This window comes from Polaromonas glacialis (assembly GCF_000709345.1).
Taxonomy (GTDB): domain Bacteria; phylum Pseudomonadota; class Gammaproteobacteria; order Burkholderiales; family Burkholderiaceae_C; genus Polaromonas; species Polaromonas glacialis.
In genome coordinates this window covers 439,570-496,364 of the sequence record NZ_KL448323.1, presented here as the reverse complement: position 1 = coordinate 496,364, position 56,795 = coordinate 439,570, and the positions used below count along the sequence as shown (strand labels likewise).

At 57.9% G+C, this 56,795-nt stretch carries 57 protein-coding genes, 1 tRNA gene and 1 pseudogene (1 of these 59 running past the window's edge); 14 read left to right on the top strand and 45 right to left on the bottom strand.

All coding sequences use genetic code 11. The features are described 5' to 3' along the window. Nucleotides 1–12 precede the first annotated feature (12 nt). From EC86_RS0102665 to EC86_RS0102650, 5 genes are all read right to left on the bottom strand, one after another. Nucleotides 13–732 (bottom strand): ABC transporter ATP-binding protein, encoded by a 720-nt coding sequence (locus EC86_RS0102665; protein WP_029524156.1) that lies wholly within the window; start codon nt 730–732, stop codon nt 13–15. Nucleotides 733–745: 13 nt separating this feature from the next. Continuing rightward, a complete protein-coding gene (locus EC86_RS0102660) occupies nt 746–1,939 on the bottom strand; it encodes an ABC transporter permease (protein ID WP_029524155.1) in 1,194 nt (397 codons plus the stop codon). A gap of 118 nt (nt 1,940–2,057) precedes the next feature. Beyond that, entirely contained in the window at nt 2,058–2,672 is a 615-nt protein-coding gene (locus EC86_RS29795) for an efflux RND transporter periplasmic adaptor subunit (RefSeq protein WP_232229763.1), read from the bottom strand. Nucleotides 2,673–2,720: 48 nt separating this feature from the next. Beyond that, a complete protein-coding gene (locus tag EC86_RS29790) occupies nt 2,721–3,149 on the bottom strand; it encodes an efflux RND transporter periplasmic adaptor subunit (protein ID WP_232229762.1) in 429 nt (142 codons plus the stop codon). Next, complete coding sequence (locus EC86_RS0102650; protein WP_029524154.1) at nt 3,146–3,784, bottom strand: TetR/AcrR family transcriptional regulator; 639 nt, start codon at nt 3,782–3,784, stop codon at nt 3,146–3,148. The genes EC86_RS29790 and EC86_RS0102650 overlap by 4 nt, the downstream gene beginning before the upstream one ends. Nucleotides 3,785–4,486: 702 nt before the next feature. On the opposite strand from EC86_RS0102650, the gene EC86_RS0102640 reads away from it, so the two are divergent. From EC86_RS0102640 to EC86_RS0102590, 10 genes are all read left to right on the top strand, one after another. Next, a complete protein-coding gene (locus tag EC86_RS0102640; protein ID WP_029524153.1) occupies nt 4,487–5,506 on the top strand; it encodes a hypothetical protein in 1,020 nt (339 codons plus the stop codon). A 781-nt stretch (nt 5,507–6,287) separates the two neighbouring features. Next, entirely contained in the window at nt 6,288–6,707 is a 420-nt protein-coding gene (locus EC86_RS28485; RefSeq protein ID WP_156955196.1) for a hypothetical protein, read from the top strand. A 16-nt stretch (nt 6,708–6,723) separates the two neighbouring features. Continuing rightward, on the top strand, nt 6,724–7,029 hold the full coding sequence (locus EC86_RS0102625; RefSeq protein WP_156955194.1) for a hypothetical protein: 306 nt from the start codon (nt 6,724–6,726) through the stop codon (nt 7,027–7,029). Nucleotides 7,030–7,036: 7 nt separating this feature from the next. After that, nucleotides 7,037–7,264, top strand: coding sequence for a hypothetical protein (locus EC86_RS0102620; protein ID WP_029524150.1), 228 nt, complete (start codon nt 7,037–7,039; stop codon nt 7,262–7,264). Nucleotides 7,265–7,308: 44 nt separating this feature from the next. Further along, nucleotides 7,309–7,557: a hypothetical protein gene (locus tag EC86_RS0102615; protein WP_029524149.1), complete on the top strand. Its 249-nt coding sequence runs from the start codon at nt 7,309–7,311 to the stop codon at nt 7,555–7,557. A 79-nt stretch (nt 7,558–7,636) separates the two neighbouring features. Next, complete coding sequence (locus tag EC86_RS0102610) at nt 7,637–8,485, top strand: DNA/RNA non-specific endonuclease (protein ID WP_232229761.1); 849 nt, start codon at nt 7,637–7,639, stop codon at nt 8,483–8,485. Nucleotides 8,486–8,660: 175 nt separating this feature from the next. Continuing rightward, nucleotides 8,661–9,104 (top strand): hypothetical protein, encoded by a 444-nt coding sequence (locus EC86_RS29425; protein ID WP_198026747.1) that lies wholly within the window; start codon nt 8,661–8,663, stop codon nt 9,102–9,104. Beyond that, entirely contained in the window at nt 9,043–9,498 is a 456-nt protein-coding gene (locus EC86_RS27450; protein ID WP_198026746.1) for a helix-turn-helix domain-containing protein, read from the top strand. The genes EC86_RS29425 and EC86_RS27450 overlap by 62 nt, the downstream gene beginning before the upstream one ends. Further along, the gene (locus EC86_RS28480; protein ID WP_156955192.1) at nt 9,495–9,980 is read left to right on the top strand and encodes a hypothetical protein; all 486 of its coding nucleotides are present in this window, start codon (nt 9,495–9,497) and stop codon (nt 9,978–9,980) included. The genes EC86_RS27450 and EC86_RS28480 overlap by 4 nt, the downstream gene beginning before the upstream one ends. A 236-nt stretch (nt 9,981–10,216) precedes the next feature. Then, entirely contained in the window at nt 10,217–10,558 is a 342-nt protein-coding gene (locus EC86_RS0102590; RefSeq protein WP_029524147.1) for a hypothetical protein, read from the top strand. Nucleotides 10,559–10,744: 186 nt separating this feature from the next. Here EC86_RS0102590 and EC86_RS0102585 read toward each other — a convergent pair whose 3' ends face one another. From EC86_RS0102585 to EC86_RS0102405, 38 genes and pseudogenes are all read right to left on the bottom strand, one after another. Beyond that, the gene (locus tag EC86_RS0102585; RefSeq protein ID WP_029524146.1) at nt 10,745–13,276 is read right to left on the bottom strand and encodes a DEAD/DEAH box helicase; all 2,532 of its coding nucleotides are present in this window, start codon (nt 13,274–13,276) and stop codon (nt 10,745–10,747) included. Between the two features lie 352 nt (nt 13,277–13,628). Beyond that, the gene (locus EC86_RS0102580; protein WP_051675694.1) at nt 13,629–16,385 is read right to left on the bottom strand and encodes a DEAD/DEAH box helicase; all 2,757 of its coding nucleotides are present in this window, start codon (nt 16,383–16,385) and stop codon (nt 13,629–13,631) included. Beyond that, nucleotides 16,382–18,295: a site-specific DNA-methyltransferase gene (locus EC86_RS0102575; RefSeq protein WP_051675693.1), complete on the bottom strand. Its 1,914-nt coding sequence runs from the start codon at nt 18,293–18,295 to the stop codon at nt 16,382–16,384. Before EC86_RS0102575 ends, EC86_RS0102580 begins: the two co-directional genes overlap by 4 nt. Nucleotides 18,296–18,426: 131 nt before the next feature. Then, nucleotides 18,427–18,654 (bottom strand): helix-turn-helix domain-containing protein, encoded by a 228-nt coding sequence (locus tag EC86_RS0102570; protein WP_029524143.1) that lies wholly within the window; start codon nt 18,652–18,654, stop codon nt 18,427–18,429. A gap of 219 nt (nt 18,655–18,873) precedes the next feature. Then, nucleotides 18,874–19,668, bottom strand: a complete 795-nt coding sequence (locus EC86_RS0102565) for a hypothetical protein (protein ID WP_156955190.1) — start codon at nt 19,666–19,668, stop codon at nt 18,874–18,876. Nucleotides 19,669–19,793: 125 nt separating this feature from the next. Continuing rightward, nucleotides 19,794–19,985 carry a hypothetical protein gene (locus EC86_RS28475; RefSeq protein WP_156955188.1) on the bottom strand — a complete coding sequence of 64 codons (192 nt, stop codon included), beginning with the start codon at nt 19,983–19,985 and terminating at the stop codon, nt 19,794–19,796. A gap of 392 nt (nt 19,986–20,377) precedes the next feature. Further along, nucleotides 20,378–20,647, bottom strand: a complete 270-nt coding sequence (locus EC86_RS0102555; protein ID WP_156955186.1) for a hypothetical protein — start codon at nt 20,645–20,647, stop codon at nt 20,378–20,380. 313 nt (nt 20,648–20,960) lie between these two features. Further along, nucleotides 20,961–21,410 (bottom strand): hypothetical protein, encoded by a 450-nt coding sequence (locus tag EC86_RS0102550; RefSeq protein WP_029524140.1) that lies wholly within the window; start codon nt 21,408–21,410, stop codon nt 20,961–20,963. Between the two features lie 138 nt (nt 21,411–21,548). Beyond that, entirely contained in the window at nt 21,549–23,612 is a 2,064-nt protein-coding gene (locus EC86_RS26875; RefSeq protein WP_051675691.1) for a hypothetical protein, read from the bottom strand. A gap of 48 nt (nt 23,613–23,660) precedes the next feature. After that, a complete protein-coding gene (locus EC86_RS0102540; protein WP_029524138.1) occupies nt 23,661–24,263 on the bottom strand; it encodes a hypothetical protein in 603 nt (200 codons plus the stop codon). Between the two features lie 272 nt (nt 24,264–24,535). Continuing rightward, a complete protein-coding gene (locus EC86_RS0102535) occupies nt 24,536–25,294 on the bottom strand; it encodes a helix-turn-helix domain-containing protein (RefSeq protein WP_029524137.1) in 759 nt (252 codons plus the stop codon). 307 nt (nt 25,295–25,601) lie between these two features. Next, a complete protein-coding gene (locus EC86_RS0102530; RefSeq protein WP_029524136.1) occupies nt 25,602–25,859 on the bottom strand; it encodes a hypothetical protein in 258 nt (85 codons plus the stop codon). A 58-nt stretch (nt 25,860–25,917) separates the two neighbouring features. Further along, nucleotides 25,918–27,285, bottom strand: a complete 1,368-nt coding sequence (locus EC86_RS0102525; protein ID WP_051675690.1) for a replicative DNA helicase — start codon at nt 27,283–27,285, stop codon at nt 25,918–25,920. Beyond that, complete coding sequence (locus EC86_RS26870) at nt 27,272–28,111, bottom strand: hypothetical protein (RefSeq protein ID WP_156955184.1); 840 nt, start codon at nt 28,109–28,111, stop codon at nt 27,272–27,274. Before EC86_RS26870 ends, EC86_RS0102525 begins: the two co-directional genes overlap by 14 nt. Beyond that, nucleotides 28,098–28,499, bottom strand: a complete 402-nt coding sequence (locus EC86_RS0102515; protein WP_029524133.1) for a hypothetical protein — start codon at nt 28,497–28,499, stop codon at nt 28,098–28,100. The genes EC86_RS26870 and EC86_RS0102515 overlap by 14 nt, the downstream gene beginning before the upstream one ends. 2 nt (nt 28,500–28,501) lie before the next feature. Then, complete coding sequence (locus tag EC86_RS0102510) at nt 28,502–28,717, bottom strand: hypothetical protein (protein ID WP_029524132.1); 216 nt, start codon at nt 28,715–28,717, stop codon at nt 28,502–28,504. A gap of 500 nt (nt 28,718–29,217) precedes the next feature. Beyond that, nucleotides 29,218–30,036 carry a phage antirepressor KilAC domain-containing protein gene (locus EC86_RS26865; protein WP_156955182.1) on the bottom strand — a complete coding sequence of 273 codons (819 nt, stop codon included), beginning with the start codon at nt 30,034–30,036 and terminating at the stop codon, nt 29,218–29,220. 11 nt (nt 30,037–30,047) lie between these two features. Beyond that, nucleotides 30,048–30,293 (bottom strand): helix-turn-helix transcriptional regulator, encoded by a 246-nt coding sequence (locus EC86_RS0102500; RefSeq protein WP_029524130.1) that lies wholly within the window; start codon nt 30,291–30,293, stop codon nt 30,048–30,050. Between the two features lie 215 nt (nt 30,294–30,508). Next, complete coding sequence (locus tag EC86_RS0102495) at nt 30,509–31,174, bottom strand: hypothetical protein (protein WP_029524129.1); 666 nt, start codon at nt 31,172–31,174, stop codon at nt 30,509–30,511. Nucleotides 31,175–31,283: 109 nt separating this feature from the next. Continuing rightward, nucleotides 31,284–32,261, bottom strand: a complete 978-nt coding sequence (locus EC86_RS0102490; RefSeq protein ID WP_332258699.1) for a tyrosine-type recombinase/integrase — start codon at nt 32,259–32,261, stop codon at nt 31,284–31,286. Between the two features lie 12 nt (nt 32,262–32,273). Beyond that, nucleotides 32,274–32,522: pseudogene (locus EC86_RS30465) on the bottom strand (Arm DNA-binding domain-containing protein); the annotation flags it as partial. 213 nt (nt 32,523–32,735) lie between these two features. Continuing rightward, a tRNA-Pro gene (locus EC86_RS0102485) sits at nt 32,736–32,812 on the bottom strand. Nucleotides 32,813–32,853: 41 nt separating this feature from the next. Further along, complete coding sequence (locus EC86_RS0102480; RefSeq protein ID WP_029524127.1) at nt 32,854–33,318, bottom strand: MerR family transcriptional regulator; 465 nt, start codon at nt 33,316–33,318, stop codon at nt 32,854–32,856. A gap of 72 nt (nt 33,319–33,390) precedes the next feature. After that, entirely contained in the window at nt 33,391–33,756 is a 366-nt protein-coding gene (locus EC86_RS0102475; RefSeq protein ID WP_051675687.1) for an integration host factor subunit alpha, read from the bottom strand. Between the two features lie 48 nt (nt 33,757–33,804). Further along, nucleotides 33,805–36,231 carry a phenylalanine--tRNA ligase subunit beta gene (gene pheT, locus EC86_RS0102470; RefSeq protein WP_029524125.1) on the bottom strand — a complete coding sequence of 809 codons (2,427 nt, stop codon included), beginning with the start codon at nt 36,229–36,231 and terminating at the stop codon, nt 33,805–33,807. Nucleotides 36,232–36,267: 36 nt separating this feature from the next. Next, nucleotides 36,268–37,332: a phenylalanine--tRNA ligase subunit alpha gene (pheS, locus tag EC86_RS0102465; RefSeq protein ID WP_029524124.1), complete on the bottom strand. Its 1,065-nt coding sequence runs from the start codon at nt 37,330–37,332 to the stop codon at nt 36,268–36,270. Between the two features lie 172 nt (nt 37,333–37,504). Beyond that, nucleotides 37,505–37,864: a 50S ribosomal protein L20 gene (gene rplT, locus EC86_RS0102460; RefSeq protein ID WP_029524123.1), complete on the bottom strand. Its 360-nt coding sequence runs from the start codon at nt 37,862–37,864 to the stop codon at nt 37,505–37,507. A gap of 25 nt (nt 37,865–37,889) precedes the next feature. Beyond that, the gene (gene rpmI, locus EC86_RS27445; RefSeq protein ID WP_011802230.1) at nt 37,890–38,093 is read right to left on the bottom strand and encodes a 50S ribosomal protein L35; all 204 of its coding nucleotides are present in this window, start codon (nt 38,091–38,093) and stop codon (nt 37,890–37,892) included. Nucleotides 38,094–38,344: 251 nt separating this feature from the next. Next, nucleotides 38,345–38,932: a translation initiation factor IF-3 gene (infC, locus tag EC86_RS0102455; protein WP_084181114.1), complete on the bottom strand. Its 588-nt coding sequence runs from the start codon at nt 38,930–38,932 to the stop codon at nt 38,345–38,347. An 85-nt stretch (nt 38,933–39,017) separates the two neighbouring features. Then, nucleotides 39,018–40,925, bottom strand: coding sequence for a threonine--tRNA ligase (gene thrS / locus EC86_RS0102450; RefSeq protein WP_029524121.1), 1,908 nt, complete (start codon nt 40,923–40,925; stop codon nt 39,018–39,020). A 102-nt stretch (nt 40,926–41,027) separates the two neighbouring features. Then, nucleotides 41,028–42,347: an isocitrate lyase gene (gene aceA, locus EC86_RS0102445; protein ID WP_029524120.1), complete on the bottom strand. Its 1,320-nt coding sequence runs from the start codon at nt 42,345–42,347 to the stop codon at nt 41,028–41,030. Between the two features lie 438 nt (nt 42,348–42,785). After that, nucleotides 42,786–43,643, bottom strand: coding sequence for an ABC transporter permease (locus tag EC86_RS0102435; RefSeq protein WP_029524119.1), 858 nt, complete (start codon nt 43,641–43,643; stop codon nt 42,786–42,788). 7 nt (nt 43,644–43,650) lie between these two features. Then, the gene (locus EC86_RS0102430; protein ID WP_029524118.1) at nt 43,651–44,568 is read right to left on the bottom strand and encodes an ABC transporter permease; all 918 of its coding nucleotides are present in this window, start codon (nt 44,566–44,568) and stop codon (nt 43,651–43,653) included. Between the two features lie 15 nt (nt 44,569–44,583). Then, nucleotides 44,584–45,684 carry an ABC transporter ATP-binding protein gene (locus EC86_RS0102425; RefSeq protein ID WP_029524117.1) on the bottom strand — a complete coding sequence of 367 codons (1,101 nt, stop codon included), beginning with the start codon at nt 45,682–45,684 and terminating at the stop codon, nt 44,584–44,586. 88 nt (nt 45,685–45,772) lie between these two features. Then, nucleotides 45,773–46,933 carry an extracellular solute-binding protein gene (locus EC86_RS0102420; RefSeq protein ID WP_029524116.1) on the bottom strand — a complete coding sequence of 387 codons (1,161 nt, stop codon included), beginning with the start codon at nt 46,931–46,933 and terminating at the stop codon, nt 45,773–45,775. A 129-nt stretch (nt 46,934–47,062) separates the two neighbouring features. Continuing rightward, nucleotides 47,063–48,460 carry an aspartate aminotransferase family protein gene (locus EC86_RS0102415; protein ID WP_029524115.1) on the bottom strand — a complete coding sequence of 466 codons (1,398 nt, stop codon included), beginning with the start codon at nt 48,458–48,460 and terminating at the stop codon, nt 47,063–47,065. 41 nt (nt 48,461–48,501) lie between these two features. Beyond that, a complete protein-coding gene (locus EC86_RS0102410; protein ID WP_156955180.1) occupies nt 48,502–49,881 on the bottom strand; it encodes a glutamine synthetase family protein in 1,380 nt (459 codons plus the stop codon). Between the two features lie 50 nt (nt 49,882–49,931). Beyond that, nucleotides 49,932–50,726, bottom strand: coding sequence for a gamma-glutamyl-gamma-aminobutyrate hydrolase family protein (locus EC86_RS0102405; RefSeq protein ID WP_232229760.1), 795 nt, complete (start codon nt 50,724–50,726; stop codon nt 49,932–49,934). A gap of 531 nt (nt 50,727–51,257) precedes the next feature. Between EC86_RS0102405 and EC86_RS0102400 the strand changes: the two genes are divergently transcribed. From EC86_RS0102400 to EC86_RS0102390, 3 genes are all read left to right on the top strand, one after another. After that, a complete protein-coding gene (locus tag EC86_RS0102400; protein ID WP_029524112.1) occupies nt 51,258–51,527 on the top strand; it encodes a MoaD/ThiS family protein in 270 nt (89 codons plus the stop codon). A gap of 23 nt (nt 51,528–51,550) precedes the next feature. Next, entirely contained in the window at nt 51,551–52,681 is a 1,131-nt protein-coding gene (gene moeB, locus EC86_RS0102395; RefSeq protein ID WP_036772588.1) for a molybdopterin-synthase adenylyltransferase MoeB, read from the top strand. Between the two features lie 62 nt (nt 52,682–52,743). Beyond that, the gene (locus tag EC86_RS0102390) at nt 52,744–54,285 is read left to right on the top strand and encodes a polysaccharide biosynthesis protein (RefSeq protein ID WP_051675685.1); all 1,542 of its coding nucleotides are present in this window, start codon (nt 52,744–52,746) and stop codon (nt 54,283–54,285) included. A 174-nt stretch (nt 54,286–54,459) separates the two neighbouring features. Here EC86_RS0102390 and EC86_RS0102385 read toward each other — a convergent pair whose 3' ends face one another. After that, nucleotides 54,460–54,696 carry a hypothetical protein gene (locus tag EC86_RS0102385; protein ID WP_029524109.1) on the bottom strand — a complete coding sequence of 79 codons (237 nt, stop codon included), beginning with the start codon at nt 54,694–54,696 and terminating at the stop codon, nt 54,460–54,462. Between the two features lie 180 nt (nt 54,697–54,876). Between EC86_RS0102385 and EC86_RS0102380 the strand changes: the two genes are divergently transcribed. Further along, a complete protein-coding gene (locus EC86_RS0102380; RefSeq protein WP_232229949.1) occupies nt 54,877–55,785 on the top strand; it encodes a DMT family transporter in 909 nt (302 codons plus the stop codon). 18 nt (nt 55,786–55,803) lie between these two features. Here the strand turns inward: EC86_RS0102380 and EC86_RS0102375 are convergent, their stop codons facing one another. Then, a protein-coding gene (locus EC86_RS0102375) for a malonate--CoA ligase (RefSeq protein ID WP_029524107.1) crosses the window boundary here: on the bottom strand, nt 55,804–56,795 show its 3' portion. Its footprint extends 529 nt past the window's final position; the window shows 992 of its 1,521 coding nt (coding positions 530–1,521); the start codon falls outside the window, past its right edge; it ends in the stop codon at nt 55,804–55,806.

Sequence of the window (56,795 nt, the reverse complement as noted above, 5' to 3'; positions counted from 1 at the left end):
TGAGAGTCGTTTTCAGAGGCTGCGCCCCTCGCCGGCTTCCTCGAACGTCTGGCCGTCGCGGATGTGATAAATCCGCTTGAAGGTGGGAATGATCTTTTCGTCGTGCGTCACCACGATGATGGCGGTTTGCGCCTGCCGGGCCATCTGGTTCAGGATGCGCATCACGGCCAGCGCACGCTCACTGTCCAGCGGCGCGGTGGGTTCATCGGCCAGAATCACCGGCGGGCGATTCGCCAACGCGCGCGCAATCGACACGCGCTGCTGCTCGCCGCCCGACAGCTGAGACGGCTCAGCCCTGGCGCGGTGGGCCACGTCCAGCGCGCTCAAGAGTTCCAGCGCGCGGCGCCTGGCCTCGGCGTTGGGCACGCCGGCCAGCATGGGCAGCAGGGCGACGTTGTCGGTCACGTCCAGAAACGGAATCAGGTACGGCGCCTGGAACACGAAGCCGATGCGGTCGCGCCGCAGCGCGCGCAGGTCGGAAGTGGTCCAGCCGTTGTCGTAGATCAGCTCGTTTCCCAGCGTCATGCGGCCCGCCGTGGGCTCGATGATGGCGCCCAGGCACTTGAGCAGCGTGCTTTTGCCCGAGCCCGACGGGCCGACCAGCCCCACCACTTCGCCGGGGCCGACTGTCATGTTGACGTTTTTGAGCGCCTCGACGGCGGTGTCGCCGTGGCCGTAGACCTTGCGCAAGCCTTCAATCAGGATGCCGCCGGGGCTTGGGGCTGGTGTCATGGGTTCATTCGAGTCATCCGATGGCGGTGGCCGGATCAACGTTGAGCGCGGCGCGAATCGCCAGCGTGCTGGCCAGCGCGCAGATCAGCAGCGTGGCGGCCAGCCCGGTCAGGGCATCCTGCGTCAGCAGCAGCACGAATTTTGGAAAGATGGGCGCCCAGACCGTGGCGGCCACCTTGCCGACCACAAAACCTATCAGCCCCAGGCCCAATGCCTGCTGCAAGATCATGCCGGCAATGGTGCGGTTGCGCGTGCCAATCAGCTTGAGCACGGCGATCTCGCGGATCTTGCCCAGCGTCATGGTGTAGATGATGAAGGCCACGATGGCGGCGCTGACCACCGCCAGGATCGCCAGGAACATGCCGATCTGTTTGGCCGACGTGGCGATCAGCTTGGCTACCAAAATTTCTTCCATGCCCGCGCGCGTGAACACCGCCAGGTGCTTCCAGCGGCGAATCGGTTCGGCCACCTGTTCAGCTTCAAAACCGGGCTGCAGCTGCACCAGCACCGCGTTCACATTGCGGCTGCTGGTTTGCAGCGCCTGCACCGCGTCCAGCAGGGCGGGCACGCCGGGGCGGTTGAAGGCCGGGTTATTGGCGGTTCGGCTACGGTCGTTGACGATGGCGTCGTTGTCTTTCAAAAACTGCGCTTCCTGCGCGTCCTTGAGCGCAATGAAGACCATCGGGTCGCCGCCGGACGACACCATGCGCTGCGTCAGCCCGACCACGCGGTAGTCGTGGCGGCGGATGCGGATGCGCTGGCCCAGCGTAAAACCGGCCTTGACATCGGCCACCGCCTCGTAGTGGCTGCGCGTGAGCTGGCGGCCCGCCACCAGGTAGCTCGGTGCGCCGGGTCCATCGGGCTCGATGCCGACCACCATGGCACGCGTTTCGCCGCCATCGTCGTTGCCCACCTGCATGGTGAAGTAGGTCACGTTGGCGGCCTGCGCCACGCCCGCCATGCCGCGCACGCTGCGCACCACGTCGTCCTTCAGGCTGGATGATTCAGCGTAGGGCCCCTGCGTGTCCTTTTGCACCACCCACAGGTCGGCCCGGCTGTTGGTGAGCAGCGCCTGCGCGTCATCGACCATGCCGCGGTAGACGCCAGCCATCGTCAGCGTCACGCCGATCAGCAAGCCCAGGCCCAGGCCGGTCAGCACGAACTTGCCCCAGCTGTGGGCAATGTCGCGCCCGGCCAGGCTGATCACGGGGTGGCTCCGGCCGGCGCTTTGACCAGCGCATCGACCACCTGCACGCGGGCGCCGGCGCTTACGCTTAGGGCTTTCTGGCTGTAGACAACGACCTCGTCACCGGCTTTCACGCCGTTCAGCACCTGCACCTGGCCATCCAGGCTGTGCGCGCCCAGCTGCACCGGCGAAAAGACCGGCTTGCCGCCGTCCAGCCGCCAGACGCCGGTCTGACCCTGCTGGCGCTGGATGCTGGCGTTGGGCAGCAGCAGCGAGGTGGGGGTTTCGTGCAGTTGCAGCGTGACTTCGGCCAGTTCACCGACCGAAGCCCCGGAAGTTCCACCAGCGGCGTCAACGCCACCTGCGCAATGCGTTCCTCGGTCACGCTGTCGGCCAGCAGTTCGACCCGCGCGACCTGGCCGGCCAGCGGCGTACGCGGCTGGGAGCGCAGCACGATGTGCGCGGACAGGCCGGGCGCCAGTCCGGCCGAGCGGCCCTGGTCCAAGCGCAGCCTGACCCACAGGCTGGCCGGGTCGATCAGGCGCAGCACCGGCTGGCCAGCCACCACGGTGCTGCCAGCTTCGGCGTCGCGGCCGGTCACCACGCCGTCGGCCGGCGCCTGCAGGCGCACGTTGCCGCGTTGCTGCGCCAGCGCAGCACGCTCTGCCCGCTGTCGGGCGACATCCTGGCCCGCGCCCGCCAGATTGGCTTGCGCCGCCTGCAGCCCGGCATCGGCCGAGGCCTTTTCCTGCATTCGGGCTTCCAGTGCGCTGGCGCTGATGAAGTTTTGCGCGGCCAGGTCCTAGTTGCGTCTGGCGTTCATCGTGGCCAGTTCGCGCCGTGCCGTGGCATCGCGGACCTGCGCTTGCGCGGCGGCCTGCGTGCTGCCCGCGCGGGCAAGCGAAGCGTCGAGGGCGCTCAGGCGCTGGTCCAGATCCACGGGATCCATTTCGGCAAGCAGCTGCCCGGCCTTGACCGCATCGCCCACGTCCACCTTCACGCTCAGCACCCGGCCCGCCACCGTGGGGCCGACCATCCAGCCGCGCCGGGCTTCCACCGTACCGATGCCAAAGAGGGCCGGGCTCAGCCGCCCTTCCTGCAGTCGCGTGACGGTGACCCGTGTTGGCGCCAGCGGGCTGGTTCGCAGGGCCACAAAAGCCAATGCCCCCACCAGCAACAGCGCCAGTCCGCCCAGGGCCAGGCGTCGGATTAGCAGCGGGTTGCGCTTCATGGGGTTTCTCTCAAGGTGAGTCCGCGCACATAAATCTTGAATGCGCCAGGCGCCTGTTGGGCCATGGCGCGCACCTCGCCGCTGATCAGCGACTGCATCACTAGGCCCTGCACCGCACCGACAAACAGCACCGCAGCGGCCTCTTGGTCAGTGCCTGGCGCCAGCAGGCGCTGCTCATTCGCATGCTCCAGCACACCCATGAGCAATCTCCGGTACCGCTGCATCAGGCCGCGAACGCGGGCCTTGAGCGCCGTGTCCTGCGCGTGCTGCAGTTCCTGAAAAATCACCCGTGGAACGCCGGGATGGGCGACCACAAAATCCACATGCGCCATGAATACCGCCTGCAGCGCAGCCAGCGAAGCGAGCTTGTCCGGTTTGGCCAACTCAGCGTCAGCGGCCGCCTGAAGCCGACGCATCAGCGTGTCTGCGGTCCAATCCAGCACCGCCAGCCAAACGGCCTCCTTGCTGGAAAAATGGCGGAACACTGCGCCTTGCGTGATACCCACAGCCTGCGCCAAGTCACCGGTAGTGATGTCTGGCGGGCTGCGCTGCGCCGCCAGCCTTAAGGCCGCCTCCACCAGAGCAGCCTGACGGATTTCCGTGGGCTGCTTGACGCTCTTTAAGGGGTTTTCCATGAGAAACTCAAGTAATTAATTACTTGAGTTGTAGGGCTGACTCCGATTTTGTGCGAGCGACGCAGTGGTCCTCACGACCTGTCAATGTCGCGCTTTGTACGTCGTTGCAACGTAAGATACTGATTTACCAATGAAAAAGGCCGCTAACTGTATGTCGTTAGCGGCCTCTGTCAGAACTAATGGTCGTGTGAAACCTCTCTAAAGATGGCTGGAAACCCGCATGGATTATAGGTTCTACTTTTCAAAAAGCCATTTCGTTCCCCGGTTTGTTCCCCGGTTTGGTGTTTGCTACCCCCTTTTTCTATCTTTACAGATGCTCTACAGCACAAGCTCAGCCACTGTCACGGTCACTTAAAAAAAATCAGGCTGTTGTGCATCAGCATCAGCATGGCGCAGGGGTCAGATTCCAAATCCGTGCCCTTGCACTGGACAGGCAATTTTAGGAATTGCCCCGGCTTGCCCCCTGAGTCTTGCCGCGCATAGGCAGCAAAGACACCACAACGTCTTGTCAAAACTAGATAGATGGTCAACGGGCCGAAGTTTTGGCCGGTTGCTTATGCGAAAAGTTTGTTTTGTGGCTCATGTAGCCAGCAATACAGCTTTTCTGCACCGGTACAAGCAAAGTTTATTGTTGAGCTGGCTTTATAGTCTGGATCACGTCCTGACAAGCAACTCCTGCTTGATGACGCTCTGGAGACCTCAGTGAAAAATAAGCTCATCGCGCTGATTGCAATACTTTTCCTGTGTGTTGCGTGCGCCCCAAAGCCATCCACTGCCGATGTGGATGCCGCGCTGACAGAAAATATATCTGAAAACATAAAAGCGGTTGTCGTTGTTGATCAAACACAGTCTGACATTTCAAGCGATGGTGATGATGTGCTCGTTAAGTTCAAATCACATCTGAAGCTTACTCAGCCGCTATTTGTGAATGCTGACTTTGCAACAGTTTCCAGTGCTGCAGGTGCCGATATCTCGTTATTTGACAAAATTCCAAAAGAGGCTCAAAACTTGAGCGCTGCTGCTCGTGAAAAAATGGATGAGGCCATAAAGTCGAGCACGGGCAAGCCAATATTTTTAGCTCAGGCTAGTCCTGCAGGTACGGCCGTGGAATGGTATGGGTCATTCAAAGCTAAAAAGCTTGTGGACAAGTGGGTGACCACTGACTTCAAGACTGACATTGAGCCGAAATTTAAGGGACAGATTAGGTCAGAGTTTTCTGACGCGGCTGTTGAGAGCGAAAACGCCGGCAAATGGTTCTCTGATATCAAGGCACAACAAATTGCCTTGCTTCAAAAGATCGATACCGTACGCCAGCTTGAAATCAAGGATGCCGAAGCCGAACAAGCGCAAGTTGACAATGCCCAGATGCTCAAGCAAAAAGAGGCCGAACTTGCTGAAGCACGTTTTATTGCCCAGAGGGAGCATACGGAAAAACAGGGCCTGATTGCACAACAGCAGCAGCAAGCACGGCATTTGCCCGTAAAGGTTAGCTTTCGCCATGCTGCATTTGGAAGTACTGCAGTTATCCAAGTTCAGGCTGCTCTGCCGATTACCGTTAGGTTGGAAGTATCCAGGGCCGCTCAAGTTTTTGCCCGTGATTTGCAAATTGCCCCGGGTCGTATTGTCGAAGTAGGGCATGTCGAAGGATGGGGTTTCAAGTCAGGTGACAAGGTAACACTTTCAAATCAATCCTTTGATCCAGTATTTATTTACGCTCCTTGAAATCTCAATTGTTTTTGTGGCAGTGCAGCTCACGTCGTAGTTTGCTTAAACAAGCTTCTTTCTTTCTATTTGTTTGTCATCACAGGTCCGGTGTTCGATGCAAACGGCACCATGTTTGGCGCTAACCGATTGCGCGTCCTCAGCCATCCCTACAAGCTGGTCTATGACGCACAGACGGGAGGCGCCTGGGCGCACTGGCAGGTCAATTCGGACAGCACGGATCCAGGCCACTGTTCAGCTACCGTGAACTGGTTCAGCGGACGGGACTGGAGTTCTTGCCGGTAGCGCCGCAAGATTGAACTTGGCGCAGCAGTCAAACGTCACAGCCAACCCTCAGCATCGTGTAAGTTACGCAAAGTAACATTTAGCCGTAAAGTTTCTGGCCTGCCTGTCCTGGTGCGGTTGAATCGTTTAAGAGAGCCTACTATGAAGGGATGGATCATCAACCTCAGCCTTGCGCTAACACGCATCGCTGTGCATACGCAAGTCCCTCCCATCTTGCTTGAGGCATGCAACCAGATGGAGCGGTTCAATAAGCGAATGGAATGCCTGAGAGCGGCAAACCGGTCTGGCAGCGCTTCCTTATCTGGTGCATTAGCTCAACCAGCCTACGCTGCACCAACAAGCACTAGGTCCTACACAGGACAGCGCGCACCGCCCGCTACGTAGGGCAGCGCGGCGGCACGTACATCCTCACAGCCAGTGGGCGGAAGAACTACAGCGGGTGTTGACGCCCAAAACCGCGCCCACGCGGCCCGTGGAAAACCAAAAATAAGAACACATGAAAAAACTCATCTTCACGGCTGCAGCAATGTTGCTGGTATCCGGCTGCGCCTTCAATGTCACCTTGATGCCCCGCGACTCAGGCAAGTTTTACACAGGTGAAATGGCAGGGCCTGGCAATGGCACTGGCACCATGACCATCAAGATGGAAGGTGATGATGTATGTACCGGCCCTGTCGCCAGGGTAGCATCCAACGAATCATTTGGGTTTGCCAATACCTATTTGGCCAATAGCAAGGGAAAAGTGTCTAGCGCACTTACAACCGTTGCGACATCTGGTGATGTCACGATCAAAGCCATACTGTCATGCACCAGCGGGAAGGGACTGCGCTGCGAGATGACCGGCCAGGGCGGTGGCGGCGGAATCTGCGTTGATGACAGCGGCCGAATTTTCGATGCGTTGGCAATCAGGAAATAACCACGCATCCCTGCCCATGGAAATCCAAAAAGAAAACATGAAAAACCTGATCATCTTGATGACTGCGGCACCAATGCTTTTGGCCAGCTGCGCGAGCCACACCGGCATCATTCCAATGGGTCAGGGCAATTACATGATTGCCAAGCAGCAGGCCACCGGCTTTCCTGGCTTGGGCAACCTGAAGGCTGAAATCATCACCGAAGGCTTGGCGCAATGTACGAGCCAAGGCAAAAAGTTTGAACTCGTCTCAAGCCAGGAGACGCAGCCGCCGTACATCCTCGGGAACTATCCCCGCTCAGAGATCTTGTTCAAGTGCATTTAGGCTTCGCATGAACTGGAACCAAGGACTTCGCCGCTTGAGTGCGGCCATATGGGGATTTTTCGCTTTTGGCTGCGGAATTTTCGGATTTGTGTTTTTGTTTCTGAACGCATCCAGAGAATGGGGCTTTGGCCTTGCCTTAATCGCTTTTCTTATTCCCTTGTACATCGGCCACAAGGTCACATGCTGGATCGTTGACGGGTTTTTCCAGGGCGTGAAGCGCGCCCCACTTGCTTAAAACCGCACCCACGCGGCCCGTGGGAAAAATGGAGGAAAAAAATAATGAAGACGATTATTCTTTTGATAGCAGCCTGCACCCTGTCCATTGGCGCCTTTGCCAAAGGCGGCGGGCATTCAAGCGGCAGCGGCCACGTTAACTCAAGCAGCCATTCCGTGAGTGGCTACACCACTAAAAGCGGCACCTACGTGGCGCCGAGCCACGCCACGAACCCCAACAGTACCAAGACCGACAACTACACCCAAAAGGGCAATACAAACCCCTACACCGGAAAAGACGGTATGAAGGACTGATCTGGTCGATTGATCCACTTTCTACGGCGTAGCGCCCCGGTGGCGCACGCCCTACTCGTCCTAACGACACCTCTCCCGAATGACAAGAACCACATCGCGCAAGCTCACGCGCGCTAAAACCTTCCCTGTGCTGGTCCGTCGCATGGGCCTCGCCCTGGTTGCAGCCGTAGTGGTCGGTCTCCAGGCTACAAGCTGCAGCTTCCAGCCGTTCACCGCCAGCCCAGGCTCGCCTACCCTGCCCGCAGGTCCGCAAGCGCAGCAGGAGACACGGTTCAAGGCATGCCCTCAGTTCTTCGCCCAAGGCATTGCACCTGCAGTCCCGGCAGCGCCCAAGCAGCGCGACTTGTGCTACGAAGCCTTTGCCATTCTGCACAGCGGCGAAACGCGCACCCCTGTGTTCGTGGCTCAAAGGCTCAACCGGCAAAGCATCCTGGATGCCGACGAAAAGCGAACGGACAGGTTTTTCGCAGATGCGCGCTTGCCCACGGCCGAGCGTGCCGAGTTGGCTGACTACAAGGGTTCAAACTACACCAAGGGCCACATGGCGCCAGCCGGTGACATGCCTACGCCAGCGGCCATGGCGCAGAGCTTCAGCTTGGCAAATATGGTCCCGCAAGTGGGCAAACACAATTCAGGCGCATGGGCCAAGATCGAGAAGGACACCCGGCTGTATGCGCTCAGGGCCAAGGGTGATGTGTTCGTCATCACCGGGCCGGTGTTCGGCGCCAGCAGCGGCACTATCGGCGCAAACCATGTGCGCGTGCCCAGCCACCTCTTCAAACTGGTCTATGACGCGCAGACGGGGCGCGCCTGGGCGCACTGGCAGGCCAATGCGGACAGCACGAAGGCTGGGCCACCCATCAGCTACCGCGAGCTGGCGCAACGGACGGGAGTGGAGTACTTGCCGGTGATGCCTCGAGATGATTGAGGTGGAAAGGACTTGACAAATAAAAAACCCAAAAACCAGTCTTTGCCTTATACCGTCATTGATAAATAAAGCATTGATAAGTCACGAATTTTTCATAAAAAGCAATAAGACAAGGCCGATTTGCAAGAAATTGACGACAATTGTTGTGTAGAAAATTTACAACCATTCAGCCAAAGTGGCAATAAAAGCAATACCAAAATTGATATACACTTCTCCACTAAGCCTACACAATGATGTAAAAGAGGACTTATCTGCTATCAAAATAGCGGATCCAATTGCTTACGCCAAGATTGCAGCGTTAATTCGACAGCTTCGAGCTGATTGCAAATTGGCTGAAAAACTGCTTGATCATGGATTTGGCGAAAAAAGAACTGAAGAGCTTTCTGTGAGCAAATGGTTCGATGTATGGAAACAAGGCAAAGATCTATGGCGCTTAAAGTCGTGGGAGTTAGAAGATCAAGGCCTTAAGTACCGAATTATTTACTTGTACCTGCGTAATGAAGCGCGGTTCGTAGTGATGGCAATAGTAAAACGGGAGAATTTTGATTATGACGACCATGAAGACAACATTAGGAGGCGCATATGTGCAAGCCTACAACGCACATACGACATCCACTGAAGTTGTCCCCACTAGCCCTGAAGCGCCACACACTTATAACCTTCGCCAGGACGATTTGCGCCAAACTGGAGTACAAGATGAATTTGATATTGATGAATATATTGAACAACAAGATAAGCTAACTCGCGATGCAATAGCCGCGCAAGGCGAATGGGTAGTAGAGAATTTTTACCCAGGTGTTGTTTCCTTGGCGACCCTGCGCATGCAGGCTGGCCTATCCCAAAACCAATTTGCAGTGATGCTCAAAATTGGACAACCGCACGTTTCTCGCTATGAATCTGGTCGCCACGAACCGGGCGTTTTCCTTGCAGATGCAATGGCTAAGGCCTTAGGTGTTTCACTCGACCAAGTTGTAGCGGCACTGCGCGAAGCAGCAAATTCTGGCAAAAAATGAGACTTATCAAACAACGTTGGGTTAACGCGATCTGGTGCGATGACATACGACATGAAGTAGGTAACAAACCTTCCTTTATGGGTGTCTACGGAATGGAACTTGTTATGCCACAACTACCTGCCATTCTCTCGCGCTTGGCAGTTTACGTGACCGTTGGCACTCCAATCTTGCAACCTTTTCAACAATTAAAGGTGCGTATTCAAAGGGATGATGTAGCTGAGGCCTTAGCATCTATTGAAATTCCAAAAAATGAACTTGAAGTTGCGGCCAAAGAAATAAGCGAACATCTGACGTCGTGTGTTGATCCTCAAGAATTAGATTCACCCACATATATAATGAGTTTTATATTACTAGTTGGACCTATTCAACTTAACGAAACTACAAAATCATTTAAAGTTTGGGTAGATACGGAGTTAGGAACCCTTGAATCTTTCAAGCTAAAAATCAGCTCGCCCGCAATTACGCAACCAGTCGAGTGCTAAAGCAAAGAGATTTTTTGATAAAAGCTTTCGTTCTCGTCTAGCATGATGCTTTTGCAAGGAGGCTCTATGCGGAAATTGAAGTCAAGCGACCCGACGAATCCCAACTGGCCCAGTAAAGAACCTGGGCATCCTTCTGGACCACGCAGGGGGAACGCTCCCCCCGGTAAAAAGTAAGTCAAGCATCAGCCCGCCCCAAGCGGGCTTTTTCACGCCCGTCCCAAGCCATCCATGCAACCATGGCGCCAACCTCTCTACCCCCGCCCCATCCAGTCACGCCTGACCGCCGCTACTTCGTGGTGCGCGGCCGGCTCTGGCGCATGGCCAATCCCGAACTGCCCGGGGAAGAGCGTGCCCAACTCGTCGCGGACCTGATGCGGGCACGCCGGGAAGTGGGGAAAGCACTGCGCAGCAAAGACGCTGACGCCGAAAGGCTGGCCCGCCAAGCTGTCGAGGTGGCCAAGCACAGCCTGGGCGAGCGCGGGCCACCCTGGTGGCGTGATGGCGCGCCCGACTACAACCGGCGCATGGTGCGCAATACGCCCTACGCACAGTGGTTTGCAATGCTGGACATTGAGTAATGCCACCGATTTAACGATCCCGATAGCGCGGGCCACCTTATCTCTACAATTAGGACGCCCAGCATTTACCAAGTACAGCATCAGCCAAAATAAGATTCATGCCCTGCGTATCCAATAGAAGGACTTCTTAAAAATTAGGCGGCCAAGTTGACCCGTTCTGGCACAGCATTGTCAGGTAACCCTTGACTAAGCCTTGAGATCTCGGGGTTTTTTAACAAACGCATCCACACTCATCAAGTTGTCCGTGTCGAGGCTGTGCTGAAAGAGCAAGTTCTGAATGTGCGTAAGGGAAAGGTCATTAAAGTCGATTGCCTGGAAAGACTTAAAGAATCCTCGAATCACGCGGACAAATCTCGTTAGTTCTTTTTCTCGCATGATGCCGACAGGAAAACGAAAGGCAGAGGCACTGCTTACGACGCTGGCAGGATGGACTACGATGTACTTTGGCGTGGTACCTGGGTAGTGTTTTTCAAACCACGCTGCTGAACTATTCATCTGGTCTGTCTCGTACTTGCTTATCTCGGCGCGATCAAGATCGACTTCATTCTTAGATTCCCAAACGATGAAGTTGGTAGCGTCCAATGCCCAAATGTTGTCGGGGCCCTCCTTCCACTCCTTGTCGGGCCGCTCACCAACATATCCCAATGCGCGGCTGAGTTCGTCCAACGCACGCTCGAACTTATCGGCCTTTACCCCAAACACAAGTCGGCCGAGAACGTCCGAAAGCGCAACGTCAAGCTGCGCATAGTCCCCATGTTGAGCAATCCACTCCGCAATGCGTTCGACGCGCCCCTGACTGATTCCATTCAGCCTTGCAACAATCATTCCCTGCGGTGGACGCATTAGCATGCGATTCTTGTTGTGGGCTGCGAGTTGAAGTCGCTGTGACTCGGCGCGGTTACCGGGATAGTTGAAGCGCGCCATCATCTGCAAATACCATCCCACATCGTCGGTGGTCATCGTCTTGGCTTGATCCAATAGTGTCTGCAGCCTTGCAGCAGCCTTGGCGTAGTCGCCGCAATTGTAGAGTTCCTCGGCCTCAAGTTCAGCCGAATAAAGGTCCAGGATTTCCCTGTTCGAGCCCTTCGGCTTTACATTCTCCATCTGCTCGCTGTAGAAGGCCTTCCAACCGTCGTCACGGTTCAAGCACTGCCCAATCAGGGCAAGGAACGCAGCAAGAGGCTCCACACCATCCTCGATCTCACTTTTCGCCATCGCGGCAATTTCCATCCCGATCTCAATTTGCGTAGCCATTTGGGATGACAAGTAACTTCTAGAGTGGTGATCGCGAAGCAGCCGCGCGAGATCGGCTCCCAAAACGACAATTGCCGAATAGTCTTTTTCACCCCGAACACTACGTCCCATCCCCTGTTCTACCGTCCTCACCGCGCGCATGAGCGTAGCGTTGCTATCAGGCCGACACGCCTCTTGATAAAGGTCCAGCAGGCTCTCTGAGAAAGGCTTTCCATCAAACATCAGGATCCGGCAAGAATCGTCCGGTAGATCAATTCCGTCGTACCGATTCACTAACATGAGGGATGTGTCGTACTTCCCGGCCTTCAGTGCGGCGATGTCCTTCCACACGCTGTCCGTATCAGCTACCTTTGCTCCATGCAATTTCCAGTCACCTGTGCGCAAAAAGGACGTTCCTAGCGCGACGACTCCTGAGCGTCGCTTAGGATTTACTGGCGCGAAATAGGCGACCAGCTTTGACCGGTCGAGGCTTTCATCGATAAGCGAAGGCAGCAACACCATCTTCTCGCCAGACCAACGCTCCTTCTCGTAAACCAGGGGTTCGAGAATGGTCTTGGGCGGCAACTGCAATCCTTTAATTAGGAAAGCGTCATCAGTCACCGTGGCAGACATGAAGATTCGGTGCGGACATTCCCAGTAGCTTCCGAATGCTTGCAACGGTGCGATGTGGGGCTCGATCTCTATCGCGGTTCCAGACACCACGCACTGACAGTGCCGCAGCATGTTTCGCAGTAATGGCCATGCAAACTTCACCGAGTTGCGATCAGAGGCTGCAGAAAGGATGGCAGCTATGTCGGTTTCGCGATCCAGCCATGCCCAGTAAGGCACGGGTAAAAGTGCCTCTCTTTTGGCATTCAAGATGTCCGCATACGTACCGATACCCTGCTGCTCCAGTTCGGCTGCAAAAAGCGTGCGGATTGCCAAATATGCTGGGTCGGAATTTGGAATGCGAATCTGGCAGCTTTCCCGTATTGCGTCGGCGCAAGCATGGGCATCGTCCATCAATAAAGTGCCAACAGATGTGGACCTTCTGTTAAGGCCGAACTTCGTCAGTCCGTTAAAGAGCTTTTGAACGGAGGTGATAAGGATCCGTTCGCTATTCAAGAACGCTTCTGGCAAATCAGGGTCAGCCAAGCAGGTCGCAACCCCGAACTGTTTAGCTTGCTCTGCGGTCTGGTCGATCAGGAAGTTATTCGGGCAAAGGTAGACCGCTGGACCTTTACCTTCGTTCAGTCGAGCTTGTAGCATAAGCAGACCCACCAGTGTCTTACCTTGTCCCGTGTGGAGTTTGACAATTACGTCTTTAGCGGCACGGCCTCCGTCGTTCCAAGCTGTTAACACGGATTCTTGAGAAGGCCTCAGCGGACCTTTATCGTGCGCCCTATCAAGGGTCTCATACAGCTTTATCGGGTCGGTGATGCGCGTAAGGTGTTGCCCCGCAAGACGTTTTTTGAAATCAACCAATTGAAATCCTCTTTGAAACTGTTTAATGGGCCAAGAGGTATCGTGTGCTGCGGGTCAATGGTTTTCGCAACATTCACTACTTTGGACGTAAAAATGCACGCTAATTTTTGGAGCCAATCCTGAACTCGATATCCTGGTATGGCAGTGTCGCGCTTTTTTAACTGAGGTTTCTGTAAAGCACTCCATGGCCGATGAGCAACCCTCGTCGAAATGCAATTGCGGCCGACTGTAGCCACCAATAGTGCGAATGCAAATGATAGCCACTCTAAAACCCGAAAATAGATAGTGTTCGGCCTAGGTCCAGTCTAGAAATCAGTCGCGATCTGATTGTTTATGCTCTAGATGTTTGGCATCAAATTTTTATCACTACACCCGGCCGAGTGGCAGCCAGCATCTCCAGAGCACTTTGCATATCGTCAAAATCCACCACCGCCCCCATACTGCCATCATCATTTACCCAGCGCATGCGATTGCCATCAGGAGTCAAAAATAAGACTTTTCCATAGCTTGCCGGAGAATGTTTGGATTTTCCAGATGCATTTTTGGTGTCATCTTTGGTTTCCAGTAAACGCAATAGAGGCTCGTCGGCTGGATTATGCCGAATACACACAACGAAATCAGGATAGAAATAGTTGTCATGCTCAGCGCGAACCACTCGCACTGCGTAAGGCTTGTTACGCGGATTGCGGTGCCACCAAACCACGTAATCTGTCCTGTCCAATGCCCGTGAAAACGCGTTTTCCAGGTTATTGCCAAACCATGTCCCGTCATACTGGCCCTGGCTGAACTCCACACCTTCAAAGGCATAGGTCTTGTCGGCCAACCACATGCGGTCGTCCACCATCATCACAGTCGATACTTTCTCGCCATCTTCGCGGGACGGTGGCAGCACGCCATAAATGTTTTTGGCAGACAACTCCAGAGCAATTTTTCTGGGGAAAATCATCATGTCAGGCAGCGGCTTGGCATCAACCATTTTGGCGCGTGCCGCAATCTCGCTGAATATGGCTTCGCGCAACTCCTGAGAACTTCTGCGCACAACCCAATGCGCTGCATCACGCGCAAGCCGGGCTCGCTCGGCCTCGGTGGGTTGTGTCTCAATTGGCAAGTTTTCGATTTCATCGTCAACCGAACGGCGCAAACGGCTGGCTAGTACCTGCACAATAAGCTTGTAATCCTCTTCCTCTGCTTGCGGCAATGCTCGCAATGCAGCCATCGCCTCGCGCGCCAGGGCGCTGCGGTCGGTGAAAACCTGAATTTCTTCGGTATAACCCTCGCCAGTCGTCAACTCAGTATGGCGTTCAATTTCCTTGATGCGGTTCAGGGCGGCTTTGACGGCTGTTGCGCGTAATCCTTCAGAAATAACCAGCCGCGATGCGACCGCCCGCGAAATCTCTGACATATCGTCCAGTTCGGGCTTTTCTTCTGTTTTTAGGCTGCGTTCTAGTTTGGCCAAGTTGTGTTTGAGCGGATAAGCGCGCAATCCGCGCCGGTCCAACTCGGCCATGAGTTCTTCTCTAGTTTTCGGGTCTGTGCGTCGCATGCGCGGGTTGGCAGTTGAGGCTGGCACCACTTCATCGAGCGCACCATTCAGACCGCCCGACATATCGTAAGGAACGGTGTGGGCCTCAACAAACAACGATGCTTGGGGCTCTATGGCTATAACTGCAACTTCGGCAAGCGTCTTTAGCGTTACCTCCAGCCGGTCAGGCTCCTGCATGTCAAACGCTACGGGTTCCTGATCAGTTGGTCGATTGCTGTAGACCACTGCTCCCGAAACGGTTTGCCGTGTTTCCAGCTTTTCGGTTTGGCCTTCAAGCTGATCTTTTACTTCAGTACTGGCTTTCACCGCTGATTCAAACCCCGCTTGTGCCTGCGCATTGCCCAAGTAAACATAGGCGGTGTTCAAGTCGGCTGGAATATCCTTGGGCTTGCTGAATGCATCGCGTACCGGGCGCGCCACCCGCATCACCCGACCAATGAACTGCATGGCAAAGTCGGCGTCGTTCACAGGCTTGGTGCTGGCCAGCACGAAAGCGCGTGGGGCGTCAAACCCCGTTCCGGCTGACTGTTTGAAAATCAGTACCTGCTTGCTGCTGTCGTTGGCAATGCTGGCCATCAGAACCGGGTCTGGCTCATCAGACGAATGCCGTCCAATGGCTTCAGGTGGCACGCCGCACAGACGCATCAGGTCATCTGCGGCTTCATCCACGGTCTTGTCGCCATTGGCCACCTGCACCAATAGCAACGGGGTCAAGTTAATGCCCGCTGTGACCAAATCTCGCTTTATTTTCAGGTTGCGCCGCCAGCTTTGCCTCAGCACCGTGCGCCTCAGGTCCGTGATGTGGGCCATGGTGTTGCCTAGGCTGTACACCACGGCTTCGATGTATTTCTTGTTCAGGCGGGCCTTCACCACCTCATCACGGCTGACGGCAAAGCTCACCTGCGCGTTATAGCCTGCATTCGTCAAAAATTCATTGAGCCGCTCGTCCTTGGGCGTGGCCGTGGCCATCACCAAGTAATCGGCCTTGAGCCAATGTGCAAATTTGCCAAACTCAGTGCCTTTGTCCAAGGCAATGTGGGCCTCGTCCACCACCAGCCCAATTTGCAAGCCCTGCACACGGGCGCGGGCCAAAAATGCGGCCAGTGTACGGGTGTCGTCGTCGCCGTCTGCGTCATAGCCCTTGGTGCGCGACTGCGCACGGGCCACCCCTTGCGCGGTGGACAGCAGCACCATACCGCCATGGGCTTCTTGGTTTCGCCCGGCGTTCAGTCCGCACGGAGCCAGACTCGGGGAATTGGCGCGCAAGGCGTCCTCGGTTTGCTGCACCAGCGTCACAAACGGCACAAACCAAAACCAAAGCACATTGCGCTCTTCGCTGACCCGTTCCAGTACCTGACTGATGACAAAAGTCTTGCCAGACCCGGTAGGCGCACGCAATAGGCATGGCGGCGATGGTGTGCGCAACAAGGCGCGCGTCATGCCGCTGATCAAGTCAGTTTGAAAGCGCTCTGGCTGCACTGCCGTGCTCTGCGCCGCCATCTGAATGATGGGCATCGGCGTGACTATGGGGGGTATCCCTGGCATATTGTTCTTGAGGGTGTTCATGCTGCAGTCCCGTCGATCCCGGCTGTGTTGCGCGTGGTTTTGCCAATGACTTGGCCCTTCAGCAGGGCATCGGTAATGGAATAGGTATTGGCTTCAATGCCGCGTTCGGCCAGCAGTGCGGCTAGCGCCTTCGGCCGGGGGCAAAACACCGCTAGGCGGGCCATGCCGTGCTCGGCCAGTAACGCGGCCAAGGCTTCAAGCGTGTCTGTCGTGGCTTGCGGACAAAGCACCGTCAGCCAGTCGCCATATTTACCAATGATTTGTATTGCGGCTGCAGCGTCAACAGGCACTGAAGCGGCTTCTCGCATGGACAGCAGAACAGCGGCATGCTCTGGCGTGGCCTCAAATGCCACATCGGCGGCTTCGATTTTGTCGAGCTGCAGGTAAGCGAATTCACCCCCTTGCTCAGAGGTATAGCCCTGCTTGCCGCCATAGCCAGCCATGACACGACGCAGGCGTTCAGCGCACACGTCCCGGCAAAGATTCTTGTCGGGCTCTTTGCTGGTGGCTTCGGTGCTGGAGCAGAGAATGAAACGGCGCTGACCACCGTCCTCGGCGTTGAGTTCAAGCAACGAATATGCGGTTGTTCCCGACCCGGCAAAGAAATCGAGCACGATGTCGTTCGGCTTTGTGGCTTGCGAAAGCAACCCTTTAATTAGGGAACTGGGCTTGGCGTAGTTAAATGCCCTGTCGCCAAACACTGCAGCCACTTGTCGCGCACCTTCCTGGTTGGTGGCGGATACAAAGCTGTTTTCTGCCTCATAGGTGCCTTCTTCAAACGACGGCACGATCCAACTGCTCAAGGGCTGAGTTTGATTACGTAAATCTGCCTTGTAGCGCTTAAATGCTGGCCGACCAAAACCGACCGGTTTGCCTACCCAAAATTCCAAATTCGGTAAATCACGCCGCAGAATGGGTGACTTACCCGAACGCGGTACGTCACCTGCGTCGATGGCAATTAATAGCTCATCCATCGTTTTCCAGGTTACGACCTTCTGATCTTTTGGGTAAAGAATTTGCCCTATGCGTGCAAACTCTTCCATAGTCTTGGCTTGCACGGTCTGACCAGCTTTGAGTCTTGCCTCACTCGCATACACCCAAATCCGATCTGGGTTTGGCGGGTACCAAATCCCAGATGTGGCGTCCTGCAGCGGGTAATAAAGATTGGGACGCTCTTTATATGAAAAGCCAAGTGTCAAATCGCTTGTGCGCCAGTCACCACGTGGATCATTGTCCAGGTTGCTGTACATCTCATAGCTTTTGTCAAACCCGTTGAAACTAAAGCCGGAATTGCCATAAACCAGTACATGCTCATGGTCAACGCTCAGAAAACAAGATTGGTCGGCATTGGAACCCTGCCGTGTCCGCCAAGTAATGGATCCTAGTCGCCGCCCTGGAAAAACCTCGTCCATCAGCAGTCCTAGCCGGTCGCGGTTCTCATCATTGATGGATACCAAAATCACGCCGTCGCTGGTCAACAGTTCACGCGCCAGCGTCAGGCGCTGGTGCAAAAATTCAAGCCACTGGCTATGCCGCCAGCGGTCATTGGCGCCAACAAACTTGTCGTTGTAAACCCAGTCTTTGTTGCCGGTGTTATAGGGCGGGTCAATGTAAATCACCCGTACCTTTCCCGCATGGGTGGCACGCAGCAGGCGCAGGCTGTCAAAGTTGTCGCCCTCGATGATCAGGTTGCGGTGCTGGCTGGTGCCCGCTGGCGTGTGGCTGAAATCAGGCATCAGCCGGGGCAGGACGACATTGGCATTGAGAGCCGAATCGCGTTCAATAGCGTTAGATTCCCAATAAAGTCCGAGTTTTTGCTTTGTCAGGTGCTCCACCAGAAGGCGGCGTAGTTGCGGGGCGTTAAGGTTCTGGAATTGCTCCAGTAGTGAGTTCGCAGTTGCTAATGCCATGCGTGCATCATAGAAGGCGTTGCCTACCTTATCGGTTCATCTCACGGCAAATGCTTTGCAGGCAAACCTTGCGCGGCACAGCCCACACATGACCACATGTGCAATGTTCTGGGCTGTTCAATAGATGCTATTTACTCGCCATGACTATCTTTGTCGGCCTTGGGCAACTCTAGATAAGCCGTGTGCAGCCGCTGCAGGTCCAGCAGCAAGGCCAAGTGCTTGGGCACCCAGCCAGGAATCGGCGTCTTACCGTTCACCCAGCGGCTTGGGGTGTTTTTGTCAAGGCCAGCCTTTCGGCAAAAATCGGATTGCTTCCAGCCCAAGGCATCAAGGGCTTGCGTGAATTCGTCGGGGTTCATATTGGAAGTCGCTTTCTCAAGTTAAATTTTTGCAGATATTTGCAATTTTACCTTAAAGCGTATATTTTATACAATTATCTACTCTTTTTTAACATAACGCCCGTCGTAGAACATACGAATGTGGATAGTTTTCTACGCTTTAAGGGAATATCCAACAAAATCAACCACTTGCGGCCGTGCCGTATTTGCTCAAAATTTAAGCGCTACAGCAGAGAAAAGTTATCCACAGGCCCGCAAAGATGGTCCAGTTTTGGACCATCTTTGCGCCGGGGTTGGAAAGCTCGCCCGTATGCCCGCCACTATCCGTTCGGCCTGGGTGTCATGGTTGTCCTTCAGCCGCCAGTAGGTTGCCCAGTGCATTCCTTTGGGCTTGCCGCCGGCCGGGTTGAAAATGCCCGCCTTCCAGCCCAGCCGGGCGCGCACCTTATTGATCCGCCGCGCTTCCAGGTCTTCCCGGCTTTCCCGCTGACTTTGGTAGGCCCGCTGGTGGCAGTGCCGGCACGCAAACATCGCACCGCCATACAGCACGGCCACACGTCGCCCACAGCCCGGCATCGGACAAAGCCACCAGACGCGCTCCCCACCATAGTGGCAAGCCGTCCAGGACAGGCGCACCGGATAGTTCATGGCCTGCCATTCACCGCCAAGCGGCAAATTCGAGTAATTCAGGGTCACGCGGTCGCTGACCACTTTGAGGCTGATGCTGGCATCCTCCACCTTGATGCTCTTGCCGGCGCTGTTTATGCTGTTGCGCGTCCAAGTCAAACTGAACTGATACCCCGGCCGCAACTGGCCGTCGCGCTGCAACTGGCGCACGTCGAGCGCCCGCATATCGCTGAGGGTGCCTTTGCCGCTGTGCCTGCCACTGTTGAATCCGCCCATACTTTGCTTTCTGAAATATTTACCGAAATCATTAAGCAAAAACGCACTGAACGGATTGCTCTTTTTCCTCGAAATCCTCGCCAAGCCGCGCTGGTGCTGGATTTGAAGGTTTCGCAAGCTTGGGTTTTCCAAGCATGGTTTCGCAAGGTTTCTCAGAAACTATCAAAACCCAAGCTTGCGAAACCATGCTGCCCCACCCAATAATCGAGCCAATCCTTTTACAGGCAGGCATTGATTGCTATGTATTTGATAGCTTTTTATGACTGTTTAAGCTTGTGTTTTTCAGTTTCAATGTTAACTTTTGCATCGTTTTCCAAGCTTGGAGAAACCATCAAATCCAAGCTTGCGAAACCTTGAACGGCATTGCGCGCCGCCTTGACCTTGTGCAATGCTGGCACCGGGCTACACGTAAAATCAACTTGTGGCGGTATCAAGGCCAGCCGTGTCATCCTTGATTCCAACAGGGGCGGTGTCCATCGTGGCGTCCCTGCCGTCACCAGTTGGAGATCAGTCGTCTTTTCGACTCATCTCAAAGGGTTGGATTGGAAATCGAACCCCTTTTGGATTGCAAATCCAGAAGTTTTAGCGGTGGACCTCCTCTCCAATGGGGATCAGCTCAGTTTTGAGCGCATCTACTGCGCCGGGTTTTCGGCTCACTTCCCAAAGGGTTTGCGCAGTATGCAGGCCCTCACTGGCGAGATACCCCTCAAGTTGAGGGATAGCTCACGGGCGCGATAGTGAACGGTTTGAAGGGTGTGGTGAAGCGGCGCACCCTCCTCGCGGGCGCGTGCGCAGCGTTTTTGGCTGGATTTCAAATCCGACCATTCCGAATTCCTCCAGGTCAGACTAATAGGTCCGGCCGGCTCTTGAAGCACCTCAGTCTCGCCCGCGTGGGAAATGACACATTTGTCGGGGTTTGCCGGGGTTTGCATGGCTTGCCTGCTTCGATTTTTCCAAGCTTGGCTTTCTTCTTTCCAAGCTTGGGTTTTGCCTTAGCAAGCTTGGGTTTTGCAAACTTGGGCTGCACCGCCCCACCCTTCTCCCAACCTTCGGCCTTGGCGCGCAGGCGCAGCGCTTCCGCGCCCACCGGCAGCCCCAGCTCGTCAATCAACCATGCCAGCGGCTTGCGCGGGTCCGCCTCCCACGTCGCCCGGGTGCTACCCATTGATCGGGCGATAGTTTGGGCTTGCCGGCCATTCAGGGTGTTCCCACCACCGGGGGCCGGCCGGGGCTTTGGGCTGGGTGCGGTTGTTCATCCCCCAGTGGGGGTTGGACGATGGGTGCGGGGTTGCTGGGTACTGGTGCGCAAGGGAACAGTCTGGCTTTCGCCGGCTTGCAGCCGGACCCGCCTGGGACCGCGCGAAATGCAGCCCACGGGCGCGTGCGCATCGGTGAATAGAAGATGCACTCAGTTTTGAGCGCATCTATTTTGATGGCATGAACTGGAAAGCAAAGCAGGATTTCTTGCTTTGGACATCCAGCACAGCGCGCTCGATCAACTCCTTGCACTCTGGCATGGGCAGGTTGATGAAGGCGTCCAGACTGGTGCCGACAAGGCGGTCCAGGTCATCGCCCAAGGCTTCGGCGCGGGCGATGTGGCGGTTGATGGCCTGCTTGGTCATGCCAGTGGCGGCGGCGGTTACTGCGGCGAACTCTGGCGGTCTTCCGCGCCCGCGCTCTGGAATAGTGGAACCACTTGTTCCACTATTCGCCTCAATCGGCAGTACATCCTTGGCCTGCTCAGGCTTCTGACTGGCGGGCGGGTGCATCGCCTCCCAAATGACCTTGCGCCGCTTGGTGTAGCTTGAGCGCTGGCTGGCCGTCAGCTCGGAGCGGCACAGGTTCTCGTCAATCTCGATGATTTCCGCCTGCAAGTTGCAGAACGATGTTCTATATTTTCTATAAATTCAATATATAAAATAACTTTTATATATAAATTATAGTATTTATATACTTTATTCTGAATATATAAGATATATTAAATATATAAGGCGTTCGACCGAACTGCAGTGCTACCCAATGTGGCCCAGGCCGCCGCTCACCACATGGGCGATGGAGCGGTCGCCCACATCCTGGCCGATGGGCTCGCGCATGGACACGTTCACGGGCGCCTGCTTGGCGTTGTTGAGCTGCGCTGGAATGGCCGCGTCGGGCGCCGGCGCGATGCGCTCGGGCACGGCTGACGGGATCGACACCGGCGGGATGCGCGCGGCACTGGCATTCACCGTGCCCGTGCCGGTGTAGGCGGCCAGAAACCCGTCCTTGTCCTGCGCTACGTCGTTGTAATACTTGCGTGCCGACGTGCCGTTGGCATCGACCGCGCCCGTGCCGCCCCTGGCAACCTTTATGGCGCCAGTCATCCCAGCGATGTGCCGCGCTTTCAAAAGTCCGGCGATGTTCTCCGGGGACTTGTCCTTGACATTCGGGTTTGCCATCAACGACTTGTACGCCGCGTCCGAATTGGTCTTGAAAGCCAAGTCCTGTGCCTCCGGACTTTTGAGGTAGGCGTCATAGGACAGGCCGCCGCCCCAGTTGTCCTTGTTTTTCAGGAACTTGGTCATACCGCCGGACTTGCCCCACTTGTATTCATTGTTGAAGCCATCTCTGGCCATGGCTGACTTGACCCCCTTTGCACCGCCTTTGATCAGCCCGGCATCAGCCAGCCAGCCGGCGCCGGCCTGATAGGGGCCCATGTAGCCCGCCTCATTGACCACGCCCAGCTTGCCGCCGCCGCTTTCGGTCAGGGCGGTGGATGCCACCAGGGCGCGCGTCTGCGCATCGCTCAGGTTGCCGATGTTGCCAGCCGCATAGCTGGCGCCGGTTTCGAGCGCGCGCTCCTGGTTGCTGCCCTTTTTGAAAAGCTGCTTGACGCCACCGACAAAGCGGCCGGCGCTCTGCACAAGGGACTTGGCCGGCGGCAGCTTGGCCGGTGCGCCCGGCGCCGGGTCCGTCTGCTCTTTGGCGCCGCCCTTGAAGTCGTTGACCACACCGACCACGGCGGTCTTGGCCGCCTCATACTTCTTTTTGCCCCAGTCAGCCGCGCTCAGGATCACCTGCTTGGCCGCGTCAACCGCATCGAAAATTTTGGCCATCAGGCCGCTGTCCGTCAGCCACTTGTAGATGAACTCGCCCAGTTTGACGCCGCCCAGCAGCGCCAGCCCGCCCAGCAGCACGCCGCCGATGGCCGTGAGGATCGGCATGATGAACAGCATCATCTTGGGCGCCAGCTCGCCCATGAGCGTTCCCATGAAACTGCCGGACTTGACCGATTCGCCGCCACCCATGCCGCCGCCCGGGGCATCCTTTTTGCCAGTAATGGCCTTGAGCAGACGCTTGTGCCACGCTTCCTTCTTGCGGTCGGCCGTGCGCCCGAACATCGAGAACATGCCCCGGCCCAGCGGCCCAACAACCTCCTTGACCTCCTTCATGGCGGTGATGGTCGGATCGAGCTGGTCGGCGCCGTCCAGCGAATCGCCCAGCTTGCCGATGGCATTCGTCAGCAGCCCCATGCCGTCTTGCTCACCTTTGTCGCCGGTGCCGTCATCGCCGCCAATGCTGCTCTTGCCGCCGCCGGTGAAGCGCCCCAACGCATCGCGGGTATCGACGGCATCGGGCGTGACCGGGGTGTCCAGTCCGGCTGTGCGGACCCGGTGGCGCCCGGCCGGCGTCACCGTGGTCGTGCTGGTGTTGCTCTGCGCCCTCTCGGCTGCGCTGGCGGTGCGTTGCGTGCCCACGCCGCCGCCGGCCGCGCGCGCCGCGCCATTGCCTGCGCGCCCGGCCGGCGTGGCCACCTGACGCACAAACTGTCCGCTCGCACCGCGCGAATGGGCGCTGCCCTCGTTGGGCGCCTTGGCGCTGGTCCGGCGACTGCTGTCCGCCGTGGCGCGTAGCTGCAGCTTGGCCGCACTCGCGGACATGCGCGCCTGCACACCCAGCGCGTGGGCAATCGCCTTCACATCGCTGCGGATGCCGCGCCACACGGCCATGCCGGCGGCCTGCGCATCCAGCAGCTCGCGGTTCACGTCCAGCAGCTCGCCGACCAGGAAGCCCTGGGAATCGTGTTTAAAGGTTGTCATTTTTGATCCAGTCCAAAGACACGACGGTGCAGGCCGTGCCAGCGTCGTTTATTGGCTTGGCGCTTGTTCTTCAATGAAGTTTTGAGACGCTGCAATGAGGGCTTCAAAGCCGACAAGGCCTTCCAGGTGCGCCGGGCTGCAGAGCGGATCAGCAGAGAACGCACGCAGGGCGGGCAGTTCGGCCTGCAGCACGGCAATCCGGTCCTTTGCGGCCTGAACGTCTTTTTCGGTCTGACTCACCGGGTTTTCCACGCCCGTCAGCTTGATTTGCGCGTGCGTCAGGCCAGCTTCAATCAAGCGCTGGTACGCGCTCGGCGACTGGTGTCCGAACGGCGTCGCCTCGGCAAGCCGAACTTTTTCGGCCAGACGCGGACCCTCAACTTCACAAGCCGTCAGTCGCGCCGACACAGCCGATTTCAAGGGCTGCAGCCGGTCTGTCCGGGCTTTCACGCGGGCATCGTGCCGGGTACGCTCGATCTTCGCCAGTGCAGTCTCGGCTTCAAGCGCGTGCATTGTGTGCTGCAGCCATGCAGCGGGCGTGTCGCCATCGGCCTGTGCGGCTTCGATAGCAGTGCTTGCGAAGTGGCTGTAGGCGTTTTCGCGGACCAGTTGCTCCAGGGCAGCGGCGCACCGGCTGGCCAAGTTGCGCACGGTGGTATCTCAGAAGGCCAGTGCATGGCGCTCGATGACGCTGGAATGAACTGGCGAGGCGTCGCCCAGGCGGATTGGGGCGAACACGCGGGCGGGGACGGCTGGGGATGGGGCGGTGAAATTCATGGCGAAGGGGGTTTCCTGTGTGATGGCTGGGTCTGCCGGTGCGGTAGGCGGTTTGGGCAGAAATGCGGCAGGCGCTGGCCTGTCCGCGCGATGAAAGGATTGAATCGTGGGTCGTGGCTTGGCGCGGCCTATCGAGAAAAAGCGGATCACGCGGCGGCTCCCGGCTGGGGGGCGCTGCTCAGGGCTTGGCGTCCTTTGCGCATGGCGTGCTCAATGCGAAATTCAGCACGGTTCATGGCGGCAGCCACGCCTTCGATGGCTTCGCGGGCGTCGCGTGCTGTGCGCAGCAGCAAGGCGCTGCAGGCTGTGTCATCAAAGGCGTCAGCGTTCCTTGCGCGGTATTGCTCCACGCCGCTGCACAATTCCAGCACCAGGGTGCAGACACGGGTATTCCGAAGCATTGGAGTCGGGTCGAAGCGGTGCGTCTCCAGCAGCACATCGGCAATCGCCTGTGCATTGCGCTCCAGCAGGCCAGTCATGCGGCGCACGGTCGCATTGCGCGCGGCCATGGCGCTGTCCCGCTCGGGCGCTTCATCCAGGCCCAAAAGCCAGTCCGTTGAAACGGCCAGGGCGGCAGACAAAAGGCTGACAAAGTGCAGCGGCGGAACTCGCTTGCACTGCTCCCACAAGCAGAGCTGGGTGCTGTTGGCAAAGCCCAGCGCCTGCGCCAGTTCGGCTTGCGTTAGTCCGTTCATTTCACGCGCAGCAACAATGCGCTGCCCAATGCCCAGCCGCAAGGCTTTGTTGGATCGGCTTTTCATTCCCTTCATGGGCTCGGTATCGGCGTCGTCGCCTTCAGCATCGGGATCAAGGACTTCCGTCGCCGGCAGTGCCGGGTTTGAAGCCCGGTTTTCAGGAACGAGCTGGGGCACCATGGATTGCAGGACATTTTCAGGGTGTGGCATGGCAGCTTTTGAGTGGTTGAGCCGCCATCATCGGCAATGGCACGCATCGAACAGAGCGACGTTTTCCAAATCGAGAAACTTGTTTTCCAAACCAACAACTGCCGGGCTATACCCCCAAGTCGTCGCCGTTAGCCAGCAGCTCGTGTGCGACGGTAACTGGTCGAAGCAGGCATTACTGCTGTGGAAACTCCCTCATAGGCCCGGCCCGGCGGTGAACATGCGGAGAATTTTTTCTTCGTGTTCATGCAGCACCAGACGCAACAAAGCCCGCACGATGGCGGGCCTTGGGCCTTGGAGTTGCGCCGGGTCAGTCGGGAAGGCGTCCTCGTTTCGGCTCAATCCCCAGGCGCTGCCAGAACCCAGCGATGGCGACATCTTCTGCCCTGTCCTCCTTGTGCGTCATGTGGCTGGGGCACCAGTCAGCAGGGCCGGGGTCACGGCCGACGGCTTGCTGCGTCCCGTGGTGCTCGGTGATGAAAGTCAGGTTCAGGCAGGCCGGGTCATCACCATGTGGGGCTGGGTTGAAGGCGCAGCAGGTCGCGCAGGTGCGTTTGATGATATTCATGACGTTTTTCAGGTGTTTTGGTTGTGGGTCGAAAGTTCTGGGTGAATGCTTCGCGGATTCACGCTTCATCGGTATATCGCTTGCCGCTGGCCGTCTTCCTGACCTGCAAGGGCGCACTGCTTTCCTGCCAAAGCTGGTACCTGCCTTCAAAGCTCAGCGCCAGCTCGCCTACACGCCCTTGGCGGTTCTTCGGTACATCGCAGGCAATCACGTTGGCGCCTTCGGGATTGGCGCTGTAACAGCTCAGCAGGATGACCACATCGGCGTCCTCTTCGATGGCGCCGGACTCCTTCAGGTCGCTCAGGATGGGTCGGCCGCTCGTGCGCTTTTCCACCTCGCGGTTGAGCTGGCTCAGCGTCACAATGGTGATGTCGAGCTGGCGGGCCAAGTTCTTCAGCCCCCGGCTCATTTCCTCAATCTGGTGATGGCGGCTGTCCGTGGCCTTGCCGGCGGCGCAGAGCTGCAGGTAGTCGATGGCGATGAGCTTGATGCCGTGCTGGCGCTTGAGCATCCGGGCCTTGGCCGATATGTCGGAGAGCGTCAGGGCGGGCTGGTCATCGAGGTACAGCGGCAGGTTGCGCATCACCTCCATGGACTCGGTCATCCGACTCCATTCGTGTTGCTCCAGTTGTCCGGACAGCAGACGGTCCATCGCAATGCGGCCGATGTTCGCCACCGCCCGTTCTGTCAACTCCTCCTTGCTCATTTCCTGCGAGAACATGGCCGCCGGGTGGCCGGCGCGCGCCAAGTTGATGCACAACTGCTCGGCCAGGGAGGATTTGCCGACAGATGGACGCGCCGCGATGATGACCTGCTTGCCGGGCTTGAAGCCGCCGCCCAGCATCCGGTCCAGCGATGGGATGCCCGTGGGGATGCCCGGCACGGCGGTGCCGTCCGCCAAGCGCTCTACGCGGTCCAACAGCCCCACGATGGTGTCGGCAATTACCGTGGGCATTTGGCGGGACTTCTTGACCTGCAGCGCCTGCAGCAAGCCTTGCGCCTTGTCCAGGCGGCTCTCCACCGGCACGCTGGTGTCGCCGGCGATGGACTTGACCTCATCGGCGGCACGTATCAGGCTGCGCATCAGCGCGCGTTCGGCCACGATTTCAGCGTAGCGGCGCAAGTTGCCGGCGCTGGGCACGAACTGCGCTATCTGGTCCAGCATGGCAAGGTCCACTCCTTCCCCGCTGGCCGATGCCTGCAACTGGTCGAACACCGTCACGATGTCGGCTGGCTTGGATGCCGCAACAAGCCCCGCAACGGCAGTGAAAATGCGGCCGTTGCGGGCGTCGAAGAAGTGCTCAGAGGTCAACAGGTCGCCCACGCTGTCCCAGGCCGTGCTTTCGAGCATCAGGGCGCCCAGCACGCTCGTTTCCGCTTCCGGGGACCAGGGCAAAGCTTCCGGCATGAATTCACGCGGGTGCATGGTCGGGCTCCTTGGCTTCGTTCATCCGGTTTTCGATGACCAGCTTTTCTTGTAAGCCATTGGCGGTCCAGGCGATTTGCCCTTGCGCATCCACGCTCCACAGGCGGTACCAACGGTCTTTGATGCTGTTTGCAAAAGCCGCTGGCCAGTCGGTGTACTTCTTGGCCGTCGGGTTGGTCAGGTGCCGGTCTTTGAAGACCAGCCAAGCAATCTGAAGCATGTCGTCAGTGATGGTTGCGTCAAGGCAATAGGCATGGATGGCATGGTCGGCAGGAATGGGTTTCTTGCTTTCTGCCTTGCAGCGCTCCAGGTATTCGGTCAATGAAATTTCGAGAGAGACAGCACGCAGCTTGCGCGTGCTCTTTATCAAGGAATCAGGAATCAGTAACAAGGAATCAGGAATCAGCCCGGCTAGCGCCGGTAAAGGCAGTGTGTCGTCTGGTGCTTGTCCGGTGCTAGAACTGTTCTTGTCTGGTGCTTCTTCTGGTAAGGCAGTGACGCCGCCCGGTGGTGGCAGGGTGCTGGCCGCTTCTTTGACGTGGGGATTCTGGTGCTTGTGCCATGCAAGAACCTGAATGACACGTTGCCCGTCAGCTTCGTATCGGTGGAGAAACCCAGCTTTTTCAAGGCTCTGCAGCATCTCATCCGCGTCGCACACGTCATAGGGCAGCGTCTCGGCCCGGATTTTCTTGGGTCGGTCCTCAAGGCGCCCCTCGCGGTCGCAAAGCGTCCAGATGCCAGCGAACATCAAACGAGTCAGCGCAGGCAATTCTCCCAGCACATCGTTCGTAAAAAAGCCCGGTTTGATGTTCCTAGAGCGTGCCATGGCAACCCCCATCCTTGACTTCGGGGTAGTCGCCCAACGTCTTCAGGAAATTTTGAAGGGGCTGGTCACGCCGGGCGGCCGGAAGGCGCTCCTGCACTTCTTCGGCGCCGGGCAGCCAGACTGCCGTGGAGCCGGTGATGGCTTTATGCACCTGACCGATGGCGGCGGTTATGGCGGCGACGGCCTCCGGGTCAAGCGCAATGGTCGCGTTCCCAAATTGCCGCCTTTCTGCGTCGCCCGTGGCAGTGGCCAAGATGACGGAGGTGAATATTTGGATGCGCACCTGCGCGGACGATTTCCACGCGGCCAGACTGAGGTACTCATCGCCTCTCGCATGAATGTCAAATTCTTGTCGAGCTTGTGCAACTGGAATGTTTTTAGCGGTCATGCTCAAGCCCTCTCGCTGGCGGCGGCTTCGCTGCAAGCCTGCTTGAGCATGGACGCGGCGCGGATGGCGCGGCCTGTCGCAGCCTTGAGGCCCGATTCGGTATGCGGCAAGCGGATGAAGTACAGCGCCGTGGTGAGGGCGTTCTCGATGGCTTGCTGACGTGCCAGCGGGGAGGTGTTGCCCGATTTGGGCGTGGTGAGGGTGTTGACCGTGGTCATGGTTTCGGCTCCGGAATGAGACTGAAAACCACTTGCTGCTTTACGACAAGCAGCAGGTGGACGGGATGTTCGTAACATGGATTCCGCCATGCGGCCAGCCTCACGGACAAGCCCATCCCGCCCGTAAACCAAAGTATTCGGACGTGAAAAAACCGCGCTTGAGGTGGCGGTATAGACCCCGGAATCAATAACGGTGTTACGAGCACCAGCCCCGCAAATCGGGGATAGGCAAAATGTAGCACAGCATTTCAGTGCCGTGTGGCGATTTTTGCAGCGCTGCGCAGCCCTCTGGCCGGGCTGGTCTATGCCGGCGCAAGGGATGGGGCGAAAAGTGGCTCCAGCGCTTGCCTGACGGGCGCCAGCGGCGATAAAATCTGCAGCGTTCTGTGATGCGGTCGCCGTGGTGGTCTCGAAGCCCCCGGCGGCTTTTTTTATGGGCGTCATCAGTGCAGCCCGGATGTGGGCGCACTGCACAGCGCGGCTAAGGATCGACAGTCGGCTCACGTTGCACCGCCCATCTTTTCTGCCTTCAGCAATATCTTGTCGAAGACCTTTATCAACCAGTTGTGCCCCTTGCCCGTCATGTAGGCTGTCAGGTCAATGTGGGTACGCCCGCTGGAAGATTCGCGGATGGACTGGACAATTCGGAAGTAGCCGCGCTCGCGGTAGTCCTGCATCGGCAGGTTGGACGCCTTCACCAGCACGCCAGCGCGGCGAAGAACGTCCATCAGGCGATTGCGGCCCACGCGGTAGCCGTGCTCCTGCAAAATTAGTGCCATTTCCCGAAATGTGAAGTCGTCTTTGCTAGACTGAACCGCTTGAAGGTGTGCGATGGCGGGCGCGGCGATGGCAAGTTGGGCCACGGCCTCAAGCCGGCCCTTTTCGCTTTCTATGGCCAGCGTGAGAATGTCCAGTGTGGACAGAGCGGCAGGCGCGGCGGGCGCGGGCTTGGCTTCGAGCGCCGTCATCCGGTCAAACACCTTGGCCTGCAAGTCGTAGCTGTAGCTCATGGCCATTAGACAGGCTTCGCGCTTGGGGAAGGTGTAAATGGGCCGGCGCAACTGCCCGCCAGTGCCATTTGCATAAAAAGCAGCTCCGAAAAATTTCCGAGCTGTTTCTTCACCAAGAACTTCCGGCACCTTCTTCATGAAGTCCGGGTGTTCCAGTTTGGCATGGCCCTTTGATGGAAAGGGTGCACCAGCGGCTTCTGCCTGCTCCTTGCGGTGGGCATTGATGAAGTCCACCTGCTCAAGGCTGGTCATGGTCGGTTCCTGATTGGAACAATCAGGCTGCGGGGAAAGCGTCATGGTCGTGTTCATGGCCATCCCCTTTATGCCTGCACCAGGGCGGTACGCTGGGCGTGAAGGCGGTTCACCAGCGCCTTGATCTGCTCGTCGGTCTGGCCTGCGATGCGCGCCCGATTGATGGCCGAAACCTCGTAATCCGGCCAGCCCACGGAACGCTCGCCGATAGGCACGGGCTGGGTGAACAGTCCCTTCTTGATGGCCATATAAATCGAAGCGTGTGAACGGTGCCCGGTCTCCTCCTTGACGGAGTTCATTCTCAACATACTCATAAAAAGTTCCTATGTGTCGTTGGCAAAACGCGCTAACGAAAGTCAGTGCGCGCCAACTAGGAATGAGTTTCGAGCGGGGTCAAGGATGTGATTAGGGCATTTTTCCAAAATGAAATACACAGCAAAAAACCCTTGAAATACAACGTTTCCAAGGGTTTTTATGTGAAAGTTGAACTTATGAACTTATGAACTTATGAACTTATGAACTTATGAACTTATGAAAATTTAGAGTTGGGCAGGCCGTAGAGGCCACGACCTATCTTTCTAACGTCCTGTTCTTCTACTGCCTTGGTAATCGCATTGCGAATGGAGCCCTCCTTTAAAGCTGAGGTGCTTTCCTTAAGTACTGCCTGAACAAGATCAGCACTTTTTATCGGTGCTTGGGATCGTCCCAACACGCTCTTTATCGCAAGCAGAATAGTTGGCTCTGGCCCAGGTGAGCCCTTTGATTTTGGGGTGGGGTTGACTGTTTTCCCCCTTTTTGCTGTTGGTGTCATCAGCTCAGTTTCGGGTTTATTTTCGTCGTCATCAAAGCTTGGACATTCAGCCGCTTCGATGTCTTCTACCAACGTTTGGAATAGATCTGAAGCATTGCAGTGATTGCAATCTTTCAATTCATTCCAGCTTTTTTCGGCCATCTCGCGAGAGGACACCATGCCTCGAAGCCATCCTTTCTCGAACGTATTTTCGAGATCGTCAGGTTCGTCTTTTTTCTCGATTTTCGACGACTCGTCAGCCTCTAACAGCAGGTCAACCAGCACGGCGATGACCGGGTCTGAGGTCCAGCCCATCATGCTGCAATAGTCTGCAATTTCCACACTATCCATTGCCCGGCTAGCATAAGAAAACATCCGTCTGATCTGGTTGTCTTGTCCTTGCATTAATGCATTCCCTGTCTCGCACCTGAAAAGTAAGCCCGCGCCGCCGGGTCAGGGTGTCCCGGTTTTCACCATCGGGGATCAGCCGATAATTAGGCGTGGTTCAAAACTGTTATGCCGCCCTGAGCTGCACCACGTCTGCCCCGGCGGCCAGCTTGTCCAAAAAATCGGCCCACGTCTGCATCATCCCGGTGCGGTGCTTCATGTACTGGGTGCGGTTGTAGGCCCGCCCGTTCGCATCCTTGACCGCATGGGCCAGCTGCGCCTCGATCACCAGCGGGTCAATGGCCAGTTCCTCGGCCAGCAGCGTGCGCGCCGTCGCTCTGAAGCCATGCACGCTCTGCACGTCAGGCCCAAATCCCAGCGTCATCAGGGCGGCGCGCAGGGTGTTGTCGCTGATAGGACGGTCGTGGCTGCGCTCGCCATGAAAGACCAGCGTGCCCTGCCCTGTCAATGGTTGAAGCTTGCGCAAAATCTCCACAGCTTGCGTGGGCAAGGGAACGAGGTGCGGATCACCGTTTTGCTTGCCATCGACGCTGCGTTTCATCCGCATGGCTGGAATCGTCCACAGTGCCGCATCTAGATCAAGCTCGGCCCAGCCCATGCCGCGCAACTCGCCCGGGCGCTGAAAGAGCATAGGGGCAAGCTGCAGCGCTGCCCGGACTATCGGCCCGCCCTGATAGCCACGAATGGCCCGGATCAGCCCGCCCAGTTTCACCGACTCAGTGATGGCAGCAAAGTGCTTGCCCCGGTGGGGCTTTAAGGCGCCGCGAATGTCCGGGGTCACGTCCCGCTTGGCCCGTGCGGTGGCCACCGCATAGCGCCAGACCTGCCCGGCCGTGGTTAGCACCCGGTGCGCCACATCAAGCGCGCCGCGTTCTTCTACCAACCGGATGACGGCCAGCAGCTCGATGGCTTCGATCTCACCGATGCGCCGGGGGCCAAAGTAGGGGAACAGGTCTTTTTCAAGGTTGCGCTTTTCCCGGATGGCGTAGTGGCTACTCCAGCCATCGAGCTTCATGGCGTACCACTCTAGCGCCGTCGCCTTAAATGTGTCGCCGTCTGGGGTGATGGCCTTGAGTTTTTCCACCTTACGCGCCTGTACTGGGTGAAGTCCTTGAGACTTTTGCAGCTTGGCGGCATCACGAGCCTTGCGAGCATCTGCCAAACCTACCATTGGATAGCTGCCCAAAGCCATGCGGCCTTCCTTACCGTCGGCGTAGAGCTTGCAGAACCAGCGCTTTGACCCGGCGGGGCTGACTTCCAGGTACAACCCGCCCGAATCAGTGAAGCGTGCTCGCTTCTTGTCTGGTGGGCAAATAGCATTTTTGCAATGTTTGTCAGTCAACACGGGAGAACTCCAGCCGGGGAACAGGTTTTCAAAGGGAAACCGGGGAACAAATCATGATTTCTCAGTATTTACCCCGGTTGTTCCCCGGAATGTTCCCCGGTTTAGCCGTGCCTGTCAATGTCGGGCTTTGTACGCCTTTGCAGCGTAAGACACTGATTTACCAATGAAAAAGGCCGCTAACTGTATGTCGTTAGCGGCCTCTGTCAATAGTCGTGGTCGGTGTGAAAGGATTCGAACCTTCGACCCCTTGCACCCCATGCAAGTGCGCTACCAGGCTGCGCCACACACCGAAACAAGTCCGTCATTATAACCTGACGATTCCACTATCAGCCTATTGGCCCAGCAGATCGCGAATGCTCATCAACTCGTGGCGTACCAAGGCGAGAAGTGGCCAGGAAAACGCCGGGTCAAAAAAATCTACGTCATCAACCAGATTATTTTGAGCGGTGGTTGCATCTGCCGAATTGCCATTTTGCTTGGCCTGTGATTTCAATTGCAAAAATAGAGGGTCGTTGTCAAATCGCTTGCCAGATGCGACAGGCAAGAATTCCTGCAACTTATTTCTGGCGCCAACAATGGTGAATCCCTGCTCATACAAAAGTTGGCGTATTTGACGGATCAATTTCACTTCATGAATCTGGTAGTAGCGCCGATTGCCGCGTCTTTTCATCGGGCGCAATTGTGTGAACTCCTGTTCCCAGTAACGGAGTACGTGGGGCTTTACGCCACACAGCTTGCTAACTTCGCTGATGGTGAAGTAGCGCTTTGCAGGAATGGAAGGAAACGAATTCTCCAATTAAATCAATGCCCTTCGAAAAGATGCGTCGTATCTACTCTAGCCTTTGCTAGCTTAACAAAGGAAATCAGATCACGCACTATTGCCCGTAGCGCAAATAGCTTCTATTTCGGGTTTGCCAATGGATGTCCCCTGTATCTGGTCTTTTAGTTTGTGGCTGGCGTGAAAAGTCACCACCCGCCTTGAGCCAATAGGAATTGCTTCGCCGGTTCGCGGATTACGTCCCGGTCGGGGCGCCTTGGTGCGTATCTGAAAGTTGCCAAATCCAGATATCTTCGCATCCTTGCCTTCAATCAGACATTCCGAAATGAGTTCAAAAAATGCATCGATCATTTCCTTGGATTCGCGTTTGTTCAGACCGATCTGCTCAAACAACAACTCGGCCAGATGCGCTTTGGTCAGCGCAGGTGCTTCCAGGCTTTCAACAGAAAATTCCATGGGCATCTTTCTGGTTATTGTTAGTTTGAAATGGTCTGAATTGAAAGCTCAAGCACGCAGCCGGGCATGGAACCGGACTTGCAGCATTGCCAATATTTCCTGAACTGCTGCGTCAATCGACTCCTCAGCCAAAGTGGCGACATCGCTGGAAAGGACCAGACGCACCGCCAGACTTTTTTCACCTAGTTGGACATTCAGGTTGGCATGCTGCGGACGGTACACATCGAACAAGGTCGCATTCTTGAGCAAGCCTTGTGTATTGGCATCACGAATGGCCGACATGAGCGCTGCATGGGTCACACTTTCCTGCACGATCACAGCAATATCGCGCTCGACAGGCTGGAACTTGCTGACAGCCTTGAAAACCGGTACCTGACGCTGCAGGACGGCATCGAGTTCAAGTTCAAATAACAGGGGCGCCTGAGCCAGTTCGTAACCTTGTCGCCACTGCGGATGCAGTTCACCGAAAAAACCGATCTGCCTTCCGGCAGCGGATACGCTGGCACACCGCCCTGGATGCATGGCAGGATGCGCCGCAGGCGTAAAAACAACTTGAAGCGGCGCCAGCAAGGCTTCAACATCTCCCTTGACATCGAAAAAATCGACGCCCTTGTCAGGCTGACCCCAATGCAACGCAGCGCGCGGGCCATAGGCTAGCCCTGCGACCCGCATGGGCTGATCAAAGCCGGCGACGGTGGTGTCTGTATCCTGGCTTTTGGGATCGCGCAGGAACACCCGGCCCAACTCAAAGACATTCACGCGTGAAGCCTTGCGGTCCAGGTTGAACTTGAGCACCTGCAGCAATGAACCTAGCAACGAGGAACGCATGACGCTCATCTGGCTGGCAATCGGGTTGAGCAGTTTGATGGGTACGGGATTGCCAGCCAGCTCGTTTTCCCAGCGTGCTTCGACAAAACTGAAATTGATGGTTTCCTGGTAACCCAATGATGCCAGGGCACGACGCACGGCAAACGGACTTCGTTCGGCTTCAGGGCGGATTCGGGCAGTGATGGGGGCCAGCGGCGGCGTTTCCGGCAACTGCTCATAACCCACAATACGCACCACCTCTTCAATCAGGTCTTCCTCTATTTGCAGGTCAAAACGGTAGCTTGGTGGCGTCACTGTCAACAGTCCCTCGCCCGCCTTGACATCCAGACCCAGGCGCACAAGTGCGTCCTGACATTGCGCCTGCGTTAACGGCATACCGATGATCTTGGCTGCACGCGCCACGCGCAATGTTACCGGCACTGCCTTTGGAAGGTTGACTTGAAGGTCGTCAACCGGCCCGCAAACCGTCTCTGGCGTTCCGCAAATGTCGATGACAAGTTGCGTAATGCGTTCGATATGCTCCACGGTTTGTCCGGCGTCGACGCCACGCTCGAAGCGGTGGCCGGCATCGGTGGAAAAGTTGTAGCGGCGTGAACGGCCTGCGATGGCTTTGGGCCACCAGAAAGCTGCTTCAAGATAGACATTTTTTGTGTCATGCGACACTGCCGTGGCATCGCCCCCCATGATGCCGGCCAGCGATTCAACTTGGTGTTCGTCAGCGATCACGCCGACCCGTTCATCGATCACGATGGTATTGCCATTCAGCAGTTTGAGCGTTTCCCCCGGCTTGCCCCAGCGAACATCCAGGCCGCCTTGGATCTTGTCGAGGTCAAAAATATGGCTGGGGCGGCCCAGTTCGAACATCACGTAATTGGAAATATCCACCAGTGCCGCTACGCTGCGCTGACCGCAGCGCGCCAGGCGGTCGGCCATCCATGATGGTGTGGCCGCTTGCGGATTCACGTTGCGCACGATACGGCCTGAAAAACGGCCGCACAAGTCGGGCGCGCTGACCTTGACAGCCAGCTTGTCCTGGTTGCCGACTCGCACGGATGGGAAAGACAGCGTATTCAAGGGCGAACCGGTCAGCGCCGCAACCTCGCGAGCCACCCCATAAACGCTCAGGCAATGCGCCAGATTGGGCGTGAGCTTGAGCGTGAACAAGGTGTCATCCAGTTGGAGATGCTCACGGACATCCTGCCCCACCGGCGCGTCAGGCGCCAGTTCCAGAAGTCCACCATGGTCTTCCGAAAGCTTAAGTTCCCGCGCCGAGCACAGCATGCCTTCGCTCTCGACACCGCGCAGTTTGCCCACCTTGATCAGGAAAGGCTTGCCATCTTCGCCAGGCGGCAACTCGGCACCCACCAGCGCGCAAGGCACCTTGATGCCGACTCGGGCATTGGGCGCTCCGCAGACGATGGTGAGAAACTTGCCCTGCCCCACATCAACCTGGCACACGCGCAGGCGGTCGGCATTGGGATGCTGCTTGGCTTCCATGATCTCGCCGACCACAATGAGGTTGAACGGCGGTGCGAACGGCTTGAGCTCTTCAACTTCAAGCCCGGCCATGGTCAGGGTTTCAGCAAGTTGCTCGGTGCTGATCGGTGGATTGCAAAATTCGCGCAACCAGGATTCTGGAAATTGCATGGTGTGACCTTGTTCTTTCGTTTACTGTTCTTGTTGTTATGACTGGAACTGGGACAGGAAGCGGATGTCGCCGTCGAAAAACAGGCGCAGGTCATTGACGCCGTAGCGCAGCATGGTCAACCTGTCCGGCCCCATGCCAAAGGCGAAACCGATGTATTTTTCAGGATTGAGCCCCATGTTGCGCACCACATTCGGATGGACCTGTCCTGAACCCGCCACTTCGAGCCAGCGACCCGACAACGGACCGGCCTGGAATTGAATGTCGATTTCGGCGCTCGGCTCGGTGAACGGGAAGAAACTGGGGCGAAAGCGGAGCACCAGATCATTGCTCTCAAAAAAGGTGCGGCAAAAATCGGTGAACACGAACTTCAAGTCCTTGAAACTCACGTTCTCGCCAATCCACAGCCCTTCGCATTGGTGGAACATCGGCGAATGTGTCGCGTCACTGTCGACGCGGTAAGTGCGACCGGGCGCAATCACGCGAATTTCGGGCATGCGGCCACCCGCATCAATCAGTGCGCGATGCTTTTTGACATGCTGGACGGCATAGCGGATCTGCATCGGGCTAGTATGGGTGCGCAGCAAGTTAGGTGCGTTTTCAGTACCGCCCTCGACATAAAAAGTGTCGTGCATGGATCGCGCCGGATGGTCTTCGGGTGTGTTGAGCGCGGTAAAGTTGAACCAGTCGGTTTCAATCTCCGGTCCCTGTGCCACATCAAAACCCATGGACCCGAAGATGGCTTCAATCCGTTCCAGCGTGAGCGACACGGGATGCAGGCCGCCCTGCGGACGCTGGCGACCGGGAAGGGTCACATCGAGCGCCTCGGCTTTTAACTGCTTTTCAAGCTCTGCATTAGCAAGTGCTTGGCGACGCTCGTTCAACGCGGTTTCGATGGCCTGCTTGGCCAGGTTGACGGCAGCACCGCGGGATTTTTTTTCTTCCACCGAAAGCTGTGCCATACCCTTCATGAATTCGGTAATACGGCCTGATTTGCCAAGAAATTGTGCTTTGGCATTTTCCAGATCAGCAGGCGTTACAGACTGCGCAAAGTTGGCTTTGGCAGTGCTTATCAGTTCATTGAGGGTATCGGCGTCGTTCATAAAATCTCTTGTACGGGTGCAGGGAGAAACACAGCAGCGCTAATTTCGGTCGCGTGACCATGACAAGGCCGCTACACAAAAGCCATGAAAAAGGGCCAGAGCCTTTTCAAGCTCCAGCCCTCTATTTTCCTACGTAAGCAGCTATTTATTTAATAGCGTACTGTCCTGAAAATCAGGTAGCCAGCTTGGCTTTGGCCTGATCGACGATAGCGCCAAAGGCAGCGCTGTCATGGATTGCCATGTCGGACAGAACCTTGCGGTCAATCTCGATTCCAGCTTTTTTCAGGCCATTGGCAAACTGGCTGTAGGTCAGGCCAAATGAACGGCTTGCAGCATTGATACGGGCGATCCACAAGCGGCGGAACACACGCTTCTTGTTACGACGGTCACGGTAGGCATATTGCCCTGCCTTCATTACCGCTTCTTTGGCGATTCGGAAAACATTACCGCGGCGACCGCGAAAACCTTTTGCAAGGGCTAGAACTTTTTTGTGGCGGGGGCGAGCCGTTACACCACGTTTGACGCGAGGCATGTATTACTCCTTGTTCGTCGTTAAATTAAATGCCACGGCCTGGCAGCATCTGTGCCATGTGACCCATATTGGTCTCATGAACAGCTACCGATCCACGCAATTGGCGTTTGTTTTTGGTGGTCTTCTTGGTCAAGATGTGACGTTTGAAGGCTTGACCACGTTTGACCGTGCCACCTGGACGAACGCGGAAACGCTTTTTAGCGCCGCTTTTGGTCTTCATTTTGGGCATTTAAATGCTCCTTTTCGTTTGTGCTCGTGAGGCGCTACGAAACTTTCGCAGACTTGATGGCCCCGAGCCACTTGTCATGACAAGATTTGACACTTGCCATTGGCGCAACGGCTTTTACGACGTTACTTTCAGAAGTCCGGCTTAACGCCAGAGTTTCCTGGAACACTGTTTAGATGCACCTTTATTATTTGCTGGAAAAACCGTCAGGTCATTTCTACAAAGGCAGACAGCCCAGCCTTAAGAGGAAAGGCTCACGCGACTTCTGCTGATGCTTTTGAAGCAACTTTCTTGCGGCCTGGTGCGATCATCATGACCATCTGCCGACCTTCAAGCTTTGGAAACTGCTCCACCAAAATCAAGTCCGCCAACTCATCACGAATCCGCGCCAGCAACGCCAATCCCAACTCCTGATGCGTAATTTCCCGGCCACGAAAGCGCAGCGTAATCTTGCACTTGTCGCCATCATCCAGAAAACGCTTGATATTGCGTAGCTTGATGTTGTAGTCACCGTCATCAGTACCAGGGCGGAACTTGACTTCCTTGACCTCAATTACCTTTTGCTTGGATTTCGCCTCTGCAGCTTTTTTCTGCTCGGCATACTTGAATTTTCCGTAATCCATAAGCCTACAGACAGGCGGCATGGCCGTTGGCGAGATTTCAACCAAATCCACATCCGCTTCACCAGCCAGACGCAACGCTTCCATAAGACTGACAACGCCAAGAGGCTCATTGTCCGGCCCGGTAAGGCGTACTTCAGGGGCCATGATTTCACGGTTCAAGCGATGCTTGCGTTCTTCACGGTGACGGCGGTCACGAAATTCTGTAGCGATGGTGCGAATCCTTCAATATTTGCTATAAAAGCTATAGCTGCTTGCGCCCGTCCTTCAAGGAAGGCAGCCTAATTTCACCATGTTCATAGATTCATCAGGCTTTTTGTGCGATGTCCGAAGCAATTCGATTGGAAAAAGCTTCGAGAGACATCACGCCAAGGTCTTTGTTACCCCGGGCACGCACTGAAACTGCGCCTGCTGCCATTTCTTTATCACCTACGACGAGGATGAATGGGAGCTTTTGCAATGAGTGCTCACGTATTTTATACGTTATTTTCTCATTACGCAGATCAAGGTTGACCCTAAGCCCTTGATTCTGCAGCGTTTTAGCAACTCTTCTGGCGTAATCAGCCTGAGAATCGGTGATGGTCAGCACAGAAACCTGCTCTGGTGCGAGCCAAGTGGGCAATGCACCGGCGTGTTCCTCGATCAAAATTCCAATGAATCGCTCCAGGCTTCCCACAATGGCGCGGTGCAGCATCACGGGACGATGGCGCGCGCCATCTTCGCCCACATACTCCGCATCCAGCCGCTCAGGCATCGAGAAATCGACCTGGATCGTTCCACACTGCCACTGTCGGCCAATGGCATCTTTTAGCGTGTATTCAATTTTTGGACCATAAAACGCGCCCTCGCCTGGGGAAATCTCGAATTCGCAGTTTGATGCGCGCAGGCTTTCGATCAGCGCGTGCTCGGCCTTGTCCCAGCTTTCATCGGAGCCAATGCGGGCTTCAGGCCGTGTGGCCACTTTATAAATGATGTTTTTAAAGCCGAAGTCTGTGTAGACCTTTTGCAGCAGCGTGGTGTAGTCAACGCACTCTTTCAAAATCTGCTCTTCGGTGCAGAAAATATGGCCGTCATCCTGGGTAAAGCCACGCACGCGCATGATGCCGTGCAGGCCGCCTGTCGGCTCGTTGCGGTGGCACTGGCCGAATTCGCCGTAGCGCAGCGGCAAATCTCGATAGCTCTTGATGCCTTGCTTGAATATGAGAATGTGACCGGGACAGTTCATCGGCTTGAGAGCGAAATCACGCTTTTCACTCTCGGTCGTGAACATATTGTCGCGGTACTTGTCCCAATGGCCGGTTTTTTCCCAGAGCGTTTTTTCCAGCAGTTGCGGGCCTTTAACCTCTTGGTAGCCGTTGTCCTGGTAGACCTTGCGCATGTATTGCTCGACGCCCTGCCAGACCGTCCAGCCCTTGGGATGCCAGAAAACCAGACCCGGCGCATGGTCGTCGATGTGAAACAGATCCAACTCCTTGCCGAGCTTGCGGTGGTCGCGTTTGTCGGACTCTTCAAGCATCGTCAAATACTGTTGCAACTCGTCCTTGGTGGCCCAGGCGGTGCCGTAGATGCGCTGCAGCATCTCATTGTGGTGGTCACCGCGCCAGTAGGCGCCCGCTACCTTCATGAGCTTGAAAAACTTCAGCTTGCCAGTGCTGGGAACATGGGGGCCTCGGCACAAATCTTCAAACGCGCCTTCGCGGTACAGCGACACGTCTTCATTGGCAGGGATGCTGGCGATGATCTCGGCCTTGTAATGCTCGCCGATGCTCTTGAAATGCGCAACGGCCTCATCACGCGGCAGGACGCGGCGCGTGACGGGTTCATCCTTGGCGACCAGTTCGGTCATGCGCTTTTCAATGGCGACGAGGTCTTCCGGCGTGAAGGGCCGCTTGTAGGAAAAATCGTAGAAAAATCCGTTTTCAATCACGGGTCCGATGGTGACCTGCACTTCCGGGAACAATTCCTTCACGGCATAGGCCATCAGGTGGGCTGCGCTGTGGCGGATCAGCTCCAGGCCATCCGCATCCTTGGCCGTGATGATGGAAACCGCACTGTCCTGGCTGACAAGGAAACTGGTATCGACCAGTTTGCCATCAACTTTTCCGCCCAGTGCTGCCTTGGCCAGGCCAGTGCCGATAGACGCAGCAACTTCTGCCACCGTGACCGCCTGGGAATATTCGCGTTTGGAATTGTCGGGAAGTGTGATTTGAATCATGGTGTCGAATGCAAAAATAAAAAAGCGCGGACGAGCCGCGCTTGGAAAAAAAACAGAAAGCCGGGATGGCGTAATTTTACGCCGCACCGGCTTGCGGTTTGGTCAGTGGAACTGCTCTTCTTCGGTCGAACCTGTCAGCGCGGTCACGCTGGACTTGCCGCCCTGGATGACGGTGGTCACTTCGTCGAAGTAGCCGGTGCCGACTTCCTGCTGGTGCGACACGAAGGTGTAGCCACGGCCGCGGGCAGCAAATTCTGGCTCCTGCACCTTTTCGATGTATGCCGTCATGCCGCGTGCCACGTAGTCCTGGGCCAAGTCGAACATGTTGTACCACATGGAGTGGATGCCAGCCAGCGTGATGAACTGGTACTTGTAGCCCATGGCGCCGAGTTCTTTCTGGAACTTGGCAATGGTTGCGTCGTCGAGGTTTTTCTTCCAGTTGAACGATGGCGAGCAGTTGTAAGCCAGCATCTTGCCGGGATGGACTGCATGCACGGCATCAGCGAATTTCTTGGCAAATTCGAGGTCAGGCGTACCGGTTTCGCACCACACCAGGTCAGCGTAATGGGCATAGGCAACAGCGCGCGAGATCGCCTGGTCCATGCCTTTTTTGGTCTTGTAGAAACCTTCAGCGGTGCGTTCACCGGTGATGAAAGGCTTGTCGTTCTCGTCGTAGTCGCTGGTCAGCAAGTCGGCCGCTTCGGCATCGGTACGGGCAATCACCAGGGTAGGCACGCCGCAAACGTCGGCGGCCATGCGGGCAGCGATCAGTTTTTGGCAGGCTTCAGCCGTAGGCACCAGGACCTTGCCGCCCATGTGGCCGCATTTCTTGACGGAAGCCAGCTGGTCTTCAAAGTGAACGCCGGCCGCGCCGGAACTGATCATGGCCTTCATCAGTTCAAACGCGTTCAGCACGCCGCCGAAACCGGCTTCGGCATCGGCCACGATGGGCGCGAAGTTGTCGATGTAGCCTGCGTCGCCGGCGTCAATGCCTTTGGAGTGCTGGATTTCGTCGGCGCGGCGGAAGGTGTTGTTGATGCGCTCAACGACTTTTGGCACCGAGTCCACCGGGTACAAAGACTGGTCGGGGTACATCGCGGCATAACCGTTGTTGTCAGCGGCGACTTGCCAGCCCGACAGGTAGATGGCCTTGACGCCAGCCTTGACCTGCTGCATGGCCTGGCCGCCGGTCAGGGCGCCGAGGCAGTTCACGTAAGGCTCATTGTTGACCAGGCCCCAGAGCTTTTCAGCACCGCGGCGAGCCAGCGTGTGCTCTATCGGGAAGGATCCGCGCAAACGGACCACGTCGGCGGCACTGTAGCCGCGCTTGATGCCTTTCCAGCGGGGGTTGGTGGCCCAGTCTTTTTCAAGGGCTTCGATCTGCTGGCTGCGGCTAAGCTGTTCCGTGAGGGTTTGTGGCATGGTGAACTCCGTTAGTGGTGAAAAGAAAGTGGCTCTATTTTAAGTCTTCTACAAGACTGCATTCATCTCTTATGTCTTATATAAGACTAAATTTATTTATAAGAATCAATTACTTAGGTGAATTTTTCACAATATGGAAACAACTTTCTTATTGCGCATCCTGCAGAAGGATAAAATTTTCCTCTTATTTCATATCGTGGTAAAAATTACTGACTTGTGAAAATTTCAGCCAAACCTGCCGCCTTTTATTCCAACGTGATCAGGTGATGGGTGAATCACGTAATACGTAGAACGAAAGCACCCTGCCCCTGCATCACGCGACCTCCAGACACTTGACAATTTTTTGCTACTATATTTATAGCTTAATACGCATACCAGCCGTGCGAAAATGGCATATTTGATGCTTAAAATTTGTTCGCCGCTTCAAACGAATGCGCACTACTTGACTGACGCCCTCAGTTCCGTGCGGGTTGCCGCTGAAATCTCACGTTCCCGCTGTCGGGTTTGCCGCGCTACCCAGACGCTGTAACTGACGATGACGATGGTCACCGCTGCAATCAGCAAGGTCGCCGCAGCATAGATGGTCGGGTTGATGCCGCGCCGCGCATAGCCAAAGATCACCTGCGGCAGCGTGTTCACGCCCGGGCCCGAGAGGAATTCAGCAATCACCACGTCATCGAATGACAGGGTGAAGGACAGCAGGAAAGCAGCGAGGATGGCCTGGAAGATGTTGGGCAGCGTGATCAGGAAAAACACCTGGTGCGGCCTGGCGCCCAGGTCCATGGCGGCTTCCTCGATCGAGCGGTTCATCTCCAGCAGCCTTGACTGGACGACCACCATGGCGTACGCCATGCCCAGGAGCGTATGGCCCAGGATGATGGTCAGCATGCCGCGCTGCGGCCAGCCCAAAAAATTTTGCGCGCCGACCATCAGCAGCAGCAGCGACAGGCCAATGACCACTTCCGGCATGACCAGTGGCGCGTTGACCATGCCAGAGAAAGCGGTTCGGCCAGGAAAGCGGCGGTAGCGCACCAGTACAAAGGCGCAAAACGTGCCCAGCGTGGCAGACAGCAGGCCGGACACCGTGGCGATTTTCAGCGACAGCCAAAAACCATCCACGATTTTGGTGTCGCGCGTCAAGGCGTCATACCAGCGCAGCGAAAAACCGGTGAATTCCGCATCCTGGCGGGTGCTGTTGAACGAAAAGACGACCATGAAAATCAGCGGCAGGTACAAGAACAGGTAGCTAAGCGCCATCCACAGCTTGCCGAAATGCTTTTCAAGCATGTTTTTCATGGCCAGGCTACTTTCGTGGCTCGGCGGCATCGCCGGTGTAGTGGTAGTAAATCGCCAGCGGCACGACGATCAGTCCGATCATGACGACTGCCAGCGCCGTCGCCCGGGGCCAGTTGTTGCTGGTGAACATTTCATCCCAGACCACGCGTCCGATCATGATGTTTTCCGGACCGCCCAGAAGCGAGGGAATCACGAATTCCCCCACGCATGGAATGAACACCAGCATGAAGCCGGCGATGATGCCGGCCCGCGACAGCGGCACGGTGACCAGCCAGAAAGCCTTGAAGGGCGAAGCGCCCAAATCATGCGCGGCTTCGAGCAGGCGAAAATCCATCTTCACCAGGTTGGCGTAGAGCGGCAGCACCATGAAGGGCAGGTAGACATAGGTCATGCCCACCAGCATGGACACATCGGTGTACAGGAGTTGCAGGGGCTCGGCCGTGAATCCTAGCGCCATCAGCGCCCGGTTCAGCACGCCCTGGTCGGCCAGGATGCCTTTCCAGGCATAGACGCGCAGCAGGAACGAGGTCCAGAACGGCAGCATCACCATCATCAACAGCGCGGGCCGAACGCTGGCCGGCGAGCGCGCAATGAAATAGGCGAATGGATAGCCGACCGCCAGGCACAGCACGGCGGTACACAGCGCATACCAGAGCGAGCGCACATAAGCCTCGACGTAGATCGTCTGGAACAGCGCGCCGCCTTCGCTGCTGCGAAAAATCGACCCGTAGTTCTCGTACTTGAGCTTGAGCAGGCCGGTTTGCGCGTCCCAGATCGGCTTGAACGGATTGATGTCGTTGCCCATGTCGACAAAGCTGATGTACAGCAGGATCAGGAAGGGCAACAGGAAAAACACGATCAGCCAGAGATAAGGCACGCCGATCACGAAGCGTTTGCCCGGCATGGGAAAGGTGGAAGCGGCCATGGCGTTTTTGCTCCGTCAATCGCGCAGGACAATGCCGGCACGGTCGTCCCACCAGAAAAAGACCTTGTCTTCCCAGGTGATGTTGCTCAGGTCCTGCCGCGAGGTGTTGGCTTCGGTGATCCGGACCCGGGAGCCGTCGCCGGCCACCACGATGTAGGTGTTGTAGGAGCCGAAGTAGGCGATTTCCTGGACCTTGCCGGTGAAGACATTGCGGTCTGCTGGCGGGCGCTCTTTGCTGATCTCGATTTTCTCGGGCCGCACGGCAATCGCCAGCGGCATGTTCAGCGTGCCGCTCACCCCGTGGCCGACCTGGATTTCACCGATGGCGGTCACGGCGGCGCAGCGGTCTATCTCGTCCACGCTGAGCCGGCCTTCGAACATGTTGACGTTGCCGATGAAGTCCGCCACGAAGCGGTTCGCCGGATGTTCGTACACCTCCTCGGGCGTGCCCACCTGCAACACCCGGCCCTTGCTCATCACCGCGATGCGGCCCGCCATGGTCATGGCTTCTTCCTGGTCGTGGGTCACCATCACGCAGGTCACGCCAACTTTTTCGATGATGTTGACCAGTTCGAACTGGGTCTGCTCGCGCAGTTTCTTGTCCAGCGCGCCCAGCGGTTCATCGAGCAGCAACAGCTTGGGCCGCTTGGCCAGGCTTCGGGCTAGCGCCACCCGCTGCTGCTGGCCGCCGGAAAGCTGGTGCGGCTTGCGTTTGGCATAGGGGCCAAGCTGCACCAGGTCAAGCATTTCGCCGACGCGCTGCTGGATCTGGGCCTTGGGCAGGCTTTCCCGCTTCAAGCCAAAAGCGACGTTTTCCCAGATGTCGAGGTGCGGAAACAGCGCATAAGACTGGAACATCATGTTGATCGGGCGCTCGTAAGGCTGCAGGCTGGCCACGTCCTGCCCGCCCAGCAAAATACGGCCGGAACTGGGCTTTTCGAAACCCGCCAACATGCGCAGCAAGGTGGATTTGCCGCAGCCCGAACTGCCCAGCAGCGCAAAAATCTCGCCACGGTTCACCGACAGCGACACTTCGTCCACTGCCACGGCTTCGTCAAAGCGCTTGACCAGTTTCTCGGTGACCAGGTAGCCCTCTGTCCCATCCTTTTCAGCCATGCATACATCCTTGCCTTGGTATTTCGGAAATCAAAAGGGCTGTTCATACCGTGGGTACAAACAGCCCGAAGTCGCTCAAGACAGGAAGTTACTTGCCTTTTTTGACGCTGTTGTATGCATTCGCCATGGCTTCCCGGGCCTCGTTGGTGAAGCTGTTCGGGGGAATCATCTTGCTGAAGTAGGCAGGCTCGACAAAGATGGTCTTGTTGCCGGAAATTTCAGGCTTGACCTGGGGAATAGCCGCCTTGTTGGCCGTCGGGTAGCTCATGGTGTTGGTCACCGACGCGGCGTTTTCGGGCCGCAGGTAGAAATCGATGAACGCATGGGCATTGTTGGGGTGCTTGGCATCCTTGGTCAGGGCCATCGTGTCGGCAAAAATCAGCGCGCCCGTGCTGGGCAACAGCGCCTCAATGACCTCCTTGGAGCCGTTTTCCCTGGCCCGGCCAGCGGCAATGTTGATGTCGCCCGACCAGCCGATGACCGCGCAGGCCTTGCCGCCAGCCACGTCGTCGATCATGGTGGCGCTGAACAGGCGCACATCCTTGCGAACCTTGAACAGCATGTCGGCGGCCGCCTTGTAGTCGGCCGGATCGTTCGAATAGGCGTCCTTGCCGATGTAGTGCAGCGCCGCCGGGATGATTTCGGTGGGCGAGTCCAGATAGGCAATGCCGCAGGACTTGAGCTTGGCTGTGTATTTCGGATCGAACACCAGGTCCCAGGCGTTTTCAGGCATGGCCATGCCGGCCAGCGCCTTGTCCACCTTGGTCTTGTTGATGCCAACGGTGGTGAAGCCCCAGGCCCACGGCACCAGATACTTGTTGTCCGGGTCGGCCTTGGTCAGGGTGTTCATGATGGCCGGCTCCAGATTGGGCAGGTTCGGAACCTTGGACTTGTCCAGCGGCTGGAGCAGCCCGCCAGCGATCTGGGGCTTGGCGAACACCGTGCCGGGCACCACGATGTCGTAACCCGTGTTGCCCGCGACCAGCTTGGCATGCAGGGCTTCATTGGTCTCGAAAGTGTCGTAGTTGACCTTGATGCCGGTTTCCTTTTCAAAGGCGGCAATCATGCCTTCGGGAATGTAGTCGGGCCAGTTGTAGATGTTGAGCACCTTCTCTTCGGCATTGACCGGTAGCGCGGGGGCCGATGCCACGGGCGCTGGCGCAGGAGCCACCGCCACGGGCGCCTCTTTTTTGCCACAGGCAGCCAGCAAGATTGCCGACATGGCCGTAACCAGTACAAGTTTTTTCATGGTGCGAACGACTCCGGAGAAAGGTAAGAATTAACGTGGCGCCGTGGCGAAAAATGGCCAGAACACGCCCCGTTGACGATGCAATATCCGGACCAGGCAGCCTGCGGAAAATTGCAACAATTATTCTATTCAATCCAGCTGACCGGCAGCCTGCAAATCGGCCAAAGTAGCGTCCAGGCAACTTCGAATCAGTGCGATCATCTCGTCGATCTGCGCATGCGTCATGACCAGCGGTGGCGCGATGATCATGCGGTCGCCCACGGCGCGCATGATGAGCCCCAGCCGGAAGCAGTGGCTGCGGCACAGCATTCCCACACCCAGCTCGGGCATGAAGGCTTCATGTGTGGCCTTGTTTTTGGTCAGCACCAGAGCGGCCATGAAGCCGCAGGTCTCGGCCAGCCCCACCAGCGGGTGCTCTCCCAGTTCGGCAAAGCGTTTGGCCAGGTAAGGGCCGATGTCGTCCTTCACGCGCCCGGGCAGGTTTTCCTTTTCCATCAGGTCCAGGTTGGCCAGGGCCACGGCACAGGCGACCGGATGGCCGCTGTAGGTGTAGCCGTGGTTGAATTCGCCGCCCTGCTCGATCAGCACCCGGGCCACCCGGTCGCCGACCATCACGCCGCCCAGCGGGATGTAGCCGCTGGTCACGCCCTTGGCGAAGGTCACCAGGTCGGGCCGGTAGCCGAATTTTTCGTAGGCGAACCAGTGCCCTACCCGGCCAAAGGCGCAGATCACCTCGTCGCTGATCAGCAAGATGCCGTATTTGTCAACAATGCGCTGGATCTCGGGCCAGTAGCTGTCGGGCGCGATGATCACGCCGCCCGCGCCCTGCACCGGCTCGGCGATGAAAGCCGCCACCTTGTCCGCGCCCAGCGCCAGGATTTTTTCTTCCAGCCAGCCGGCTGCGCGCAGGCCGAATTCATCCGGCGTCTCGCCCGGCCGGCCCAGTTCGTAAAAATACGGCTGTTCGATGTGCGTGATGTTGGGAATCGGCAAGTCGCCCTGCGCATGCATGCCGCTCATGCCGCCCAGCGATGCCCCGGCCATGGTGCTGCCGTGGTAGCCGTTGATCCGGCCGATGATGACTTTGCGCTCTGGCTGGCCCAACAAATCCCAGTAGCGGCGCACCATGCGCACGTTCGAGTCGTTGCTCTCGGAGCCGCTGCTGGAATAAAACACATGCTTGAAACTGCGCCCGCCCACCTCGGGCGCCAGCGCCGCCAGCCGGGCCGCCAGCTGCACCGCCGGCACATTGGTGGTCTGGAAAAAGCTGTTGTAGTAGGGCAGCGTCATCATCTGCCGGTAGGCGGCGCTGGCCAGTTCCTCGCGCCCGTAGCCGACATTGACGCACCACAGGCCGCTCATGGCGTCCAGTATCTTGTGGCCCTCGGAATCCCAGACATAGATGTTCTCGGCCCGGGTGATGACCCGCGCGCCGCGCGCCGCCAGGTCCTGAAAGTCGGTGAAGGGATGCAGGAAATGTGCGCGGTCCAGGGCCTGGATCTGTTCGGTGTCGATGGGGGTCTTCATGCTGCGGCTCTTGGTTGCGGTGGATCGGGTCGGGCGGCGCTTCACACCAGCAGCAGCAGGTGCTCGCGCTCCCAGGGAGAAATCACTTTCATGAACTCGGCGAACTCCATTTCCTTGATTTCGGAATACACCGTGACAAATTCGCGGCCCAGCACTTCATGCAGGTCCGATTCACGGCGCAGCCAGTCCAGCGCCTCCCCCAGGCTGCGCGGCAGCGAATACGGCGACAGGTAGGCGTCGCCCTTCATCTCGGGCTTGGGCTTGATCTTGTTCTTGATGCCCAGGTAGCCGCAGGCCAGCGTCATGGCCAGGGCGATGTAGGGATTGGCGTCGGCGCCGATCACCCGGTTTTCGACCCGGCGCGCCTGCGGCGTGGCGATTGGCGAACGAATGCCGACGGTGCGGTTGTCGTGCCCCCAGGCGATGTTGATCGGCGCGGCCGTGTCGCGCGACAGGCGCCGGTAGCTGTTGACATACGGCGCCACCAGCGCCATGGCCGCCGGAATGTAGCGCTGCAGCCCGCCGATGTAGTGAAAGAACGCCTCCGACTCGCTGCCGTCCTTGTTGCTGAAGATGTTCAAGCCTGTTTCCTTGTTCAAAATGCTCTGGTGCACATGCATGGCGCTGCCGGGCTCGGCTGCAATCGGCTTGGCCATGAAGGTGGCGTACATGTTGTGGCGCAGCGCCGCTTCACGCACCGTGCGCTTGAACAAAAACACCTCGTCGGCCAGCCCCAGCGGATGGGCATGGAAAAAATTGATTTCCATCTGCCCGGCGCCAACCTCGTGGATCAAGGTGTCCACGTTCAGCTCCATCTTCTCGCAGTAGTCGTAGATGTCCTCGAACAGCGGGTCGAACTCGTTCACCGCGTCAATGCTGTAGGCCTGGCGCGAGGTTTCGGCGCGTCCGCTGCGGCCAATCGGCGGGCGCAGCAGCGTGTTCGGGTCGGTGTTGCGGGCCACCAGATAGAACTCCAGCTCGGGCGCCACCACCGGCACCAGGCCCTCTGCGTCATACAGCTCGCAGACCCGGCGCAGCACGCTTCGGGGCGCGAACGGCACCAGCTTGCCGGCCGGATCGAAGCAGTCGTGGATGACCTGCGCCGTCGGGCTCGACGCCCACGGAACGATCCGCGCCGTGGAAGGGTCGGGCCGCAGGTGCATGTCCTTGTCGGTCGGGCTGATGACATCGTAATAAGGACCGCTTTCCGGAAACTCGCCGGTCACGCCCATGGCCACCACCGCTTCGGGCAGGCGCATGCCCCGGTCCTCGGTGAACTTGCCGCGCGGCAGGATCTTTCCCCGGGCCACGCCGGTCAGGTCGGGCACCAGGCATTCCACTTCGGTGATCCTGCGCTCGTTCATCCAGTTTTCAAGTTCCGTGAAAGTCGTTGCCTTGCTCATGCTCATGTTCAAACTCATGGGGGCGCTCCTGTGATCGACGCATGTCGGTGGATGGGGTTGACTTGAATTCAGACGGTGGCGATGGCCTCTTTTGTTTTGCGCCCAGCATGGCTGCGCGCGCAGGCCTGGCCAAAGGCCGCAAAAATGGCACGGTAAAAGGTGTTTTCCTGGCAGTTCCACTCGGGATGCCATTGCACCGCATAGGCAAACGCGGCGGCGCCCTCGATTTCGAACGCCTCGACCAGGCCGTCGGACGAATGGCCCAGCGCCCGCAGCCCGTGGGCCAGCCGTGCAATGCCCTGGCCATGCAGCGAATTGACCTGGGCCGTGTCGCCGCCAGCCCATTGCGCAAAGGCGCAGCCCGGCGCAAAAGAGACCTCGTGCGCCGGCCCGTAGGCCTGGTCCAGGCTGACGCCCTCGGGGTCGCGGTGATCAAAATGCCCTGCCCGCTCATGCACGCTCTGCTCCAGCGAGCCGCCCAGCGCCACGTTGATTTCCTGGAACCCCCGGCAGATGCCCAGCAGCGGCACACCGGACTCACGGCAGGCCCGCACCAGCGCCAGCGTGAGCGCATCGCGCTGCAGGTCCAGCGGCAGGCAGGCATCGAGCACGTCCTGGCCAAAATGGGAGGGATGGACGTTCGACGGCGAGCCGGTCAGCATGACGCCATCGACCAGCCCCAGGAGCGCCGGTATCTGGGCCATATCGGCCAGCGGAAACAGCACCGGCTGGGCGCCGGCGCATTGCTTGAGGGCGCGGGCATATTTATCGCCCAGCACCAGGAACGGCGACTGGTGCCCCTCCTCACCCAGAAGCCGATGGTCGGCCGGCAGCCAGACCAGCGGCTGGAGAAACGGTTGCAAAGGAATCGACGGGGTTGGCCGCATGGAGTGCATTGGTTTTGAGGGGTTCCAGCCAGTGTAACCAGCCCAACATGAGGCTGCGCCGCCGCTGCTGGCGCGCTTGATCCATGATGAAATTTTTCACCGGAAAGCAGATTATTAAGCCAAACCAGGCTTATCCGCTTGATGCGCGGGCACAAGCTGCTATCTTTTTTAATTGCAAACGCATTTCACGGGATCGGTTTGCGTGTCCGGTTCAAGCGCGCCAGCGTTGAAGTGTCACCCTGGCTGGCCGTCTGTCTCATCGACAGCACCAAGGGCCGGTCAGCACAACCATTGAAATACCCTGCGTCACCCAAGCGTGCCTAGTAACTTATTTTGCGGGTTTTCGCCATTCGATTGGCGTCTTTTGATTGGTCCGTTTGGGGGGTTGCGGCATCAAAACTATCGACTTACCATTTTCTTCATCAGATTTGATCAATAGCCGCACGCCTTAAATGTCAATAGGCTGCGCCTTGAAACTGAACTTCACCTTATCAGGACGTTTTATACATGGCAGTTTTAATGGTACCCAGTTCGCTGCGCCGGTACACCAACCAGCAAAGCCGCATCACCCTTTCGGTCGGTTCGATCGAAGAAGCGCTCAGGCGTTTCTCCGAGGACTCTGGCGAGCTTCGCAACCACCTGTTCAGCGGCCAGGCCTTGCGCAAGTTCATCGTCGTCTGCAAGAACGGCCAGGACATCCGGCTTCTCGATGGCTTGCAGACATCGGTCACCGATGCCGATGAAGTCCAGATCATTGCGAGCGTTGCCGGAGGATGAGCACGCACCTTCATCCTGACACGTTGCCGGAACTCACCAGCAGCGAGCTCCGGCGCTTCAACCGCCAGATCATCCTGCCCGAGTTCGGCATCGAGGCGCAGCGGCGCCTCAAGGCAGGCAGCGTGCTGCTGGTCGGCCTGGGCGGCCTGGGCAGCCCGGCGTCGCTTTACCTGGCCGCTGCTGGCGTCGGGCGAATCGGGATGGTGGATGCCGACGTGGTCGAGGAAACCAATCTCCAGCGCCAGATCGTGCATGGCCAGGCCGTGCTCGGGCGCCTGAAAAACGAAAGCGCCCAAGCGCGCATGCTCGACCTCAACCCCAACGTGCAGATCGAACGTCACGATGTGCGATTCGGCATCGACAACGCGCTGGCGCTGATTTCCCGCTACGACGTGATCATTGACGGCTCGGACAATTTCCCGACCCGCTACCTGGTCAACGATGCCTGCGTGAAGCTCGGCAAGCCTGACGTCTATGGCGGCGTGCTGCGCTTCGACGGCCAGCTCAGCGTCTTCGATGCGCGCACCGGTCCCTGCTACCGCTGCTTGTTTCCCGAGCCGCCGCCGCAGGAGTTCGCCCCCAATTGCGCCGAGGCTGGCGTGCTGGGCGTGCTGCCCGGCGTGATCGGATCGCTGCAGGCGACCGAGGCCATCAAGCTGTTGACCGGCATCGGCTCGCCGATGATCGGCCGCATGCTGGTCTATGACGGGCTGGACCTCAGCTTCAACACGGTCCACATCGCCAAGGACCCCGACTGCCCGGTCTGCAGCCATGCGCCGCAAGACATCACGCTCAGGGAAACCGTCATGGTCTGCGCCGCGCCGGCCGGCCGGTCCATCTCTTCAGGCGCGCTCCAGGCCAGGCTGCAGGCGCAGGACGACCTGGTCATCGTCGATGTGCGCAATCCGGCCGAATGGCTGCCGGGGCGGATTCCGGGCGCCATAGGATGGCCCAGGCCGGAACTGGAACGCGCGCTGCATGAACCCGGCGCCACGCCGCTGCCCAAGGACCGCGACATCGTGCTGGTCTGCCAGAGCGGCATGCGCAGCCACAGCGTCATCAGATCCATGGTGGCCGCGGGCTATGACCCGCTGCGGCTGTACAACCTTGAACTGGGAATGGCGGCATGGCAGGGTGATGTCCAGCTTGTCTGAATGAAAGGGGCGCTGCGCCCCTGACAAAACCCGTAACGAATTTTCCGAAAGGATGGTGCTTCATGTCCATTGATGACGCCTGCTCCACTACCGCCAGCGACGACCTTGTTCGCCAGATTGCCAGCCTGGCCCTTCCCGGCGCGCCCATCACCCCTGCCATTGCCGAACAGCTTGAGGTGGCCACCCAGGCCCTGATCGCGCTTGCCATGGCCGATGGAAAGCTCGAACAGAGCCCCATGACGCTGGCGATGGAGCGCACGGTAGACCTGCACCACGAAGCCGCCGAAAGGCAGCTCAAAGGCCGGCGCGTGCTGATCACCGGCGGTGCCGGTTGCGTCGGCTCGCACCTGATTCCTTTGCTGCAAGCGCTGGGCGCGGGCGAAATTGCCATCGTGGACATTGCGGTGCCCTCGGGTGAAGCCGCTGACGGGCGCCCGGCGGCCTGCCATGCCGATATCCGGGACGCCGCCGCGCTCGATGCCGCGTTCGCCCGGTTCAAGCCGCACATCGTCTTTCACCTGGCCAGCATCCGCGAGCCCGGGCGGGCCGAGGCGGTGGTGCGCGAGGCGATTGAAACGAATGTGTTTGGCACGCGCAATGTGATCAGCGCCTGCGTCAAACATGGCGTGCAAACCGCGATTTATTCCTCGACCGGCAAATGCTTTGCCTACGTGTCGGACCATGTTTACACAGGCAGCAAGAAACTGGCCGAGGCGCAATGGGCCGCCGCCGCGCGCCGCAGCAGCTCGACGCTTTTTCGCTGCACGCGTTTCACGCATGTCATGGAAAACGGCGTGGTCACGCAAGACATTGTTGAGGGCATTGCCCGGGGGCTGGTCGGCCTGCACGGCCCGGACCGTTTTTTCAACATCCAGAATGTGCGGCAGGCCGGCCACCTTCTGGTCAACGCTTTGGCGCTTGCCGACCAGACACCGGCCGATGGCTTCTGGGCCGCCGTCGATCTGGGCTGGCCGGTGAACACGCTTGAACTGGCGCTCTACATGATCCAGCGCAGCGGCAAACCGGCTGCCCTGTATTTTCTGGGCGTGCCCAAGGGCTATGACGAAATGTTCTTCCGTGGCCAGTTCTGCTGGGACCGGGACACCCCTTACCACCCGCTCGTCAATGCGCTCGAAACGCACGGCGGCTTTGAAGACAGCAGCGGCACCATGGTCGGCGCGCGCGTGCTGCCTTTCAGCGAAGACGCATTGATCGTTGAACTGGAAACGCTCAAGCAGGCGCTGGACGACAGCACGCTCGATGTCGTGGCGGTCAAGGAAGCGCTGGTCCAGGCGGTGGCCGGCCTGGCGCGCGCCATGTTTGCCGCAACACCCTTGCCACGCCTCATCGACGTGCTCTGGTGCGGGGCCGCGCCGGACTGGGCCGGGCCGTCGGCCAGCCAGGCCAGGCGTTTCAATCTCGTCATTCGCCTGCTGACCGACGCGGTACTGGACAAGCTGCACCAGTCGCCCGGCCCGCTGCCCTGCGAAATGCTGCAAAAACTGCGCGACGTGGACCAGACCCTTGCACTCTTGCCAGGCCTTGCGGCCCAGTCGGACGGGCTGTCTGCCTTGCTGGAAGGCTCGGCCACGACCACGGCGTGACAGGCCCGGCGGCCGTGCTACTGAATTCATAGCTGATTACGCTTGCCATACGTGCGGGAACGTCATATTTGATGCTGAAAATCTTAACCACTTGCCTTGGTGCAGGCGAGTAGTTACGTTTAAAGGATGAAATATGCTTTTTACGCTTATCCAACCTAATTTTTAACTATGAATTCAGTAGCAAAAGCAGTCAGTCATCGCGCGTCGCAAGGGCCGGGTTATGGCCGGCTCGATGGCAATGCTGCGGGTCATGGATTCCTCACCGCCGTCCGGCCAAATTGCCGCTTGAAGGTCGGCGCCATTCGCCAGCACATCCGCATCCACCCTGCCCTGCAGCGGCGGCGGCGCGCACGGCGCACTGGCTTTGTAATAACTGTGGCGGCCCAGCCGGGCGTCGGCTGCAATCAGCATCTGCAATTGCCCTCCGGTAAACTGGATTGAAGATAACGCGGACAGGCCGTCCTGGCAGGGCCCGCTTCATTTCAATTCCTTGCAGACAAGCCCAGCCTTGCCCGCCCCCGCCCTGGAGCCTTCAACTTGCCGCACCGCCCCGCTTCCCCCTGGTCCGCCTATGCCTGCCTGGCGCTGAGCATGTCGCTGGTCGGCAGTTATGTCGCCCTGTCCAAGCCGCTGGTGGCGGCGCTGCCGGTATTCCTGCTGGCCTGGCTGCGCTTTGGCATTGGCGGGCTGGCGATGGCGCACTGGCTGAAGAAACCGGCCGGTGAGCTGCCCATGAGCCCGCAGACACGCCGGCTGGTGTTCCTGGAGTCCTTCCTGGGCAACTTCCTGTTCTCGATTTGCATGCTGTTCGGCGTGAGCCTGACCAGCGCGGTGGCCGCCGGCGTCATCATGGCGGCGATCCCGGCCACGGTGGCGCTGCTGAGCTGGGCTTTTTTGCGCGAGCGGATCAGCGGCCGGGTCTGGGCTGCCGTGGCCTGCGCGGTGCTGGGCATCGCCCTGGTTTCGCTCTCAAAAAGTGAGCTGCCCGCGCAGATGGGCACTGCGCAAGAGGCCGATTTGGCATTAAAAAACGCCTGGCTGGGCAATCTGCTGCTGGTGGGCGCGGTGCTGTGCGAGGCGGCGTATGCGGTGATCGGCAAGAAGCTGACCGGCGTGCTCGGCCCCAAGCGCATCACGGCGCTGATCAACCTGTGGGGCTTTGCGCTGGTCACGCCTTTCGGGCTGTGGATGGCCTGGGGCTTTGACTTTGCCGGTGTCGCACCCGGCAGCTGGGCGCTGCTGGTGTTCTATTCGCTGGCGGCGAGCGTCTGGACGGTGTGGCTGTGGATGACCGGCTTGAGAACCATCCCCGCCAACCAGGCCGGGGTGTTCACCGTGATGCTGCCGGTCAGCGCGGCGGCCGTCGGCGTGGGGGTGTTGGGTGAAAGCCTGAACGCAACGCAGGTCGGCGCCTTTGCGATTGCGCTGGTGGGCGTGGTGCTGGCGACGTTGCCCGCACGCAGCAAGCCCAAGCAGGCAAAAGCCGTGCCGCTGCAGTGAATGGCGGCCCTGCGGGCTTCAGGCGAACAGCGCCTTGTACTGCTCGCGCAAGACATTTTTCTGCACCTTGCCCATGGTGTTGCGCGGCAGCTCGCTGACCACGAAGCAGTGCTTGGGCACCTTGAAGTTGGCCATTTTTGACTTCATCTCGGCCACGATCCGCAGGCTATCAAGCGTGGCGCCGGGCCTGGCAATCACCACGGCCACGCCGACCTCGCCAAAGTCCGGGTGCGGTACGCCGACCACGGCGCTCTCAAGCACGCCGGGCAGCTCGTTGATAAAGCCTTCGATTTCAGCCGGATAGACGTTGTAGCCGCCGCTGATGATCAGGTCTCTGCTGCGCCCGACGATGGTGATGTAGCCGTCCGCGTCAACCTTGCCGACGTCGCCGGTCCTGAAATAGCCCTCCAGGGTGAACTCCTCGGCGGTTTTTTCTGGCATGCGCCAGTAGCCCGAAAAGACATTCGGCCCCTTGACCTGGATGTTGCCGATCTCGCCTGGCGGCAGGCGCTGGCCCGTGTCGTCCACGACGCGCAGGCTGACGCCCGGCAGCGCAAAGCCGACCGTTCCGCCGCGCCGCTCGCCGCCCTGGTAGGGGTTGGACGTCAGCATGGCGGTTTCGGACATGCCGTAGCGCTCCAAAATGGTGTGACCGGTGCGCTCCTGCCATTCGCGGAAGGTCTCGATCAGCAGCGGCGCCGAACCGGCGATGAACAGGCGCATGCTGCGGCAGGCTTCGCGGTTCAGGCCGGGCTCGGCCAGCAGCCGCACATACAGCGTCGGCACGCCCATGAACACAGTAGCTTCGGGCAGTTTTTCAATGACCTTTTTCGGATCGAACTTCGACAGCCAGATCATCTTGCTGCCGTTGATCAGCGCGCCGTGGATGGCGACGAACAGGCCGTGGACATGGAAGATCGGCAGCGCGTGGATCAGCACGTCGCCCGGTTTCCAGCCCCAGTAGTCCTTGAGCACCCGCGCATTGCTCAGCAGGTTGCCATGCGACAGCA

Coding starts and splice junctions, on each gene's coding strand:
- EC86_RS26865 (WP_156955182.1), bottom strand. CDS start 30,036: ATGAACACGACCATGACGCTTTCCCCGCAGCCTGATTGTTCCAATCAG.
- pheS (WP_029524124.1), bottom strand. CDS start 37,332: ATGAACGACGCCGATACCCTCAATGAACTGATAAGCACTGCCAAAGCC.
- EC86_RS0102535 (WP_029524137.1), bottom strand. CDS start 25,294: ATGCCACACCCTGAAAATGTCCTGCAATCCATGGTGCCCCAGCTCGTT.
- EC86_RS0102620 (WP_029524150.1), top strand. CDS start 7,037: ATGAACTGGAACCAAGGACTTCGCCGCTTGAGTGCGGCCATATGGGGA.
- EC86_RS26870 (WP_156955184.1), bottom strand. CDS start 28,111: ATGGCACGCTCTAGGAACATCAAACCGGGCTTTTTTACGAACGATGTG.
- EC86_RS0102435 (WP_029524119.1), bottom strand. CDS start 43,643: ATGAAAAACATGCTTGAAAAGCATTTCGGCAAGCTGTGGATGGCGCTT.
- EC86_RS28485 (WP_156955196.1), top strand. CDS start 6,288: ATGAAAAAACTCATCTTCACGGCTGCAGCAATGTTGCTGGTATCCGGC.
- EC86_RS0102515 (WP_029524133.1), bottom strand. CDS start 28,499: ATGACCGCTAAAAACATTCCAGTTGCACAAGCTCGACAAGAATTTGAC.
- EC86_RS0102580 (WP_051675694.1), bottom strand. CDS start 16,385: ATGAACACCCTCAAGAACAATATGCCAGGGATACCCCCCATAGTCACG.
- EC86_RS0102430 (WP_029524118.1), bottom strand. CDS start 44,568: ATGGCCGCTTCCACCTTTCCCATGCCGGGCAAACGCTTCGTGATCGGC.
- rplT (WP_029524123.1), bottom strand. CDS start 37,864: ATGCCTCGCGTCAAACGTGGTGTAACGGCTCGCCCCCGCCACAAAAAA.
- EC86_RS0102380 (WP_232229949.1), top strand. CDS start 54,877: ATGTCGCTGGTCGGCAGTTATGTCGCCCTGTCCAAGCCGCTGGTGGCG.
- EC86_RS0102525 (WP_051675690.1), bottom strand. CDS start 27,285: ATGCACCCGCGTGAATTCATGCCGGAAGCTTTGCCCTGGTCCCCGGAA.
- EC86_RS0102400 (WP_029524112.1), top strand. CDS start 51,258: ATGGCAGTTTTAATGGTACCCAGTTCGCTGCGCCGGTACACCAACCAG.
- EC86_RS0102500 (WP_029524130.1), bottom strand. CDS start 30,293: ATGAGTATGTTGAGAATGAACTCCGTCAAGGAGGAGACCGGGCACCGT.
- EC86_RS0102575 (WP_051675693.1), bottom strand. CDS start 18,295: ATGGCATTAGCAACTGCGAACTCACTACTGGAGCAATTCCAGAACCTT.
- thrS (WP_029524121.1), bottom strand. CDS start 40,925: ATGATTCAAATCACACTTCCCGACAATTCCAAACGCGAATATTCCCAG.
- EC86_RS0102415 (WP_029524115.1), bottom strand. CDS start 48,460: ATGAAGACCCCCATCGACACCGAACAGATCCAGGCCCTGGACCGCGCA.
- pheT (WP_029524125.1), bottom strand. CDS start 36,231: ATGCAATTTCCAGAATCCTGGTTGCGCGAATTTTGCAATCCACCGATC.
- rpmI (WP_011802230.1), bottom strand. CDS start 38,093: ATGCCCAAAATGAAGACCAAAAGCGGCGCTAAAAAGCGTTTCCGCGTT.
- EC86_RS0102425 (WP_029524117.1), bottom strand. CDS start 45,684: ATGGCTGAAAAGGATGGGACAGAGGGCTACCTGGTCACCGAGAAACTG.
- EC86_RS0102570 (WP_029524143.1), bottom strand. CDS start 18,654: ATGAACCCCGACGAATTCACGCAAGCCCTTGATGCCTTGGGCTGGAAG.
- EC86_RS0102590 (WP_029524147.1), top strand. CDS start 10,217: ATGGCGCCAACCTCTCTACCCCCGCCCCATCCAGTCACGCCTGACCGC.
- EC86_RS0102475 (WP_051675687.1), bottom strand. CDS start 33,756: ATGGAATTTTCTGTTGAAAGCCTGGAAGCACCTGCGCTGACCAAAGCG.
- EC86_RS0102610 (WP_232229761.1), top strand. CDS start 7,637: ATGACAAGAACCACATCGCGCAAGCTCACGCGCGCTAAAACCTTCCCT.
- EC86_RS0102420 (WP_029524116.1), bottom strand. CDS start 46,933: ATGAAAAAACTTGTACTGGTTACGGCCATGTCGGCAATCTTGCTGGCT.
- EC86_RS0102665 (WP_029524156.1), bottom strand. CDS start 732: ATGACACCAGCCCCAAGCCCCGGCGGCATCCTGATTGAAGGCTTGCGC.
- EC86_RS0102385 (WP_029524109.1), bottom strand. CDS start 54,696: ATGCTGATTGCAGCCGACGCCCGGCTGGGCCGCCACAGTTATTACAAA.
- EC86_RS0102410 (WP_156955180.1), bottom strand. CDS start 49,881: ATGAGTTTGAACATGAGCATGAGCAAGGCAACGACTTTCACGGAACTT.
- EC86_RS0102510 (WP_029524132.1), bottom strand. CDS start 28,717: ATGACCACGGTCAACACCCTCACCACGCCCAAATCGGGCAACACCTCC.
- EC86_RS0102390 (WP_051675685.1), top strand. CDS start 52,744: ATGTCCATTGATGACGCCTGCTCCACTACCGCCAGCGACGACCTTGTT.
- EC86_RS27450 (WP_198026746.1), top strand. CDS start 9,043: ATGAAGACAACATTAGGAGGCGCATATGTGCAAGCCTACAACGCACAT.
- EC86_RS0102495 (WP_029524129.1), bottom strand. CDS start 31,174: ATGCAAGGACAAGACAACCAGATCAGACGGATGTTTTCTTATGCTAGC.
- EC86_RS28475 (WP_156955188.1), bottom strand. CDS start 19,985: ATGACACGGCTGGCCTTGATACCGCCACAAGTTGATTTTACGTGTAGC.
- EC86_RS0102625 (WP_156955194.1), top strand. CDS start 6,724: ATGGAAATCCAAAAAGAAAACATGAAAAACCTGATCATCTTGATGACT.
- EC86_RS26875 (WP_051675691.1), bottom strand. CDS start 23,612: ATGACAACCTTTAAACACGATTCCCAGGGCTTCCTGGTCGGCGAGCTG.
- EC86_RS29795 (WP_232229763.1), bottom strand. CDS start 2,672: ATGCAGGAAAAGGCCTCGGCCGATGCCGGGCTGCAGGCGGCGCAAGCC.
- EC86_RS0102615 (WP_029524149.1), top strand. CDS start 7,309: ATGAAGACGATTATTCTTTTGATAGCAGCCTGCACCCTGTCCATTGGC.
- EC86_RS28480 (WP_156955192.1), top strand. CDS start 9,495: ATGAGACTTATCAAACAACGTTGGGTTAACGCGATCTGGTGCGATGAC.
- EC86_RS29790 (WP_232229762.1), bottom strand. CDS start 3,149: ATGAAGCGCAACCCGCTGCTAATCCGACGCCTGGCCCTGGGCGGACTG.
- aceA (WP_029524120.1), bottom strand. CDS start 42,347: ATGCCACAAACCCTCACGGAACAGCTTAGCCGCAGCCAGCAGATCGAA.
- EC86_RS0102530 (WP_029524136.1), bottom strand. CDS start 25,859: ATGAATATCATCAAACGCACCTGCGCGACCTGCTGCGCCTTCAACCCA.
- EC86_RS0102650 (WP_029524154.1), bottom strand. CDS start 3,784: ATGGAAAACCCCTTAAAGAGCGTCAAGCAGCCCACGGAAATCCGTCAG.